Genomic DNA, 57,671 nt, shown 5'->3' on the forward strand with positions numbered 1-57,671 from the left:
GCCCCTCCCGGGCTGCCGGGGACACCTGGGAGGCACAGCTCGGGCCTTACCGGGGGGGGGGGGGGGGCCGCCCGCCCCCCCCCCCCCGCCCGCCCCGACCGTCCTGCCCGGGGCCGGACGCGTACGGGTGTCACGTTGATGACAACTTCCGGTAGATGATTCTTGCCCGACCGGGCCGGCGCGTAGGCTGCGCAGCGTGGCGTACGCGTCGGTAGAGATCATCGGCGGGGCGACCGCCGGCGTGTCGACTACGAGGCGTGATATCGAGGCGACCGGATGCGACTGACCGTCCTCGGCTGCGCGGGCAGCTTCCCCGGCCCCGAGGCCCCCTGCTCCGCCTACCTGGTGGAGGCGGAGGGCTTCAAACTCCTGATCGACTTCGGCTCGGGGGCGCTCTCCACCCTCCAGCGGTACGTCGGGCTGCACGCCCCCGACGCCATCCTCCTCACCCACCTGCACTGCGACCACATGCTCGACGCGGTGTCGTACGTCGTGGTGCGCCGATACGCCCCCGACGGCCCGTACCCGGCCCTGCCGGTGTACGCCCCCTCCGGCGCACCGGACCGGATCGCCGCCGCGTACGGACAGGAGGGCAGCACCGTCGAGGACGTCTACCAGTTCTACGGACTGCAGCCGGGCACCTTCCCGATCGGCCCGTTCACGGTGACCGTCGACCAGATGAACCATCCGGTCGAGACGTACGGCGTGCGGCTGGAGCACAGCGGCCGCGTGTTCTGCTACTCGTCGGACACCGCGCCCTGCGACGCGCTGCTGCGCCTGGCCCAGGGCGCCGACCTCTTCCTCTGCGAGGCCAGCTACCTCGACGGGGTGGAGAACCCACCGGACCTGCACCTCACCGGCCGGGAGGCCGGCGAGTACGCCACCAAGGCGGGCGTGGGCCGGCTGCTGCTCACCCACCTGGTGGCGGCCTGGGGCAGCGAGTCGCACACCGTGGAGGCGGCGGCCGGCGCGTACACCGGGCCGCTGGACGTGGTGCGGCCCGGCGCCTGCTACGACGTCTAACTGCTCGTCGGCCACGACGGTCGGTTGGCCCCGGAGAAGCGGGTCGACCTGCTGGCGGCGATCGCCGCGCTGCCGGGCGTACGGGTCGTGGTAGCCGGCGACGGCCCGGCCCGGCCGCAGCTCGAACACGCCCTGCCCGGGGTGCGGTTCCTCGGCGTCCAGCACGGTGACGCGCTGGCCCGGCTCTGTGCCGGCCTCGACGTCTTCGTCCACACCGGACCGCACGAGACGTTCGGACAGACCCTCCAGGAAGCCGCCGCGAGTGGGGTGCCGGTGGTCGCCCCGGCCGGCGGCGGCCCGCGCTCGACCGGTCCGCCCACGCGCGACGGGACAGCCGAGGCGGTGAACGGGCCCTAGGATCGCCCGGGTGACCGACCCCTCATCCGGCCATCCCGACCCGCACCAGCAGCCCGGCCCACAGGGCTGGCCGCCCGCGCCGGGCCGGCCGGCCACGGGGCCGCAGCCGCCGGTGCCGGGCTGGCCGGCCACCGGTCCGCAGCCGCCCGCGCCCGGCCGGCCGTACCCCGGTCCGCCCGGCGGCTACCCGCCGCCCGCGCCGCCGTACCCCGGGCCCTTTCCGCCCGGCCCGCACCCGGCGGCGCGCAAGCGATCCGGCGCCGGTCGGGTGGTGGGGATCCTGCTCGCGGTCGGCGCGGTGCTGCTCGTGCTCTGCTGCTGCGGCGCGTTCACCTACGACGGCTGGTACCGGCCCCGGCAGCAGCAGGAGCAGCGCAAGGAGATGATGGCCGACGCGGGCGTGCCGGCCGGCTTCACCAGCGACGGCGTCCGGGAGGGCGAGAAGAGCGTCGGGGCCACCTACGAGCTCACCTGCGAGCGGGGCGTCTGCCCGGTGGACCTGGCGCAGAGCCTGCAGGCGTGGCTGACCAACGCCGGCCTGCCGATCACCGTGGACCGGATGCGGACCTGCCTCGCCGAGCCGGACCTCTCCGACTGCCGGGTCTTCCAGTGGAAGCGCGAAGGCTTCGAGATGACGGCGTCCGTCGTGGCCGTCGTGCCCCGGGGCCGCGACGGCTCCGTCACCGTGACCCTGAGCATCGGCTGGCACGACTGACCGGTGGGGCACCCGGGGACGGTTCGATCACGGCACCGCATAAGGTGCAGGCATGGCGCGACCTGACGGGCGGCGGCCCGACCAACTCCGACCGGTGACCCTGACCCGGGGCTGGAGCACCCACCCGGAGGGCTCGGTCCTCGTCGAGTTCGGCGCGACCCGGGTGCTCTGCACGGCGAGCGTGACCGAGGGGGTGCCCCGCTGGCGCAAGGGCTCCGGCCTCGGCTGGGTGACCGCCGAGTACGCGATGCTGCCGCGGGCCACGAACACCCGCTCGGACCGGGAGAGCGTCCGGGGGAAGATCGGCGGGCGGACCCACGAGATCTCCCGGCTGATCGGCCGCAGCCTGCGCGCCTGCGTCGACCTGAAGGCCCTCGGGGAGAACTCGGTCGTGCTCGACTGCGACGTGCTCCAGGCCGACGGCGGCACCCGGACCGCCGCGATCACCGGCGCGTACGTGGCGCTGCACGACGCGGTCACCTGGCTGGCCGAGCGTAAGGCGCTCGCCGGCAAGGTGGAGAAGGTGATGCACCGGTCGGTGGCGGCGGTCAGCGTCGGCATCATCGCCGGCGAGGCACGGCTGGACCTCTGCTACGAGGAGGACGTCGCCGCCGAGGTCGACATGAACGTGGTCTGCACCGGGACCGGCGACTTCGTCGAGGTGCAGGGGACGGGCGAGGCCGGCGTCTTCGCCCGTGACCAGCTCGACGCCCTGCTCGACCTGGGTGTGGCGGGCTGTCTGGAACTGGCCGACGCGCAGCGGAAGGCGCTCACCTGATGAACAAGGTCCTCCTCGCCACCCGGAACCGGAAGAAGCTGGTCGAGCTGCAGCGGATCCTGGACGGCGCGCTCGGCGCGCACCGGATCGCCCTACTCGGCCTCGACGACGTCGAGGAATATCCGGAGCTGCCGGAGACCGGCCTCACCTTCGGCGAGAACGCGCTGATCAAGGCGCGGGAGGGCTGCCGGCGCACCGGCCTGCCGACCATCGCCGACGACTCCGGGCTGGCCGCGGACGCGCTCAACGGCATGCCGGGCGTGTTCAGCGCCCGCTGGTCCGGCCGGCACGGCGACGACCAGGCCAACCTCCAGCTGGTGCTGGACCAGGTCGCCGACGTGCCGGACGAGCACCGGGGCGCCGCCTTCGTCTGCACCGTGGCCCTGGTGCTGCCCGGCGGCAAGGAGCACCTGGTCGACGGCCGCCAGTCCGGCCGGCTGCTGCGCGCGCCGCGCGGCGAGGGCGGCTTCGGGTACGACCCGATCTTCCTCGGCGACGGCCAGGAGCGGACCAACGCGGAGCTGACCCCCGAGGAGAAGGACGCCGTCAGCCACCGCGGCAAGGCCCTACGCGAGCTGGCCAAGCTGGTCGCCAAGGTCCTCCCGCCCGCCGCCTGAGCGGCCGGCGACGGCCGCACCGCCGTCGCCCTGCCGGCTCACGCCGCCGGCCCGTCACCGGGCCAGGAAGTGCCAGCCGAGCCAGAGCCAGACGCCGAGGACCAGCGCCCGGCCGCCGGTGGTGCGCAGCGCTGCGGTCAGCGCCGCGCCGAGCGGCACCCCGGCCGGGCCGGCCCGCCGCCGCCCGAGCGCGTCGACGGCCACCATCAGCAGCAGGATCGCGGCGAAGCCGGCGGCGATCAGCCCCCGGGCGGTCACCGGGTCACCAGCCAGGCGCCGGTGCCGAGCCAGAGCAGATACCCGGCGACCCGTCCGGGCCAGGTGGCGAGCACCGGGTCGGCGAGGATGCTGAAGGTCGGGTGCGCTTCGTCGTTGCCGGCCAGGAACGCACCCAGCTCCCACAGGCAGAACAGCACCCCGAGACCGAGCCAGGTCACGGCGGCGCGCCGCCCGACCCGCCGGAGCCGGCCGGGCGTACGGCGCAGGCCCGCGACGAGGAGCACGCCGCCGGGCAGCAGGACGGCGGCCGCCGCCGGCCCGGTGAGCGGCCGGGCGGCCGCCGCGACCAGGGCGTACCCGATGACGGCCGGCCAGACCAGCCGGCGCCACCGGGGCGGCGCCAGGGCGCCGACGGTGGGCTGTTCCATGCCTCCAGTGTGGAGCGCTGCGGCGCCTTGAGCGAGGACCGCTCAGCGGAGGTGCACGGTGGTCAGGTCGCCCAGCCCCCGCACCGCCACCCGGTCCTCCACGGCCAGCACGGTGAGCACCCGTTCCACCTCGGCCAGCGTCGCGTAGCGGCCGACCACGACCCCCGCCTCGGTGTCCAGCTCCTCCACCCAGAGCCCGTCCGGCTCCCAGGTGGTCTGCACGCAGCCGCCGGAGCGGCCGACGCAGGTGAGGAAGTCGTAACTGAGCGGGCGCATGGCGTGCAACACGGCCAGCAGTTCCGCCAAGTCCATCGGCACGTCCCGGTCCGAGCCGTACGGGTGGTCGCCGGTTACCTCGACGAAGCCGACCGGGGCCGGCGTCGGCGCACCGCTCGGCGGCAGGCCGCGCAGCCGGCGAACCAGCGCGATCCCGTCGTGCCGGCCCACCGTCAGCTCCGGCCCGTCCGCAACCGTCCCGACCAGCGCGTCGCCGTCGCGCCGGACCTCGACCGACCGGTCTTCCCAGGTCAGGCGGACCCGGACGGCAGCCGGCAGCCACGGCAGGTGCAGAGCGGTGAACCGCCCGGCGGGCGCCGGCCCATCCGTCGGGGCGTGCCGTCCGGTCCACGTGCCCAGCAGCTCCACGTCGACCTCGACGTCGCCGTCGGCAGTGACGGGTACGGCGGCGAGCCGGCCGACCCGGCGCCGCCGCCAGTCCAGCGGCACGTGGATCCGGCTGCCGACACTGCCGTTCCAGTTGACGGCCAGCCCCTCGGCGCGCAACGCCGCCGCCACCTCCACGCCGATCTCCGCCGCGGACTGCTGCGGCCCGTACGCGAGATACACCCCCTGTCCGTCGACGCCGTGCTCGGCGTCCTGCCGGTGATAGAAGGCGTAGCCGCGCGGGGTCACTCCGCGCGGCACGTCGTCGCCGATCTCGGCGACGCCGCAGTTCTGGCAGCAGGTGAAGCTCTCCCGGGCAACCACACCGGCGGCGGTGAGCGCCCGGAACGCGGCGGTGAGCCGGTCGCTGTCGGTCACCTCCGGCCAGCTCTCCTGGTCGGTGAGGTGCGCGGTCAGCTCCTCGGCCACGACCGCCCAGGCCAGCTCCGCGACCCGGGCCTCCTCGGCCTCGCCGTCCAGGTACTCCACCGTCTCCACGACGATCGCCGCCGCGGGCAGCTCGGCCAGCGCCACCTGCCGGCGTACGAAGGCCCGGATCTCGTCGCGCAGGTCGTCCCCGTCAAGGGTGTCGGTAGGGTCCGGGGCAGTCACCGCGTCGTCGTCGCTCACGGCGGCGAACGGTAGCAGCCCCGGCCGACAGCGCTGCCGCTCAGCCCAGCGAGCCCACCTCCCGCTCGATCGCCGCCCGCAGCTCAGGGCCGCTCAACGCCTCCCGCGCAGCCTCCATCAGCGGGGCGAGGAACACGTCCGGACCCGGCTCGCCGATCACCTCTCCGAGCGCGGCCAGCGCGGCCCGGCCGGCCGGGGACGGGGTCAGCGGGGCGCGCAGCTGGAGCCCGCGTACGGCGGCCAGCAGCTCCACCGCGAGCAGGCTGGTCAGGTTGTCCAGCACGGTCCGCAGCTTCTTGGCCGCGGCCCAGCCCATCGAGACGTGGTCCTCCTGCATGCCGCTGGTGGGCAGCGAGTCGACCGAGGCGGGGGCGGCCAGCCGCCGGTTCTCGGCGACGATGCCGGCGGCCGTGTACTGGGCGATCATCAGCCCGGAGTTGACCCCGGCGTCGGGGGAGAGGAACGCCGGCAGTTCCCGGGAGCGGGTGACGTCCAGCAGCCGGTCCACCCGGCGCTCGGCGATCGCGCCCACCTCGGCGGCGGCGATGGCCAGGTAGTCGGCGGCGAAGCCGAGCGGCGCCCCGTGGAAGTTGCCGGTCGACTCGACCCGCCCGTCCGGCAGCACCACCGGGTTGTCGACCACCGACAGCAGCTCCCGGCCGGCCACCACCTCGACGAAGTCGAGGGTGTCCCGGGCCGCGCCGGCCACCTGCGGCGCGCAGCGCATCGAGTACGCGTCCTGCACCGCGTGCGCCAGGTCGTCGCGGTGCGAGTCCATCACCGCCGAGTTCTGCAGCAGCTTGTGGATGTTCGCCGCCGACGCCGCCTGGCCGGGGTGCGGCCGGATGGCGTGCAGCTCCGGCAGGAACGGCCGCTCCGAGCCGAGCATCGCCTCGATCGCCAGCGCGGCGGTGACGTCGGCCATGGCGAACAGGTGCCGGGCGTCGTGGATCGCCAGCAGCAGCATGCCGAGCATGCCGTCGGTGCCGTTGATCAGCGCCAGCCCCTCCTTGGCGGCCAGCTCGACCGGCGCCAGCCCGACCCGGCGCAGCGCGTCCGCCGCCGGGATCCGGTCACCGGCCGGGCCGAGCACCCAGCCCTCGCCGAGCAGCACCAGCGCGCAGTGCGCGAGCGGGGCCAGGTCGCCGGAGGCACCCAGCGAGCCGTGCTCCGGCACCCATGGGGTGACGTCGTGGTTGAGCAGGTCCACCAGGGCCTCGGCGACGAGCGGCCGGACCCCGGAGCGGCCGAGGGCGAGCGAGCGTACTCGCAGCAGCATCATCGCGCGGACCACCTCGCGGGGCATCGGCGCGCCGACGCCGGCGGCGTGCGAGCGGATCAGCGCGTGCTGCAGCTCGGCCCGCCGCTCGGGCGCGACGAAGGTGTTGGCGAGCGCACCGAAGCCGGTGGAGACGCCGTACACCGGCCGGCCGGCGGCCTCGATGCCGTCCACGATGGACCGGCTGGCCGCCATCGCCGCCACGGTGGCGGGGTCGAGGACGACCTTGGCGGTGCCGCGGGCCACGGCGAGCACGTCGGCGGGGGAGATCCCGGTGGGCTGGATGACTACGGTCGACATTGCGGCACTCCGTTGTGCAGAACCTGGCGGATCAGGGGGACCCCTGGCCGGTAGGCCAGGTGCAGGTGGGACGGGGCGTCGAGGATCATCAGGTCGGCCCGCGCGCCCCGCGCGAGCCGGCCCACGTCGGTGCGGCGCAGCGCCGCCGCCCCGCCGGCGGTCGCGGCCCACACGGCCTCCGCCGGGGTCATCCGCATCTCGCGTACGGCGAGCGCGACGCAGAACGGCATCGACGAGGTGTACGACGAGCCGGGGTTGCAGTCGGTGGCCAGCGCGACGGTCACCCCGGCGTCGAGCAGCCGGCGGGCGTCCGGGTACGGCGATCGGGTGGAGAACTCCGCCCCGGGCAGCAGCGTGGCGACGGTCTCCGAGCCGGCGAGCGCGTCGACGTCGGCGTCGGACAAGTGGGTGCAGTGGTCGACGCTGGCCGCGCCCAGCTCCACCCCGAGCTGCACGCCCGGCCCGGGGCCGAGCTGGTTGGCGTGCACCCGCACGCCCAGCCCGACGGCCTGCCCGCAGGCGAGGATCGCCCGGGCGTGGTCCACGTCGAAGGCGCCCCGCTCACAGAACACGTCGATCCACCGGGCGTACGGGGCGGCGGCGGCCAGCATCGGCCCGCACACCATGCCCACGTAGTCGTCCGGGCGGTCGGCGTACTCGGCGGGGACCACGTGCGCACCGAGGAAGGTGGTGTCCCCGGTGAACTCGGCGGCGATCCGCAGCGAGCGTGCCTCGTCGGCGACGGTGAGCCCGTACCCGCTCTTGATCTCGACCGTGGTGCTGCCCTGCCGCATCGCCTCGCCGCGCAGCCGCCGGACGGTGGCCCGCAGCTCGTCGTCGGAGGCGGCGCGGGTGGCGCCGACGGTGGTCCGGATCCCACCCCCGGTGTACGGCTGGCCGGCCATCCGGGCGGCGAACTCGGCGGCCCGGTCCCCGGCGAAGACCAGGTGGGCGTGGCTGTCCACGAAACCGGGCAGCACGGCCCCGCCCCCGGCGTCGATCCGCCGGTCGGCGGCCGGGGCGTCCCGGGCCGGCCCGATCCAGGCCACCTGCCCGTCCTCGACCAGCAGGGCGACGTCGCGGCGCAGGCCCAGCGGGTCGGCCTCACCCTCCCACGGGGTGTTGGTGACCAGCTCCCCGATGTTGTCCACCAGCAGGCTGCTCATGAGCGAGTCACCTCCGTGATGGCGTCGTGCAGCTCGGCCGGCACGTCGACGGTCAGGTGGCGGCCCTCGGCGACCACGGTCCGCCCGTCGACCACCACGGTGGTCACGTCGGCGGCGGTGGCCGCGAAGAACGCGCCGACCGGCGGCACCCCGGCGGTCCGGGCGCTGTCCAGCCGTACCGCGACCAGGTCGGCCCGGTCGCCCACCGCCAGCCGGCCGGCGTCGCCCCAGCCGAGTGCGGCGTGCCCGCCGACGGTGGCGGCGGTGAGCAGCTCGACGGCGGTGAAGTGCCCCCGCTTGCGGGTGCGCAGCCGCTCGTCCAGCTCGACCGCGCGGGCCTCCTCGAAGAGGTCGACCACCGCGTGGCTGTCGCTGCCCAGGCTGAGCGGGCTGCCCGCCTCGGCCATCCGCCGAACCGGCCCGATCCCGTCGGCCAGGTCCCGCTCGGTGGTGGGACAGAGGCAGACCCCGGTCCGGCTCTCCCCGAGCAGGCTGATGTCGGCCCCGGTTGGGTGGGTGGCGTGCACGGCGGTGGTGTGCGGGCCGAGCACCCCGTGCTCGGCCAGCAGCCGGGTGGGGGTGCAGCCGTGCACGGCCCGGCAGGCGTCGTTCTCGGCCGGCTGCTCGGAGAGGTGCACGTGCAGCGGCAGGCCCTGGCGGTCGGCCCAGCCGGCCACGGTGGCGAGCTGCCCGGCGGGCACCGCGCGGACCGAGTGGATCGCCGCGCCCAGCCGGACGTGGTCGTCCTCCGGGGTGAAGGCGCTCACCCGGTCCGCCCAGCGCAGCGCGTCCCCGTCGCCGAACCGGCGCTGCGGCCCGGTCAGCGGGTCCCCGGCCACGCTCGCGGTCAGGTACGCGGTGTCGAGCAGGGTGAGCCGGACCCCGGCGTGCGCGGCGGCCTCGACCAGCGCCGCCGACATCGCGTTCGGGTCGTCGTACGGCTTCCCGTCCGGCCCGTGGTGCAGGTAGTGGAACTCGCCCACGCAGGTGATCCCGGCGAGCGCCATCTCGGCGTACGCGGCCCGGGCCAGGGCCAGGTACGAGTCGGGGTCGAGCCGGGCCGCGACGGAGTACATCACGTCCCGCCAGCTCCAGAAGTCGCCCCGCCCGCCGTGGGTCCGCCCGCGCAGCGCCCGGTGGAAGGCGTGCGAGTGGGCGTTGGCCAGCCCCGGCAGGGTGAGCCCGGGCAGCCGGGTGGCGTCCCGGAGCACCTCGACCCCGGCGGCCGGCGTGCCCCCGCCGCCCACCAGCGGCGTGACGGCGGTGATCCGGCCGTCCTCGGCCTCGATCAACACGTCCGGGGTGGGCTCGGCGTGGTCGGGCAGCCAGGCGTACTCGGCCAGCCAGCGGGTCAGCGGCATGCCAGCTCCTCCAGCACCCGGGCCAGGGCGGTCACCCCGGCGGCGCAGTCGGCGTCGGTGGCGGACTCGGCGGGGGAGTGCGACACCCCGGTCGGGTTCCGTACGAACAGCATGGCGGTGGGCAGGTGCGCGGCCAGCACCCCGGCGTCGTGTCCCGCCCCGGTGGGCAGCACCGGCGCGTCCAGCAGCCGGGCCAGCCGGTCGGCCAGCCCGCCGTCGAACGCCACCAGCGGGGTCGCCGACTCCTGCGTGCAGGTCAGCTCGGTGCCGTCCCGCCGGGCCCGCTCGGCCGCCTTGGCCTGGACCGCCTCGACCAGGCCGTGCAGCGTCGCCGGCTCGGCCGCCCGGGCGTCCAGCCAACCGGTCACCCGGGCCGGGATGGCGTTGGTGGCGTTCGGCTCCACCGCCACCCGGCCGACCGTGGCGTGCGCGTCGCGCAGCCGGGCCTCCTTGTTCGCCGCGAGCACGGTGAACGCGTAGGTGAGCATCGGGTCGCGGCGGTCGGCCATCCGGGTCGTACCCGCGTGGTTGCCCTCGCCGTGGAAGTCGAACCGCCAGCGGCCGTGCGGCCAGATCGCGCTGGCCACCGCGACCGGCGCGGCCCGGTCGACCAGCGCGCGGCCCTGCTCGACGTGCAGCTCCACGAAGGCCGCGAAGCGGCCGAGCAGGCCCGGGTCGGCGCCCGCCGGCCGGTCGCCCAGCGCCTCGGCGAAGGTCACCCCGGCCGCGTCCCGCAGCCCGGCCGCGCGGTCCACCGCGATCTCCCCGGTGAGCAGCCGCGACCCCAGGCAGGGTACGCCGAACCGGGCCCCCTCCTCCTCGACGAACGCGGCCACCGCCACCGGCCGGACCGGGGTGACCCCGGCCGACCGCAGCTCGTCCACGGCGAGGAACGCGCTGACGATGCCGAGCGGCCCGTCGTACGCCCCGCCGTGCGGCACCGAGTCGAAGTGGCTGCCGGTCAGCACCGCGCCGCCGGCCGCCGGGTCACCCCACCAGGCGAACAGGTTGCCGTTGCCGTCCTCCCGCACCGGCAGGCCCCGCGCGTCGGCCTGCTCCCGGAACCAGGCCCGCAGGGTGAGTTCCGGCTCGGTCAGCGCGTAGCGCAGGTAGCCGCCGCTGCCCGCGTCCCGCCCGACCGGGGCGATCTCGTCCCAGAGCTTGCGGAACCGGGCAGCCAGGTCGGTCACGCCGGGCCCTCGGTCATCGGGACGCGCACGCCGGTCCGCTGCGCCACCTCGCCGGCCGCGTCGTAGCCGGCGTCGACGTGCCGGATGACGCCCATCGCCGGGTCGTTGGTGAGCACCCGCTCGATCTTCTGCCCGGCGAGGGCGCTGCCGTCGGCCACGCAGACCTGGCCGGCGTGGATGGACCGGCCGATGCCCACGCCGCCGCCGTGGTGGATGGACACCCAGGACGCGCCGCTGGCGGTGTTGACCAGGGCGTTGAGCAGCGGCCAGTCGGCGATCGCGTCGGACCCGTCGGCCATCGCCTCGGTCTCCCGGTAGGGGCTGGCCACGCTGCCGCAGTCCAGGTGGTCCCGGCCGATCACCACCGGCGCGCTCAGCTCACCGGAGGCGACCATCTCGTTGAACCGCACCCCGGCCTTGTCCCGCTCGCCGTAGCCGAGCCAGCAGATCCGCGCCGGCAGGCCCTGGAAGGCGACCCGCTCGCCGGCCAGCCGGATCCACCGGGCGAGGGACTCGTTCTCCGGGAACAGGTCGAGGATGGCCCGGTCGGTGGCCGCGATGTCGGCCGGGTCGCCGGAGAGTGCCGCCCACCGGAACGGGCCCTTGCCCTCGCAGAACAGCGGCCGGATGTACGCGGGCACGAAGCCGGGGAAGTCGAAGGCCCGCTCGAACCCGCCGAGCTTCGCCTCGCCGCGGATCGAGTTGCCGTAGTCGAAGACCTCGGCGCCCGCGTCGAGGAAGCCGACCATCGCCTCGACGTGCTTGGCCATCGAGGCCCGCGCCCGGTCGGTGAACTCGGCCGGCTTGGCCGCCGCGTAGTCCCGGGCGTCGGCCAGTTCCACCCCCTCCGGCAGGTACGACAGCGGGTCGTGCGCGCTGGTCTGGTCGGTGACGATGTCGATGGCGACGCCCCGGCGCAGCAGTTCGGGGAAGACCGTGGCGCCGTTGCCGACCACACCGACGCTCAGCGCCCGCCGGTCCCGCTTCGCGGCGAGCACCCGCTCGACCGCGTCGTCCAGCGAGTCGGCGATCTCGTCCAGGTAGCGGTCGTGCGCCCGCCGCTCCAGCCGGCTGCGGTCCACGTCCACGATCAGGCAGGCGCCGCCGTTCATGGTCACGGCCAGGGGCTGCGCCCCGCCCATCCCGCCGCAGCCGGCGGTGAGCGTCAGTGTCCCGGCGAGGCTGCCATCGAAGCGCTTGGCGGCGACCGCGGCGAACGTCTCGTACGTGCCCTGGAGGATGCCCTGGGTGCCGATGTAGATCCACGAACCGGCGGTCATCTGCCCGTACATGGTCAGGCCGAGCTGCTCCAGCCGGCGGAACTCCGGCCAGGTGGCCCAGTCCCCGACCAGGTTGGAGTTGGCCAGCAGCACCCGGGGCGCCCACTCGTGGGTGCGCATGACGCCGACCGGGCGGCCGGACTGCACCAGCATCGTCTCGTCGTCGCGCAGCTCGGTCAGCGTCCGCACCAGCGCGTGGTACGACGGCCAGTCCCGGGCGGCCTTCCCGGTGCCGCCGTAGACCACCAGGTCCTCGGGGCGCTCGGCCACCTCGGGGTCGAGGTTGTTCATCAGCATCCGCAGCGCGGCCTCCTGCGGCCACCCCTTTGCGGTGCGTGCGGTGCCGCGGGCGGCGCGGACGGGCTGGTGCATCTCGTACTCCTCTCAGCCGAGGAACAACTGGCGGCGGGCGGCGGACGACTCGAACGCCTCGAGCCGGGCCTGGGTCTCGGCCGGGGCGGCGTCGCAGATCGCCTGGAGCACCACCATGGCCAGGGTCATCGGGGCGGTGTGCAGATCGAAGACCAGGTCGGTGCCGACGGCGGCGGGGAGCACCACGTCGGCGTGGTCGGTCGCCGGGCTCACCGGCGAGTCGGTGATCGCGACGACGGTCAGCCCGAGGTCCCGGGCCTCGCGCAGCGCGTCCAGGGTCTCCCGGGGGTAGCGGGGCAGCACGAAGGCGAGCAGCGCGCCCGCCCCGGCCGCGGCGGCCTGCTCGAGCCGGTCGGCGAGGAGGCTGCCCCCGTCGTCGAGCACCCGCACGTCCGGGTGCACCTTCGCGGCGAAGTACGCGAAGTACGCGGCCAGCGGCGCGGCGGCGCGCAGGCCGAGCACCGGCAGCGGGCGGCTGGCCGCGAGCAGCTTGCCCACCTCGGCGAGCCGGCTGGCGTCGGCGAGTTCGCCGGCGAGCCGGTCGAGGTTGCCCATCTCGGCACGGACCGCCCGCTGGAGTGGGTTGTCCCCGTCGGCCGGCGGGGTGCCCCCGCCGGCGCCCAGCTCCCGCAGCCGGCGGCGCAGCGCGGGGTAGCCGTCGTGCCCGAGCGCCATCGCGAACCGGGTGACCGACGGCTGGCTCACCCCGGCCAGCTCGGCCACCTCGGCCGCGGAGAGGTACGCCGCCGCGCCCGCGTGCTGCACCAGGCAGTGCGCGATCCGGCGCTGGGTGGGGGTGAGCCGTACGTCGTGGAAGAGGTCGAGCAGGCGGTCGGGGGGTGCCGCACCGCTTTCATTCATGGGGGGACTCTATGCATGAAAACTTTCACAGCGCAACCTCCGGCCGCCGAAACGGTGACCAGTCGGCCGCCTCCCGGGCGACGACGCCGGGTGCGTCGCCTCTGTACTATCCGCACGGCGGAGGAACAGAGGAGTGGTGGCATGCAGCCGGTCGGTCCGTACAGGTTCACCGAAACGCTCGGCGTGTGCCAGGTGGGCACGGCGTGGTGGGCCATCGACGGGCATGACCGGTTGGTGACGGTGGCGGTCCTCGAGGGCGCCGCGGCCACCGACCAGCCGTGGCGGGAGGCCTTCGCCAACGCGGCCAACGCCATGGCGCTGACCCCGGGCGGCCAGCGCTACGTCAACGCCGACTTCGCCGCCGCCAAGCCCTGGGTGGCATACCCCTCCGAGGAGGGGATGGGGGCGCAGCGGCTGTTCCAGAGCCTCGGCATGGACCTGCACCCGGCCGAGTCCGAGGCGGAGGTCCTCATTCCCGAGACGGGCGCGGTGGCGGGCCCGCCGCAGCCGGTCTCGGGGGTACCAACCTCCGGCTCGCCGAGCCCCACGTCCGGCCCGCCGCTGCCGTGGGCGATGCACGCCGCGGTGCCGCACCAGGTGTCGTCCCCGCCGCAGCAGATGTCCCCCGCGCCGCCGGCGGAGCACCCGCGGCCGGTCAGCGCCCCGCCGCACGACCCGTTCGCCGCCCCGGCCCGCCGGATCACGCCCACCGGGCCCCAACCCCGGCGGCAGACCGGACTCTGGGCCGCGCTCGCCGCGCTGCTGCTGGTCGCCGTCGTGGCCGGTGGCGTCGGCGTCTCGGCGATCTCCGGCGACGACACCGACAACCCCGCGCCACAGCCGACCGTCGCCTCCACCGCCTTCCCCAGCCCGGCCGCGGTCAACCCGGGCCTGAAGCCCTGGGCGCAGGCCGCGTTGCGCAGCCCGGAGGAGCGGGCGCTGGCGACGGCCGGACCGTCCATGGTGTTCATCGAGGTCATCTTCACCGGTTACGTCCGCAGCAAGCAGGGCAACACTCTGCTCCGCAAGACGCCGGTCACCTTCAACCGGCGGTGCAGCGGTGTCGTGGTCAACCCCGACGGCCACGTCCTCACCAACAGCCAGTGCGTCCGCCCCACCCAGGACATTCTCATCGGCAACGCGCTGGGTGCCCTGGCCAACGCGCTCGTCACCGAGGGCGCCCTCAGCAGCAAGAACGTCGCCGCGTTCACCAGCGCGCGGATGAAGACCACCCTCTTCACCGGCGCCGAGCCCGGCACCGAGCCGGAGGCCAAGCTCTACGGTCAGCTCAACGTGGCCAAGGGCGACGTCACGGACAGCCCGGCGATCCCCGGTGCCGTCGTGCAGGCCCTCGCCCTCGACGCCGGGAACCTCGCCCTGGTCAAGCTCGAGCAGGGCAACCTCCCGGCCGCGGAGCTGAACCCCTCCGCCACCGTCGCGGCGGACACGTCCCTGCTCATCCTCGGCTACAACACCACCGACACCAGCTACCGTTCCGCCTCCTACGCGGTGGTGACGAAGCCGGTGACGGTGACCGGAGTGGACGCTCAGTCGCCGGTGCAGGCGTACCGGATCAACGACGACCTGGGGCTCTCCTCGTGGGGCGGGATCGCCATCGACCCGAGCGGTCGGGTCGTGGGGATGCTGGACAACGACCTCCTGCGGCCGGACAAGGCGAACCGGCTCGTGGTGCCGGTGTCCACGATGACCGACCTGCTCTCCACCGCAGGCGTGCAGAGCACCCTCGGGGAGTCGGACAAGCTGTACCGCAGCGGTCTCGACGCGTACTTCGCCGGCCAGAACTCCACCGCGGCCGACCGCTTCGGTGCGGTGGCCGAGCAGTCGCCCGGCAACCTGCTGGCGCAGGTCTACCGCCAGGCCGCCATCGACAGCGGAGGCGGGCGGGGCTCCTCGGCCTCGCCCGGCTGGGCGATGCCGCTGCTCGGTGCGGCCGCCGGGGCGCTCGCCGCCGGGCTCGTCGTCCTGGTCCTGATCCTGGTCAGGCGGCGCAACAACCCGGCCTAGCAGGCCGGCGCGGGGCGCGGCCGGTCACCGGCCGCCGCCCCCGTTCGTGCCGGTCAGGTACAGGCTGGCCGGGGTCCGGAGCGCTACCAGCGCGAACGCCCAGGGCAGCACCAGGGCGGCGGCCAGGTGCGACCAGCCCCCATTCGGCGAGGTGTGCAGCACCCAGAGCACGCCCGCGTGGCTCAGCACGACCGCGATGCCGCAGGCGGAGAGCCGGCTGATCGTCCGGGCGGACGCGGCGTCGATCCGGGTGTCCAGCGCCTCGGCGAGCAGCACCAGCCCGCCGCTGATCAGGGCGGCGGTCAGCACGCCGAGGCCGGGCGTACCGAAGTCGCCCGCCTTCACGTCCAGCGGGGTGCTCAGGCCAGTCACCACCAGCGCTGCACCGAGCAGGAGCAGCACGGCGCCGGTGCCCACGGACAGGTGCGGGCGCAACTGCCGCAGCAGGCGGCCGGCCAGCACGAAGATCAGGCAGGCGGGGACGAGGAGCACGCCGAGCGGCCCGGCGGTGACCACCTGCGGCGCGAGGTAGGCGACGACGAGCCCGACCAGGGCCACCGCCCAGGTCACCGCCGTCGGGAGCCGCTCCAGTAGCCGGTACGCGAGGGCGAGCAGGAAGAGCACCGAGACGAACCAGAAGGCCGAGAACGGCCGGACTGCCGCGCTGCCCCCGTAGAGGGCATCGCCGAACGCACCGTCGGCGACCGCCCCGGTCGCCGCCTCGGCGGCCAGCAGCACCCCGAACAGCAGAGCGAACCAGGTGACGTACGGCAGACCGAGCGACCGCCACCGCTTGCGCACCTCGCCGGCCAGCGGCCGGCCGGGCGTCCAGAAGTATCCGGTGAGGACGAAGAAGAGCGGGACGTGCCAGGTGTAGATCGCGGCGCGGGTGAAGCTGTTGCTCCACACGTGGCCGAAGACCACCGCGGCGATACCGACGATGCGGAGAAGGTCTACGCCGGCGGACCGGACGCTCACCGGTGCCGTTGTGCTCGTTGCGGCCATGGCGGGCATCATGGCAGACCACCACCGCCGGCCGCCTCCCGCCCCGGGCCCCGTGGAGCCCCGCCGCCGGCCGCGTCCCGGTGCGCCCATCGCCGACCCACGCATCGCATAACCTTGATCGCGAAGATCCTGGCCGACCGGTATGGAGGTTCGAGGGTGACCCGTGCTCCCTCCGTGTTGGAGCGCCTCCGATCCGTGCCGCGTGTGGCGTGGATCGCCCTGGGAGCGGCCGTCCTGCTGCTCTCCTCGCTCGCGGTGGCCCTCTGGCCGTCGGCCAGAGCCGGCGCGCCGGAGGCAGCCTGGTCGGCGCCCGAGTCCCGGCGGTCGCAGCCGCCCGCCGTCCCCGTGGACGGCACCAGTTGCGCGGCCAACGTGGCCGGCATGGCCGGCTTCGTCCCGGTCGCCGCGCTCGACCTGCCCGCCCGGGCCAACGGCCGCGCCCCCGCGTACTCCTTCGACCGCACCGCCGCGGTCGCCGGCGGGTTCGACCGGGTCGGCTACTGCCTCGAACTGAGCGGTCCCGCCGGCCCGCAGTGGGTGTGGACCGCGATGGAGGCGGTCATCACGGATGCCCACCGGCTCGGCCTGCCCACCCGGCCCGGGCAGATCATCCAGCAGCGGGTGAACGACGTGGAGGTGGCAACCAACGTCAAGGGCGTGACCACCGGCACCGGCCTGCCCGGCTACCTGGAGATGTGGCCCAACAAATACGGCCCCCGTGGCACGGGCCAGATCTCCGGCGCCGCCGCCGACCGGTACGACGCGGACGACGACATCCAGCCCTCCCTCGCGTACGGCTCGTTTCAGGTGCACCTGGTCGGCGGCACCCGCCCGTCCACCACGCCGCCGCAGACCGTGTTGGCGATCAACGGCTTCACCGCGCCGACCGGCCCGCTGTCGCTCGGCATCGGCACGGCACCGACTGGCAACCCGGACTGGACCTTCGCCGGCAACGCGGCCAGTTTCACCCAGCGCCGGCTGACCGTGTACGCCCGCCCGTCGATGCTCACCGTCACCCGGCACCCCAAGGACCGGCAGCTGTTCCCCCGCGACACCGGGAATGGTGCCGTGGTCGAGGTGGCCGGGGGGATCACCGATCCGCGGGTGAATGCCGTGCAGCTCAAAGTGACCAGCGGCGCCGACGGCTGGGAGTACAGCGCGCCGGCCAGGGCCGGCGGAAAGTTCGCCTTCCGGCACCGGATCAGTGCGGAACTGCGGGAGTACCGCTTCGAGCTGCGGGCGCTGGGTGACGGTGTGAGCCGCCGGGTCGGCCTCTGGGACGGGGTCGTCGCGGGCGACGTCTACGTCATACAGGGCCAGTCGAACGCCGTCGCTGCCATGCAGCGGGGCTCGTCCGTGGCCGAGGAGTCACCGTTCGTCCGCAGCTACGGCTCACCCACGGCGGACCCGGGGCTCTCGGCAACAGGGCGGGGGTGGAACTACGCGGTCGGCGACCTGGCCCGACAGCCGGGCTCGGTGGGCCAGTGGGGGATCCGGATGGCACACCGGATCTCGGACACCTACCAGGTGCCTGTGGCGGTGGTCAACGGCGCGGAGAGCAGCCGGCCGATCGGCTACTTCCAGCGTGCCGACGGCCGGCCGGGCGACCTGCGCACGAACTACGGGCGGCTGCGGCAACGTCTGACGGCCGCCGGTTTGATCGGGCACGTACGCGGCGTCCTCTGGTATCAGGGCGAGGCCGACAACGACAACGCGGCCGCCCACGTGGCCGGGTTCACGGCGCTGTTGCGGGACTGGCGGGCAGAGATCGGCGACCGGGACACCCGGTACTACGTGTTCCAGGTACGCAGCTCGCCCTGCGGGAACGCCACCGCCGCGCGGCTGCGGGAGGCGCAGCGACGGATGGGCGACACCCTCGGGGTGACCGTGCTGTCGACCAACGGCCTCTCCGGCCAGGACGAGTGCCATTTCGCCTGGGAGCAGGGCTACCGCGAGCTGGGCGACCAGGCCTTCGCCGTGGTGTCCCGGGACCTGTACCGGGGGCCCGGCGACGGCGTGGCATCCCCCAACCCGCGGTCTGCGACCTTCGCCGACGCCACCCGGACGGCCCTGGTGGTCCAGTTGCGCGACGACGACCCGCTCACTGTGGAGCCCGGCGTGGCCGCCGACTTCCGGGTCAACGGCAGCCGGGTCTCGGTGGTCGAAGTCGCCTACCGCCCCGGCGGCCAACTGGTGCTGACCCTCTCCGGCCCGGCAGACGGGGCGACCGGCGTGAGCTACCTCAGCCACCTGGGTGCCGGGCCACGGATCCTGAACGCCTCCGGCGCCGGGCTGCTGACCTTCCAGGGCCTGCCGATCGCCGGTCGGTAGGAGCAGACCGGTGCCGGGCGGCGCTCAGCCGCTCCAGGGCCGCAGTGCCCCGGCCAACAGCGGCGCGATGGTGTGGGCGTAGTCGGCCGTGATGTGCGAGGCGTCGCGCCGCACGACCACACCGTTCACGAACGCCGGGCACCGGTGCCCGGCTCCGCAGAACCACGTCCGGGTCGCCACGTACCCCGATCCCTCCCCGCTCCACGCCCGGCGATCTGCCTCCGCGTAGGACAGCCACTGAGACGAGATGGTGGACACACAGTCCCGGGGGGTGGAGACGCGGGTGATGCAGGCGGTCGGATTCATTCCCGGTGGCGGGGACTGCAGGGCGACCACCTGTCCGGCTGGTGAGAGCCACTCCTCCTTCGCTGTCCGCACCGCGGTCTCCCAGGCCGGTAGTGACGGCTGCCCGCCTTCCGCGTGCAGCCGTTGGCCGTAGGCGTTTCCCACGATCACCAGCGCAGGCTTCACCCGGGCGATGAACGACCGGACGATGTGCTTGTGGGCTGGGCAGGAACGGGTGATGCTGTCGTCATCCGCGACGGTCCTCGTCGCGATGAACGGGCAGCCGACGTAGGTCATGGGGTGCACCGTCCATCCCTTGGGTTCCAGCACCGCCCTGATGGCCGGCAGCCACGCAACCGCCGTGGAGTCCCCGACCACCACAACCAACTTCGCCGGATCGGCCGTCCCCGCGGAGCAGTCCCGGCCGCGGGGCGTCGCCGGCAGGCAGCCCTGCGAGTCCGAGCGGGCGAAGCCCTGCCGGCCCAACTCGCCGACGGCCGGGGCCAGGTCCGGCCACTCCGTGGCACCCAGTGCCACCTCGATATGTGCGGCGAGCTCGCCTTCGGTCGTGACCGCGGCCGCCACTGCACGTCTCGGTGCCGAGCTGGGGCCGAAGGTGGTCACCGTCACGACGGCGACCACCGCGGTGAGCGCGGCGGTCGGTGCTACCCACAGGGCGCGCGTCCGGCGTTTCCGTGCGTGGGCCCCCGGCCCCGCAGCCCGTTCCAGCCAGGAGGATCTGCGCACCGGGTTCTCAAGACCGTGATACGAGGCGATGGAGATCAGCGCGGTGCCGATGAGCACCAGAAGGTAGGTCCGGAGATCGTCCTCCGGCAGCACCGCCCCGGCCAGGACGAGTAAGGGGAAGTGCCAGAGGTAGAGCGAGTAGGAGATGTCGCCCAGGTACCGGGCCACCGGATTGGTCAGGGGGAACAACAGTCGTGTCCCACCCGCGCCGCCGCCGGCGATCAGCAGGGCGGACAGCACCGGCAGGAGCGCCCCGGGCAGCGGGAACGGGGTTCGCGGGTCGACGACGAAGACGGAGACGACGAGCCCCGTGAGGCCCAGCCACTGAAGCGCGGTACGCGTACGCACGGGGAGCCCGGCCCACCATGGTGCCGTGAGGACCGCGAGAGCACCCGCGCCGAGTCCCCAGGCGCGGGAGAAGGTCGAGTAGTACGCGTCCGTGGGGGCGTATGCGGTCTGCCAGAGGCCGAAGGCCACCGAGCCGCCGGTGATCGACGCCATGAGGATGCCGAGAACGTGCCGCGACCGGCGGTGGTTCCACCCGAATCGCCGGGCAGCCGCCCCGAGCACCAGGGTGATCAGGATGGGCCAGATCACATAGAACTGCTCCTCTACGGCGAGGGACCAGTAGTGCCGCAGCGGTGAGACGGGCCCGTCCGCCTGGAGGTAGTCGGTGCCGACGGCCGCGAAGCGCCAGTTGGCGGAGAAGAGCCCGGACCAGAGCGCGTCCCAGGCGATCGAGCGCCGCCGCTCACCAATGAACAGCAGCGACGCGGCGAGGTACGTGATGACCAGGACCAGCAGCGACAAGGGCAGGATGCGCCGGACCCGCCGCCGGTAGAAGTCGGCGAAGGAGATCCGTCCGGTCCGATCGTGTTCCTTCAGCAGCAGGCCGGTGATCAGATAACCGGAGATCACGAAGAAGACGTCAACGCCGACGAAGCCGCCCGTTGGCCAGTGGAAGAGATGGTCGAGGATCACCACCAGGACGGCGAAGGCGCGAAGTCCCTGGATGTCCGGGCGGAAACCGCTGGACGCCCCGGCACGCTGGTGGACGGCGCGATGGCCGTGAACCATGGCGGTGGCCGACGACATGGATGTCCTTCTCCCCGTGTTCGATCGATTGCCGCCGGTTTCCGGCGGGTGCGCCGCTACCGTGTGCTGGGTCCGGCCATCCGGGCGTTCGGGTCGGTCGTGACTGCCACGGTGACCCGGCCGTTGCCCCACCTCGAGGTCAGCCGGCGCAGCGGAGCGAGCCCGCCCTGCCGGTCAGCGGCGTCGACCGGTCCGGGAATGCTCACCGGGCTCGCCGTGACGCCGCTCCGCTGGATGAGCATCAGCATCAGGAAGATCCAGGACAGCCCGTCCACCGACAGCGGGTTCCACACCACCTCGGTGAACGAGTACAGCAGCAGGAGCACCACCGGCGCCTTCGCGGTGAAGGCCCGGCCGTCGAGGACCTTCCCGTGCAGCAACGTCGCCGCCCAGAGTCCCCAGATCGCCAGCGCGATGAAACCGCCCGCGAAGATGGCCAGGACATAGCCGGAGTGGAAGAAGTGGGTCGGTGCCTCGCCGATGTCCCGCAGGTGGTACCACTTGGAGACGCCGACGCCGGTCACCTCCATGCCGGCGATGTGTTCCCGGGCGTGCACCCAGATGTTGCCACGGTTGCTCAGCGTGGTGCGGTCGGCGCTCCACGTCAGGTATGTGGCTGCGGTGACGAACGTCAGCACCAGGGCAACGCAGAGGACGAACGGGATCCGCTCGATCCGCCGCCGCCGCTCGATCAGCCAGCTGCCGGCCAGCCAGGCGATGCCGGCGGCGAGGGCGAGGTAGCTGGTGCGGGAACCGGTCGCGACGATGACCAGGAAGCAGAAGCCGGCCGCGGCCAGCAGCTCGAGCCGACGCATCGCGCAGAGGGCGGCGACAAGGGTGAACGTGGCGACCATGGCCACGTAGTTCTCGGACTCGAAGAAGCTCTTGTAGAGCGCCCCGGCCACCGAGCACTTCTCCAGTTTCCCGCCGGTGCATGCCCGCCAGGCGCTCTCTCCGGAGAAGAGCGTCGGGATCGCCATCATTGACAGCACCGCCAGCCCGATGTACGCCAGGGCCCGGGTGTTCACCGCCGTACGGGCGGAGATCAGCAGCGCGGCGAGCAGGAAGAGGCCGCCCGCCGCATACGAGACCAGCCGCGAGCCGTACAGCCCCGAACCGACGAGGGCGTCCACGGCGAGGCACCAGAGCAGCAACGCGCCGATGGTCCACCAGGAGATCCGGAGCCAGACGTCGGACGGACCGCGCAGGCTCCGCCCACCCGAGAGGACCACCCACGCCAGCAAGGCGAGCACCAGCACCCCGATGAGCGCGGAGCTGTGCTCCCCGGCGAGCACCGGCGCGGCATTCGCCAGCACCACGAAGCCGACGAGCACAAGCGCGGTCCGGCTGTCGCCGAACGCGGCGGCGACCTTCTGCCGAGCGGACCACAGCCAGACCGCCACGGCCACGCCGCTGGCCGTCAGCAGGAAAGCGAACAGGCCGGTCAACTCATACCCTTTCCACGGCTTTCTCGGGTTGCTTCGCGGGCGCCGGATCGCGCCGGACGGCGGCGACGAGACAGCCCCACAGCAGGACGCCGAGGAGCGCGTCGCAGACCAGGCTGGAGACGACCGCTCCCGACCAGCCGTACGCCGGGATCAGCCAGATGTTCAGCCCGGCGTTGACCACGCCGACCGCTATCTGGCAGACCGTACGGCGGCCCTGCATCCGGCTGCCCGACAGGGTGTCGGCCGCCAGGTAGTGGATCGCCTTCAGCACCAGCAGCGCGCTGAGCCCCTGCAGCGCAGTGGTCGCCGCCGCGTACTCGGCGCCGAAGACGATCGGCATCATCCAGGAGAAGGCAGCCAGCAGCAGGGCCGCCGGCACGCTGAACATCAGGTACCGCGGCAGCAACCGGCGGGTCAGGCGCAGGGCGGCGCGCGGCCCGTCGCGGCCGGCTTCGAAGAAGCGGGGGTAGGCGACCGCCCCCATGGCGCGCCCCGGCGTGTACGCGAAGTCGACCACCCGGTACGCGGCTGCGTAGATGGCCGCGCTCTCCGGAGTGCCCAGCTTCGACAGCATCACCTTGTCGAGGTCGTTGTAGACGGTCTGCGCGGAGAGTCCGACGGCGAACAGCATGCCGTGCCGGACCTGCCCGAACGCGCCGCGTACGGCGTTTCGGGACAGACCCGCCCCGCGCAGCCCGTACGCGGTGACCAGCAGGCAGATCACCGCGGAGAGCAGCGCCGCGGTGACCGCCCAGGCGTGCAGGGTCACCGGCCCCGACGCGGCGGCCGCGAGGGCCACCGCCGCGACCAGCCGGCACACATGCAGCAGCGCGGGAATGATCGAGGCGAGGAAGATCCGGCCGCGCGCCTGCACCGAGGCGGCCACCACCTCGATCAGCCGCCAGGCGACCAGATCGGCGACGGCGAGCGCAGCGACGTCGAGCAACCGCACCTGGCCGGCCCAGACAGCGGCCCCCACGGCGGTGACCAGCACCGACGCGCCGATACCGAAGGTCGTGGTCAGCACCATGCCCCGGGCGAGATGCCGGTCCCACTCCGCTGGCGCGTCGGCGTGGCTCTGGAAGATCAGGCTCGGCACGCCGGCCGACGCGAACGGCGACACCAGGGCGACGAGCGCGGTGACGCCGACGAAGAGGCCGTACTCCTCGATGGGCATCTCTCGGGCAAGCAGGACGAAGAGCACGCCCTGGGCGACGGTGCGCAGCAGAGTACCGCTGAGGAACTTGCCCGACTTGCGCAGGAAGCCGTCGCCGCGGCCGGCGGAGGACTTCCGGTCCGCGCCCGCCCGGTCGGTGGTGCTGTCGGCGATCGTCATCGGGCCATCGCCTCCACCCACCGGCGGCTCACCTCGGCCGTATCGAGGGCGGCGGACCGCGCCTGCCAGGCCTTTTCGAAGTCGCCCCGCGTCGGGCGCTCGTCACCGGTCATCCGCAGGATCGCGTCGGCCAGCGCCCGCGGAGTGGACGCAGCGGCCAGCACGCCGGGCACGAGGGTGGGGACCAGTTCGTCCAGCGCGGGTACCGGCAGAGCAGCGACGGGCACGCCCGCCTCGGCCGCCTCGATCAGGCTCAGCCCGAACGTCTCCGCCCCGGACGGGTGCACGAGCAGGTCCGCCTCGGCGAGCAGCCCGCCGACGTCCGGTATCCGGCCGAGGAACCGCACCCGGTGGGCCACGCCCAACTCCCGAGCCCGGTCCGACAGCAGATCCCGTTCCTCGCCGTCCCCGGCGAGGGTCAGCTGGTGCCGTTCGGGCAGCAGGGCCAGCGCCGACAGGGCGAGGCCGTGGTTCTTCAGCGGACGCAACGCGCCCGTCGTGACGAGGTGGATCCGCCCCTCGCCGACCGGCCGGGGCGGGACGAAGCCGCCGACCGGCAGCGGATTGGGGATCGTGGTGACCGGCTGGCTGGGGGCGAGTCCCCGGACTGTCCGCGCGACGCCCTCCGACACCGCGACGACGAGCCGGGGGCGCATCGCCGCGGTCCGGGTCAGCCGGGCGAGCGCGCGTACCCGCCGGTCGGCGGCGAGCCGCTCGGGCAGCACGGAATGCTCCCAGGCGACGAAGTCGCGACCGGTGCCGGCCAGCGCCGCGCCGACCGGGACCGTCGCCCAGAGCCCGCTGGACACGACCACCGTGTCGGCCGGCAGGGCGCGCAGCCGGCGGCGCAGCGTGGGGACAACCTCCACCAGCCGGGTGCTCCGGCTGCTCGCTCCGAGGCGGTCGACCTCCAGGTCGTCGAGGTCGGGCGGCACGCCCCGGGACAGCACGGTCGCCGAGACCGTCACCCCGTACGCCCGCAGGCCTCGCATCAGCAGCACGGCCGCCCGCTCCATGCCGTAGCAGGGCTCCAGCTGGGGCAGTACGAAGTGCAGGCGCATCAGCGGGACCGGTCCGTCTGTCGGGGGATGGTGGCGTCGGTGGCCGCCCGCGACCGCCGCATCGCGACGCGCTCGAGAGTGGCCCGTGGCACCATACCGAGCGCGGCCAGCGCGGCGTTCTGGGCGGAGGGGGGCGAGTTCCGCCGGATCGCCCGTACCATCTCCCGGACACCTTCCCAGTCCCTGGCCTGCAGGGCGTACCGGAGGGTCTGTGCCGCGATGAAGTCGGCGAAGGTCTCCCGGGCCCACACGCCCTCCCACCGCTTCGCCCACTGCCACGACGTACGCCAGTCGGCGCCGGCCGAGATCGACCCGGGGCTGCCGACGGTGTAGACGGCGGTGGCCTCCGGCACCTGAGTGATCTTCGCGCCGGGGATCCGGGCCGCCCGGATCAGCCAGTCCCAGTCCTGGTGCCGGGGCAGTGTCTCGTCCCACCGGCACCTGGCGGCGAGGTCCCGCGTGGTCAGCAGGGTCGAGGTGGGCAGTGACTGGCGGCCGACGCCGAGGCGACGCCGACGGAAGAGGTAGTCCTCGGGGAGGGCGCCGTCGGGGATCAGCACCGTCGGCGCGGCCGTGGGAAGCGGCTCGGCGCCGTCCTTCCGTTGCAGGATCCGGGACGACACGACCGGCTGCCAGCCCTCGGCGGCCAGCCGTTCCAGCGTCGGCAGCTGGACGGCCAACTTGTCCGGCAGCCACGCGTCGTCGTCGTCGAGAAACGCCACGTGGCTTCCCGGAGCCGCATGGTCCACCCCCAGGTTGCGCGCGTACGAGCCGCGCCGGCCGCCACCCGTGCAGACCACCTCGTCCACGTCCCCGCGGAGGTCCCGCACGGTGTCCGGCACGTCCGCGAGGTCGCAGACGACCACGACGTGCACGGACACCCCGCGCTGCGCGCGGACGCTCCGCACCGCCTCGGCGACGCTGGGTCTGCCCGTCGTGGGAATGACGACCGATACGTCCGGCAAGGGAATCTCCAGGTGATCAGGGGCGGACCGGGGCGGTGCGGCGTAAGGGCGTGCCGGCGGGTCGGCCGGGAGCGCGATGGCGGGCCAGTCGGCCGGTCGTCGCTCAGCGACCACCGGCGCGGAAGACCTCCGCCACCGTGCGCAGCAGGACCTTCGCGTCCAGCCACAGCGACCAGTTCTCGATGTAGTAGTTGTCGAACCGGGCGCGGTCGGAAATGGGGGTGTCCCCGCGCAGCCCGCTGACCTGGGCCAGACCGGTGAGCCCCACGGGTACCCGGTGACGCATCGCGTAGTTGGGGTACTCGGCGGAGAACTTCTCCACGAAGAACGGACGTTCGGGGCGCGGCCCGACCACGCTCATGTCGCCGCGCAGGATGTTCCACAACTGCGGCAGCTCGTCCAGGGAGGTGCGCCGCAGGAACCGCCCGATCGGCCCGACCCGCCGGTCGTGCGCGATCGACCAGTTCGTCTGCGACTCGTGCTCGTCCACCGGACGCATCGAGCGGAACTTGATGATGTGGAACGGCTGGCCGTGCCGACCGATCCGTTCCTGCCGGAAGAAGATGCCGGGCCCGCCGTCGATGAGCACCGCGATCGCGCAGAGCAGAAGGATCGGACTCAGCACCAGCAGGGCCGTGAGGGCGAACGCGACATCCGAGGCGCGCTTGAGCGCCCAGCGTGGCCCGGAGAGCGTGGTGTCGCCGATCTTGACCATCGGGATCGCCCCGACGTGGTCGCCGTGCGAACGCGAGCCCCAGAGCCGCGGCACCGCCCACAGGTCGCAGCTCGCGGTCGCCGGCTGGCGCAGCACCTCCATCAGCACCGGCTCCGGGCAGTCCGGGTCGGCGATGATGAGCACGTCACACTCGAGCAGCCGGACGAACTGCTCCAGTTCGTCGAGCCCGCCGATGAGCGGGTGGGTGCCCGGCCGGGACGGGGTGTCGACGCAACCGACGAAGCGCAGGCCGTACTGCGGGTAGCGGCGCAGCAGCCGGCCGAGCTCCACGGCCGTCGGCCCGCTGCCGATGACGATCGCGTTGTGTTCCACCCAGCGGCGCTTGCGGGCGATGATGATGAATTCCCGGGTGACCATGCGCCCCACGATGACCAGTCCGGCGGCGACGCCGACCCCGCGCGTGAAGCCCAGGACGTATTCCGCCGACTCGTGCCGCAGGGCCGCGATCATGGCGACCACCGCCGCCGAGGCGAGCAGCCGGCCGCAGAGACTGGGGAGCTCGTCCAGGATGCTGACGTGGCGCTGCGCGTGGTAGAGCCCGCCGGCGGCGAAGAAGGCGACCGTCAGACCGGCCATGACCAGGGTTCCGCGCCAGTACTGGTGCGTCATGAGCAGCGGGGCCAGCAGCGCGGCGACGTCGACGGGTGCGGTCATCATCCACGCGCGCAGCGCCCGGGTGCGCCGGGACGCCCGGGATCCGGCGTACGGCAGCACCGTCGTGGTGTCCAGCCCTGGCCGGCTGGAACCGGACGCGACGGGCTCGTCGAGCCGGGCCGCCGGGATCGTCGGTGTGGTGCTCGGACCCTCTCCGCTGCCGCTCCTGACCGCGAACAGCTGCGCGGTCGGAGCGTCCGTGTCGACGACGCGGTCGCCCACCGCCGGTTGCTGTGACATTGCTTGTCCTTCCCCCGTGGCGCCCGCACCCGGCCTCCCCGGCTATGTGGGCGATCGCAGGATACGGCCGGGTCGGTGGGGGCAACACAGCCGGCAGGACAATCCGGCGTCCTACTTTCCGCCGCCCATGATCAGGTTCGGGTGAGCGGCACCGCGGGTCGGTGTTCACGGCTTAGTGGACCGTTGGCGTGGTCGGGGCGGCCCCCGCGACGAAGAAGGGGCGGCGGGATCGTTCGACCCCGCCGCCCCGGCACGCCTCCGACCCGCCGTCAGGCGGTCATTTCCGCGCGTACTGCTTGATTTCCTCGACCGCGTCCCGGCGCACCGCGTCGTAGCACTCCTTCACCCGGTCGGCGTCGGCGAGGACCACACTCTCGGTGCCGATGCGGCCGGTGCCCTTCGTCGGGCTGGTGAGGAACGACAAGTTGTTGCCCCGCACCCCGCGCATCTGCATCCCCATGTCGAACAGTGACATGGCCTTGTCCACCGACACCGAGTTCGACGTCGCCTTGAGGAAGGCATTCAGCTTCGCGGGATTGGCGAGGATGCCCCCGGAGGCCGCCTTGTCCAGGATCGCCTTGATCACCTGTTGCTGGTGCCGGATCCGGGCGAAGTCACCGTCCGCGAACTGCTTGCGCTGGCGGGAGTAGTCAAGTGCTTCCTCCCCGTTGAGCAGCTGTGGCCCGGCGTGGAAGGCACGGAACGGCGGGTGGATCGAGGTGAAGGACTTCTCCACGTTGACGTTCACCCCGCCGAGGGCGTCGATGATCTCCTTGAAGCCGGCGAAGTCGACGATCGCCACGTGGTCGATCCGGACCCCGGTGAACTTCTCCACCGTCTGCACCATCAGCGGAACACCGCCCCAGGCGAAGGCGGCATTGATCTTCGCGCTCCGACCGCCGTGCTGGCCGTCCGCCGACCGCGGGATCGGCACCCAGGTGTCGCGGGGGATGGAGATCAGCTGTGCGCTCGAGCGGTCCGCCGGGAGGTGGGCCACGATGATGGTGTCGGTCCGTGATCCGCTGGTCTTCTCGGGGTCGCGGGAGTCGCTCCCTAGGATCAGGAGATTCTGGGCTCCCTTGGCCCCGGCCGTCGGGCGTTCCTGCTCGGGGACCCCGGTGAAGGCGTCGACCCGGTCGATGCCGGACTCCACCGACTTCAGATAGATCCCACCGGCGATCGCGCCGCCGCCGCCGAGCAGCACCACCACGAGCAGCACGATCAGGGCGATCCGTCGGCCGCGGCGACGCGGCTTCGGCGCGGACGACACGCCGTCCGGTTCCACATCGGATCCGGGGAAGCGGGTGTCGGGGTCGGCAAGCTGGTGGCGATCTGACATGGCCGCGATGGTACTGACTCAGGTTTCGGCGCGGGGACCCTCGTCCGGGTGGTCAGCCTCGGCCACCCGGTCGGTGAATCGGAACTTTTCTCGCCGTTCGTAACCCTGACCTGGTACAACCGCACGGGTGGACGCAACGAAGCTCCGGCGGGCCATCGCCCGCACCCCGTTGGCGCCGGTCGCCGCGTTCCCCAAGCGGCTCGCCCGGGTCGCCCGGCACGACGCCAAGGTGCTGCGCACCTCCGCCCGCTGGCTCTTCACCTCCCGCGAACATCACAACTACACCTACGACCTGACCAAGCTGAGCCGGCAGCATCTCGCCTGGTTCGTCAGCGTCTCCTGCGACGTGCCGGTCCGCCAGGTCCGCGACTGGTTCGACGAGCTGGAAGGCGACGACAAGCTGCGCGGGCACATCGAGGCGGCCACCGCCGCCGCCTCCCGCCGCGGCCTCGCCGACCGGCACGTCCGGTACGCCCGCCGAATCGGCTGGTACGCCATCGTCCGCGCCCGCAAACCCGCCCACGTCGTCGAGACCGGCGTCGACAAGGGGCTCGGCAGCTGCGTCCTGGCCGCCGCCCTGCTGCGCAACGCCGCCGAAGGGCACCCCGGCCGGCTCACCTCCCTCGACATCAACCCCGAAGCCGGCTACCTCGCCCGCGCCACCCCCTGGGCCGACGTGGTCGACCTGGTCATCGGCGACTCGGTCGCCTCGATCACCGCGCTCGACCGCCCCGTCGACCTCTTCCTGCACGACAGCGACCACAGCCGGGTCCACGAGAAGCGCGAGTTCGAGGAGATCGAGGCCAGACTCGCCCCCGGCGCGATGCTGCTCACCGACAACGTCACCGCCACCAACGTCCTCGCCGAACATGCCGAACGGACCGGGCGGCGGTTCCTCGCCTACCGCGAGACCCCCCTCCGCCACTGGTACCCCGGAGACGGGATCGGCGTCGCCTGGTGAGGGCCTTGTGCGTGGTCGCCGCCAGGATCGATGATGACCGAAGCGGCACATCGACGAAGGAGTCGCGATGACAGTGATCCACCACCCCCGGGTGGCCTGGGACACCGCCCGGGTGATCGTCGAGGCGATGCCCGACGAGCAGCTCTTCACCTGGATCCGGCAGGAGTTCGGCGGCCTGCTCGGGACCGCCGCTCAGGACGCCCTCGACGACACCCGCGACCGGCTGCGGCGGGCCGGGGACGCCCGGGTGCCGGTCGAGACCGGCCTGTGGCGGGTCCGGCTGGAGGACATGCTCCGGGAACGGCCCGAACTCGCCAGGGACGTGTCCGCCTTCACCGCCGTCACCGTCGGCCTGCTCCGCGCCCGCGAATCCTGAACCCTCAGCGAGCCTGTCCCGACCGTCTACGGCCGGGCGACCGCCGGCCGAACGCCGCGCCGTTCCCACCACTGCCCGGCAGCGGGCGTCGACCGGTCAGGCCGCCGCGTCCGCCAGGTCGAGCCACATGAAGACCTCGTCCCGGTCGTCGCCCGGGCCGACCCGCAGCGCCGCCGGCAGTCGCCCGACCTCGCGGTAGCCGAGACGGCCGTAGAACGCCTCCAGCCCCTGGCCGCCGCGGAGCGTGACGTGCAGCGCCGACCAGCCCAGCTCCGGCGCGCGCCGCGCCGCCTCGCGCATGAGGTCGAGACCGTACCCGCGGCCCTGGGTGTCCGGGTGGACCATGACCCGCTTGAGGACGCCCCAGTGCGTCTTCAGGTGGAAGCGGTTGTCGGCGAGGACGAGCACCGCCACCGCGCGCTCACCCGCGTAGCCGACCAGCAGCCGGTCCGGGCCGCCGGTGACGTCGGCGAAGGTCCGCTCGGCGACCGGCCGGACGTCGGCCGCGGTCACCGGGGCGACGAAGCCGACCGCACCTCCGGCGTTGGTGACGTCCACCCACAGGTCGACGAGTTGCTCGCGCAGGGCCGGGGTCAGGTCGGGATCGAGAACGAAGCGCAGGTCCACGCCCGCCATCCTCGGGGAGTGGCGTGGCGTGAACCCACCTTCGTGATCCTCACGACAACGCTTCTGGTGCGGGAGAGGGGAGTCGAACCCCCACGTCCTTTCGGACAATAGGACCTAAACCTATCGCGCCTGCCTATTACGCCACTCCCGCGGACTTGCTGAGTCTAGAGCGTCGAGCCTCCGGGGTGGTGAGCCCAGCCTCCCTCAGGATCAACAGGGCGGTGCGGTGGCTGATCACCCGTTTGCCGGCGGATGTCTCGGCGAGGCCCTGGGCGATCCTCCGGGAGCCGAACTGCGGATGGCTCAGCGCGAAGTGGATGACCGACTCCCGGAACTGTGCGCGTGCGAGCCACCGCTGATCCGTACGCCGAGCAGGCGCATGACCTCCGTGACGCTGCGCGCTCGGGCCGCCGCTGCCGCCAGCGTCTCGGAGAGTACTTGTACCGAGGCGCGTACGGGCGGTAGCGGCGGCGTACGACAGATTCAGTCCAGGCCGAGGTCGCGGCGCAGCTTGGCGACATGGCCGGTGGCCTTGACGTTGTAGAGCGCCCGCTCGACCTTGCCGTCCTCGTCGATGACGAAGGTGGAGCGGATCACGCCGGTGACGGTCCTGCCGTACATCTGCTTCTCGCCGTACGCGCCGTACGCGGTCAGCACGGCCTTGTCGATGTCGGCGACCAGCGGGAAGGTGATGGCGTCCCGGTCGCGGAACTTGGCCAGCTTCTCCGGCTTGTCCGGCGAGATGCCCACCACCTCGTAGCCGGCGGCCTGGAGGGAGGCGAGTGAGTCGCGGAAGTCGCAGGCCTGCTTGGTGCAGCCGGGCGTCATGGCGGCCGGGTACGCGTACAGGATGACCTTGCGGCCGCGCAGGTCGGCCAGGGAGAGCGTCCCTGCGCTGTCGGTGGGCAGGGTGAACTCGGGGGCGGGATCGCCGGGGTTGAGGCGGTCGGTCATGGCCGAGACGATACCGCCGCCGTGGTGCCGGGGGCCGGTGGCGACGCGCCATCGGCGTGATGATCACCATGGCTTGTTGCAAGGGATTGGCAACAACGGCGTGCCACAAATAAGCTCAGCGGGTGGAAAACCTGGCGATGCACATCTCGAACGGGATCATCGACGGTCCCGTCGCCGCGATCTTCGGGGCGCTCGCGCTCGCCGTGCTCACCTTCTGCGTGCTGCGCGGGCGACGCGACCTCGACGACCGGCTGGCGCCGATGGCCGGCCTGGTGGCCGCGTTCATCTTCGCCGTGCAGATGCTGAACTTCCCGATCTTCACCGCCGGGGTCAGCGGCCACCTGCTCGGCGGCGCGCTGGCCGCGCTGCTGGTCGGCCCATGGGTGGGGGCGCTCTGCGTCGCCGTGGTCCTGATCGTGCAGGCCCTGGTCTTCGGCGACGGCGGGGTGGCGATGCTCGGCCTGAACGTCACCAACATGGCGATCATCGGCACCGCCGCCGCGTACCTGCTGATCGCGCTGCTGCTGCGGGTGCTGCCGCGCAGCAACGCCGGCCTCGCCGTCACCGCCTTCGTCTCCGCGCTGGTCAGCGTGGTGGTCGCCAGCCAGGGTTTCGTCCTGGAGTACTGGCTGGGCGGCACCACCGACCTGGGCGGCAACCTGGCCGGGCTGGCCGGCACGATGGCCGGTTTCCACGTGCTGATCGGCGTCGGTGAGGGCCTGATCACCGCGACCACCGTGGTCACCGTCGCGAAGGTCCGCCCCGATCTGGTCTACGCGCTGCGTGCCCTGAAGCCGGCCCCGCCGGTCCCGGCCGTCCCGGTCGCCGGAGGTGCCCGATGAACCGGCGTTCCTGGCCCTTCCTCCTCGGCGGCCTGCTGGTCGCCCTGCTGCTCGCCGGCGTGGTCAGCAACTACGCCTCCCCGCACCCGGACGGGCTGGACTCGTCGCTGCTCAAGGGCTGCACGGTGAACGCCCACGGGCAGATCACCGGCGGCAGTTGCCCGGCCCAGCAGACCCGGCACCACGAGCTGGCCGACAGCCCGCTCGCCAACTACGGCGTCCGGGGGATCGACCACGGCTTCCTCTCCACCGGCCTCTCCGGGGTGCTCGGCGTGCTGCTCACCTTCGCCCTCGGCGGTGGCCTGTTCTGGCTGGCCCGCCGCCGTGGCCAGGCGTCCGACAAGACGGCCGGCCGGGCGCCCGACGGGCAGCCGGCGTCGCGCGCCGACAGCGCCGGCTGAGGGGGTACGCGACCGATGGGTGCCGGGCACGCGCACGTCCTCTACCGGCAGTCCACCTCCCCGGTGCACCGCCTCCCGCCCGAGGTGAAGATCGCGGCGATGGTGCTCTTCACCCTCGCGGTGGTCGCCACGCCGCGGGAGGCGTACTGGGCCTTCGGCGGGTACGCCGTGCTGGTCGCCGCCGTGGCCGCGCTGGCCCGGGTCGGCCCGCGCTGGCTGCTCAGCCGGGCGCTGATCGAGCTGCCGTTCGTGCTGTTCGCGTTCGCGTTGCCGTTCTTCGGCACCGGGGAACGGGTCGAGGTGGCCGGGTGGAGCCTCTCCGTGGACGGCCTGCACGGCGCGTGGAACATCCTGGCCAAGGGCACCCTCGGCGTACTCGCGTCGCTTCTGCTGGCGGCGACCACGACGACGCGTGACCTGATCGTCGGCCTGGACCGGCTGCGCTGCCCGCAGGTGCTCACCCAGATCGCCACCTTCATGCTGCGCTACCTGGACGTGCTGGTCGGCGAGGCGCGGCGGATGCGGGTGGCCCGGGTGTCCCGCGGCGACGACCCGCGATTCCTCTGGCAGCTGCGCGGCTTCGCGGCCGGGGTGGGCGCGCTCTTCCTGCGGGCCTTCGAGCGCGGCGAGCGGGTCTACCTGGCCATGGTTTCGCGCGGCTACACCGGCCGGATGCCGGCGGTCTGGCAGGGCGCGGGCGCGGCCACCGCGGGCCAGTGGGCGGCCGCCGCGACGGTGCCGGCGATCGCGGTCACCATCGCCGCCGTCGCGGTCGTGCTGACATGATCGGGTACGTGCAGCAGCCGCCCTCCCTGGACGTCCGTGGCGTCCGGTACGCGTATCCGGACGGTCACGTCGCCCTGCACGGGGTGGACCTGACCGTGCCGCGCGGCGACCGGGTGGCGCTGCTCGGGCCGAACGGCGCCGGCAAGACCACCCTGGTGCTGCACCTGAACGGCATCCTCACGCCGACCGAGGGGACGGTCAGCGTCGGCGACCTGACGGTGAGCCGGGACCGGGACACCCTCGCCGAGATCCGCCGCCGGGTGGGCATCGTCTTCCAGGATCCCGACGACCAGCTCTTCCTGCCCACGGTCGCCGAGGACGTCGCGTTCGGCCCGGCGAACCTGGGGCTGCGCGGGGCGGAGCTGGCGGCGCGGGTCGACGAGGCCCTCGCCGCGGTGGGGATGAGCGAGCACCGGGACCGGGCGCCGCACCATCTCTCCTTCGGCCAGCGTCGCCGGGTGGCGGTGGCCACCGTGCTCGCCATGCATCCGGAGATCCTGGTCCTCGACGAGCCGTCGTCGAACCTGGACCCGGCGGCGCGGCGGGAGCTGGCGGAGATCCTGCGCGGGCTCCCGGTGACCCTGCTGATGGTCACCCACGACCTGCCGTACGCGGCGGAGCTGTGCACCCGTTCGGTGATCCTCGACGGCGGCCGGATCGTCGCCGACGCCCCCACCCCGGACATCCTCACCGACGACGAACTCCTGGCGACCCACCGCCTGGAACTCCCGTACGCCTTCGATCCCCGCACCGCCCCTCGCCCCTGACCCCGCCTCCGCCAGCTGCGGCGATCTTGCACTTGTGGTGGCGGCGAACCGTGGCAGGTCCGGCGAAACCCCCGCCACAACTGCAAGATCGTCGAGGTCAGCGGGGGGCGGAGGTTGCGGGGGAGGGGGAAGGGGGATGGGTGGCGCGGGCGGCGGTGTGCAGGCGGAGGAGGCCGGCGGCCAGCGCGCCGGAGCCGGTGGCCAGGACCAGGGTGACCAGGATCCGGGTGAGATCGGGCGGCCAGGGGGCCGGTACCACCGAGCGGGACAGCACGGCCAGGTTCGCGGCTCCGGCGAAGAGCGCCAGGCACGACCCGGCCAGGGCGAGTGCGAAGTCGGCGGCCGGGCGGCGGGCGAGGGCGTATGCGCCGGCGGCGAGCGCGCCGAGCCCGGTGAGCAGCGCCCAGGTCTGGGCGGTGAGCAGCCCGAGCAGCGTCCCGCCGACGCCGTCGGCCCCGGCGTCGAGCGCCCGGCCGACGGTGGACGTCACCGCGGCCAGCCCGCCGAGGGCGAGCAGGCCACCGACCGCGCGCAGCGCCCGGCCCCCGGCCACGGTGCCGGCGGGGAGCAGCCCGGCGGCGCCGACGAGCAGGAAGCCGAGCGTCCCGGCCACCCACCAGGGGTACGGGTCCGGCGGCGGCACCCAGTCCAGCGTGCCGCGCACCTCGATCGCCCGGTCGCCGTCGCGCAGCGGCACCACCCAGTCGCGGACCCGCTGCTGGCGGTTCGGATCGGCGGTCACCGGCGCCGGCGGGTCGGACTCCAGCCAGAGGGTCCGCTGGTCGTGCCAGCGGGCACGCTGGTCGGCCGAGACCTTCCGCCAGGCCGGGGCGGCGGCCGGGTCGGCCTCGGGCGGCAGCGGGGTGTCGCCGGCGAGGGTGCGGTTGAGGTACGTGGCGGGGGAACGGGTGTTCTCGTACACCCCGCCCGGGCCGATCCGCAGGTACGGCTCGCCGGAGTAGCCGAGCACCTCGACGTCCCGCCCGGTGGTGTTGATGATCTCCAGCCGGGCGCCCGCCTCGACGATCCGCGCGGTGAGCCCGCGCGGGGCAGGGCTGAGCGCGGTGACCTCCGCCCGGTAGTCGGTGCCGTCGGGGGCGTCCGCGCCGTGCGCGGCGGCCGGGCTGGCGAGGGCGAGCAGGGCGGCGAGCGCGGCGGTGACCACCAGTCCCGCCCGCCGCAGCGGTACGCGGATCACTTGCCGGCCGCCTCCACCGCCGCCTTGATCCCGTCCGGGGTCTTGTCCTGGATCTCCTTGCCGTTGACCTTGACGGTCGGGGTGCCGGTCACCCCGGCCTTGCTGGCGTCGTCGGTGACGTGCTCGGTCCACGAGTTGTACGTGCCGTCGTTGACACAGGAGCCGAAGTCGTCCTTGTTCAGGCCGACCCCCGCGCCGATGTCGATCAGCTCGGCGTCGCTCAGCCCGGCGCTGTTCTCCGGCGGCTGCTTGGCGAAGAGCTGGTCGGTGAACTCCTTGAACTTGCCGCCCTGCGCGGCGCAGCCGGAGGCGGCCGAGGCGCGGGTGGAGTACTCGGTGGTGGAGAAGCGGTTCAGGAAGGCGACGGGGTGGAAGATCACCTGCACCTTGCCCTCGCTGATCAACTGGTTGAGCGTCGGCCCGCTGGTCTCCTGGAACCGCTTGCAGACCGGGCAGAGGTAGTCCTCGTACAGGTCGATGGTGACCCGTCCCTGGCCGAGCTGGATCCCGGTGCCGGTGTGGTTGGCGCCCGTCGGGGCGGTGTAGGTCGTGGACTTCTGGCTGGAGTAGACGGCCCACCCGATCAGCCCGGCGAGCACCAGCACCACCACCGCGGCGATCGAGGTGATGATCGTGCGCGTGCGTCTCTTCTCGCGGGCGATCTGCTCGCGGACCACCCGGGCCGCGTTCTTCTGCCCCTTGCGACTACTCATCCTCGCCCTCCACGGGTGGTTCGCCCGCCAGCCAGCCGTCCACCGAGAACGGGGTGCGGGGCCAGATCAGCAGGAACCCGGCCAGTACCAGGAACCCCAGGTCCCGGAGGATCTCCGGGAGGTAGCTCGGGGCCTGGCCGGCGGCGAGCTGGCCGCCGCTGCCGAAGCACCCGCAGTCGATGGCCAGGCCACGCGCCCAGGCCGAGGCGATGCCGGTGATGAAGACCACCAGCAGCGCCGTGGAGATGCCGGCGGCCAGCCGGGTGGCCAGCCCGACGAGCAGCAGCACGCCGAGCGCCAGCTCCACGAAGGGCAGCGCGGCCCCGATCACGGCCGCCACGTCGTACGGCATCACCTGGTAGGCGTTGACCGCCCGGCCGGAGGCGCCCAGGTCACCGACCTTGGAACCGCCGGCGATCAACCAGACGGCGGCCAGCCCGAGCCGGGCGGCGGTGCCGAGCCAGGGCCGCAGGAGGGGCCAGCGGGCGGCCGGGTTGCGAGATGCGCTCACGGTGGTTAGTCGCTCGGGAGCCGCGGACGGTTCCATGGTCATCCGGCCAGCGCGTCGCCGACGGCGTCGACCAGGTCGCCCCGGGCCCGCGCCACCCGGGAGCGGATGGTGCCCACCGGCACCCCCTCCACCTCGGCGGCCTCGGCGTACGACAGGCCGAGCAGTTGGGTGAGCACGAACGCGCCGCGCCGCTCGGCGGGAAGCCGACGGACCAGGTCGGCGGCACCGAGCTGGCCGGCCGGGTCGGGGTACGGCCGCTCGGTGGCCGCGTGCGCGGCGAGCCGCTCGTCCAGCCGCCGCCGGCGGACCACGCTGCGCAGGTGGTCGGCGCAGGCCCGCCGGGCGATGCCGAGCAGCCAGGTGCGCGCGCTGGAGCGCCCCTCGAAACCGGGCAGCGCCCGGAACGCCCGCAGGTAGGTCTCCTGGGTCAGGTCGTCGGCACTGTCCGGGTCGACGAGGGCGGCGGCGAAGCGCCACACCTCGGCCTGGGTGGACCGGACGAAGGCGGCCTGCGCCGTCGGGTCGCCCGTGCCGGCGGCCAGCGCCCACTCCGTCACCTGATCCTGCGCAGCGTCCCGCCCCGCCGGACGGCGGTCGGCGGAGGTGTCGCGCGGGCCGGGGATCACGACAGACGAGGTTACGCGGCGTAGCTGGGCGGGACAGGGTCGTTCGGCCCTTTCCGTGGTCCCGCCCACGCCGGGAACTTTCCCGGCCCGCCGCCCGACTACCCGCTCATGACGTGCGACGACGTACGGGCGGCACTCTCCGCGCGGCTCGACGGCGAGGACCCGCAGGCGCCGGCCGGGGTGCTGGAGGCGCACACCGCCGGCTGCCCGGGCTGCCGTTCGTGGCTGGCCACGGCCGAGCGGGTGACCCGGCTCACCCGGGTGCAGGCGGTGGACGTACCCGATCTGACCGCCGCGGTGCTCGCCGCGGTCGCCGCGGACCGGGCGGCCACGCGGGACGGCGCGGCGGTGACCCGGCGCGCCCGCCGCCAGGTGCTCCGGGTGGCCGTCGCGGTGGCCGCCGTCGCCCAGCTCGCCGTCGCGCTGCCGATCCTGCTGGCCGGGCTCGGTGTGGCCGCCGATCCGCACACCGGCCGGGAGATGGCCTCCTTCGACGTGGCGCTCGCCGTCGGCTTCGCCCTCGCCGCCTGGCGGCCGGAGCGGGCCCGGGCCTTCCTGCCGGTGGCGCTGGTGCTGGCGGTCTGCCTGGCCGCGACCAGCGTGGTGGACGTCGCCGCCTCGGCCACCGCGGTGGTGCACGAGTTGGGCCACCTCGCCGCCGTGGTGCAGGCCGGCCTGCTCTGGGCGCTGGGCCGGGTCAGCCGGGAGCCGGGGCGTCCGGTGCCCGCGGCGCTCGCGCCGGGGCGCGGATGAGGCGGGTTCGCCGATCGACGCGCGGTCGGGAAGCATGATGGTCATGACTGCTGCCGTACGCCGCCGGGTCGACCCGCGGGCCGCCGCCGATCGCCGTTGGGCCGCCCGGCTGGGCGCCGCCGCCGGCCTGCTGGTCACCCTGGTCGCCCTGCTGCTCGCCCCGGCCACCCCGGCCAGCGCGCACGCGGTTCTGGTGAGCACCAGCCCGACCGCCTCGTCGGTGGTGCCCAGCGGCCCGTCCGAGGTGGTGCTGACCTTCAGCGAGGGGGTCCGCAAGGTGCCCGGCAAGATCCGGGTGATCGCTCCCGACGCGTCCCGGGCCGACCGTGGTGAGCCCACGGTCAAGGGGGCGGTGGTGACCATCCCGGTGGACAGCTCCGCGCGCGGCACCTACCTGGTCAGCTATCGGGTGATCTCGGCCGACAGCCACCCGGTCTCCGGCGCGTTCACCTTTTCGGTGGGCGCCCCGTCCGCCCCGCCGACCGACTCCGGCACGGACACCCGCGCCGACCCGGTCGTGGAGAACGCGGTCAAGGTGGCGAAGTACCTCGGCTACGCCGGACTGCTGCTGCTGGTCGGCCCGGCGCTGGTGCTGGCCGCGCTCTGGCCCCGCCGGCTGTCCCGGCGCGGGCCGGCCCGGCTGGCCTGGTCGGGACTGGGCCTGCTGGTGCTCGCCACCCTCGCCGACCTGTGGTTGCAGGTGCCGTACACCAACGGCGGTGGCCTGTTCGACGTGACCGGCTCCGGCCTCGGCGACGTGCTGGGCAGCGCGTACGGCACCGCGCACCTGGTCCGGCTGGGCCTGCTCGCGGCGGCGGCGTTCCTGCTCCGGCCGCTCTTCGCCGGACCGGTCGGCCGCACCGACGGGATCATCCTGGCCCTCCTCGGCGGCGCGGCGCTGTTCACCTGGCCCCTCGCGGGTCACCCGGCGGCCTCGCCCGCGCCGGCGGTCTCCGTGGTGGTGGACGCGGTGCACCTGGGCAGCATGGCGGTCTGGCTGGGCGGCCTGGTGATGCTCGCGGTCTTCCTGCTGCGCCGGGCCGACGAGCGGGAGCTGGACGCGATCCTGCCGATCTGGTCCCGCTGGGCGGCCCTGGCGGTGGCGGCGCTGCTGCTCGCCGGGACCGTGCAGGGGCTGATCGAGGTGGCCACCCCGAAGGCGCTGGTCGACACCACCTACGGGCAGCTGCTGCTCGCCAAGATCGGGCTGTTCGTGCTGGTGATCGCGGTCGCCGCGTACTCCCGGTCGCTGGTGCGGCGGCGGACCGCCGCGGGCCGCCCGGGGACGATGCGCCGGGCGGTGCTGGTCGAGCTGCTGATCACGGCGGTGGTGCTCGGCGTGTCGGCGACCCTGGTGCAGACCACCCCGGCCCGCACCGCCGCCACCGACGTGGCCGGTACGCCCACCGGCTACTTCTCCGCCACGCTCAACAGCCCGCTCTACTCCCTGCAGGTGGAGCTGGACCCGGCCGAGCGCGGCAACAACTCGCTGCACCTCTACGCGTACACGAAGGACAACCGGCCCCAGCCGGTCAAGGAGTGGAAGGCCACGGCGGCGCTGCCGTCGGCCGGGATCGAGCCGATCGAGATCCCGCTGCTGCCGCTGACCGACAACCACGCCACCGGGGAGATCAACCTCCCGGCGGCGGGCCAGTGGCAGCTGCGCTTCACCGTCCGCACGTCCGACATCGACCAGGCCACGGTGATCGCCACCGTGCCGATCAAGTAACGGAAGGCGTTCCGACCCATGATCCGTATCCGGCGCCCCGCGACCGCCGCCGCGCTCACTCTCGCCGCCGTCGCCACGGCGGTGCTCGGCCTGGCCGGGCCCGCCTCGGCGCACGTCACGGTCAACCCGACGGAAGCCACCCAGGGTGGCTACGGCCGGTTCGCCTTCCGGGTGCCGAACGAGAGCGACACGGCATCGACCACCAAGGTGGAGGTGGTGCTGCCGGAGAACGCGCCGGTCGGCTCGGTCTCCACCATGCCGGTCGCCGGGTGGACGGTGAAGGTGGAGAAGCGCAAGGTCGACCCGCCGATCGAGGTGCACGGCAGCCAGCTCACCGAGGCGGTGTCCAAGCTGACCTGGACCGCGGCCGCCGGCGGCGGGGTCAAGCCGGGCGAGTTCCAGGAGTTCCCGGTGTCGATGGGCCCGCTGCCGCAGGTGGACAAGATGGTGTTCAAGGTGCTCCAGACCTACTCGGACGGCAACGTGTCCCGCTGGATCGAGGAGCCGACGCCGGGCCAGGAGGAGCCGGAGAACCCGGCCCCGGTGCTCACGCTGACCGCCGCATCGGGGTCCGCGTCGCCGGCCGCCAGCCCGCCGGCCGCCGCGTCCGGCGGGGACGACGACGCCGACTCGGGCACCGCCACCGTGCTCGGCGTGGCCGGTCTGGTGGCCGGCCTGGCCGGGCTGATCCTCGGCGGGCTGGCGTTCCTGCGTACCCGGCGGGAGTCCACGCCGAAGTCCTGACCCTCGTCGCCGGCGCGCTTTCGGCGGTCCGTGCGGTGCTTGCCGTGGATATCCGGCGATTGTGCGGTTCGCGTCGGTAAGGTCGGCCGGGTATCTGGCTACCGAGGGAGACGACGCGAATGCGTTTCGTGCGGACGATCGCCGGCATGCTGCTGTTGACCGTGGGGATTCCGACGCTGCTGGCGGGCGCCGGTCTCTGGGTCGCCGCCCGGCACGCCGACCCGGACGGCGGGTTCGGCGCCCGGTTCGAGACGGTCCGCACCACGGGACACGCCGTGGTGGTCACCGACGTGGACCGGCTGCTCCGCGCGGAGGCGCCGTTCGTCCGCACGGGCCAGGCCCGGCTGCGGCTGACCGCGCGGACCGCCGACGGTCCGGCCTTCCTCGGCCTGGCCCCGACCGACCAGGTCGGGCGCTGGCTGGCCGCCGTCCCGCACGCCACCGTCGGTCGCGTCGCGCTGGCCCGCGGCCCGCTGCCGGTACGGCTGGAGCCGGCCGGCCCGGTCGCCGCCGGCACCGCCGCCACCAGCCCCCTCGACCAGGACTTCTGGGTACGCGAAGGGGTGGGCGCGCTCGAGTGGAGCCCGGCGGAGCTGGCCGGCCGTTCGTTGAGCCTGGTGGTGATGCGTCCGGACGGGCGGGGCGGCCTGGTGCTGGACCTGCGCGCCGAGGTGCGGGCCGGCTGGTTCCCCGGGGCGGCGTGGGCGCTGCTGGCCGGCGGGACGCTGCTGCTGGTCCTGGCCGTGCTGCTGCTGCTGCGGCCGGTCCGCCCGCGTGAGGTGGTCTTCGTCGTCGAGCCGGACCAGGTCCCGGTGCTCGCCGGGCGGCTCGGGGTCAGCTCGCTCAGCGGGTTGGGGTCGGGGGAGGACCGTTCTGACCTGCCCGAGCGGCAACTGGTCGCGGTCGGGTCGGGGCACACCGATCGACCCAGGGCGGCGATCGGCCCGGTGCCCAGCCGCAGCCCCGAGGCCCTGGCGGACCTGCCGGGCGACCCGGCCTGGGCCTGGCCAACGGCCGCCGCGTCGGAGACATCCCGTCCGTCGCCGCTGGACGGTCCGGTACGCAGGGCCGACGACTGACGTCGCCCGGAACGGCAGGTGGCCCTCCGCGCTGCCGACGCGGAGGGCCACCATCACCGGGGGAATCGGTGCTACCTGGGAGAAACTTGAGGTAGTTGAGACCAGATTAGCGCCGAAGGCCGTTGATCGCGACGTCTGTCCATTTGGTGCAAGTTTCAGGATCTGGTGGGCCGCGCCGCCCGCCGGTACGGCAACGCCGCCAGCAGCAGGAGACTGAGCAGCACGTACGCGTTGCGGGCGACGAACTCGCCGAGACTGTCGGTACGTGCCGGCGCGACCCCCCAGTCCAGGAAGGTCACCACCCCGTAGATGCTCACGAAGCTGGTGCCGGCCGCCAGGGTGAGCAGCCAGCGACGCCGCCGGGCGCCCGCCACCGTGTGCGGGTCGGCGTCCAGCGCGGTGTCGACCAGCACCGCCACCGCCGGGATGAACCAGTACAGGTGGTGGGTCCAGGTGATCGGGCTGACCAGGCCGCCGACCAGGCCGGTCAGCGTGATGCCGGCGAGCGCGTCCCCGGCCCGCGCCGCGCGCGCCGCCCGCCACAGCCCGTACGCCGTGACCGCCAGGACCAGCAGCAGCCAGGGCAGCTGGCTGGGCTTCTCCGGGGCGGTGAACCGGCTGAGCAGACCGAACAGCGACTGGTTCCCGGTGTAGTCGGTCCGTCCCACCCGGTCGGTCGCCCACAGCTCGTGGGTCCAGAACCGCCACGAGTCGCCCGGCGCCGCCGCCGCGGCCAGCAGGGTGGCCACCGTCGCGGTGGCCGAGGCGACCACCGCCGCCCGCCAGCGACGGGTGGCCAGCAGGTAGAGGATGAAGATGCCGGGGAAGAGCTTCAGCGCCGTCGCCAGCCCCACGCCCACCCCGGCCCAGCGTCGCCCCCCGGGTACGGCGAAGAGCAGGTCGGCCAGGATCAGCACCACCAGCAGCATGTTGATCTGACCGAAGGTGATGGTCTCCCGGGTGCTCTCCACCGCGAAGACCAGCAGCACCGCGACGGTGAGCGTGAAGAGCCGGGGCAGGTCGTGCCGCTCGGCCACCGGCGTCACCAGCCACCGCGTCGTCACCACCACGCCCAGCAGGGTCAGCGCGGTGAAGATCACCACGGTGGCGCCCAGTGGCAGCAGGGCGAACGGCCGCAGCAGCAGCGCCGCGAAGGGCGGGTAGGTGAAGTAGAGCGCGCCCTGCACCCGGTCGGGCTGCACGTAGTCGTAGAGCGGGTGGCCGGCCGCCCACCAGTCCATCGCCCGCATGTAGATCTTCAGGTCGAAGAAGTTGTGGACCCGGCCCGGCCAGTAGAGCGCCGGCAGCACCGCCGCGATCGCCACCACCGTGACGAGCCGGCGGGCCGCACGCCCGCCCGGGTCGTCCTCGGTGACGGCGGGTGGCGCGACGGGTTCGGCTGGCACGGGGAAACCCTAGCGGTCCACGTCGGCGACGGTGCCGAGGCGCGGGCGCGTCGGCGACGCGTAGTCTGTTCCGGTGGCTGATCTTCTCGTCTGGATCGACTGTGAGATGACCGGGCTGGACCTCGGGCGTGACGCGCTGATCGAGGTCGCCGCGCTCGTCACCGACCCCGATCTGAACGTGCTGGGGGAGGGCGTCGACGTGGTCATCCACGCCGACGAGGCGGCGCTGGACGGGATGCCGGAGATCGTGCGCACCATGCACGGCAAGTCCGGGCTCACCGAGGAGGTACGCCGCTCCACGGTCACCCTCAAGGAGGCCGAGGACCTGGTGCTGGAGTACGTGGCCAGCCACGTCAAGGACCCGCGTACCGCGCCGCTCTGCGGCAACTCGATCGCCACCGACCGGGGCTTCATCGCCCGCGACATGCCCCGCCTCGACGCGCACCTGCACTACCGGATGATCGACGTCTCCTCGATCAAGGAGCTCTGCCGTCGCTGGTACCCGCGGGTGTACTTCGGGCAGCCGCAGAAGGGCCTGGCCCACCGGGCCCTGGCCGACATCCGGGAGAGCATCCGGGAGCTGGAGTACTACCGGCGGACGATCTTCGTCCCGCTGCCCGGCCCGGACGTGGAGAGCGCCAAGGCGATCGCCGCCCAGCTCTGAGCCGCCTTCGGGGCCGAGCCGGAACCCGCTGGACGCGGCCGGCAGGGGTGTGGCTATTATTAGTCCGCACCCCGGCCGGGTCGACCGGCGCGGAGAGCATGGTGGCTGTAGCTCAGTTGGCAGAGCACCGGGTTGTGGTCCCGGTTGTCGTGGGTTCAATTCCCATCAGTCACCCCAGTCACGAAAGCCCCTCCCGAGGGAGGGGCTTTCGGCGTTTCCCGGTCCGGCAACGCGACGGCCCCCTCCCTGAGGAGGGGGCCGCCACGACGGGACGGATCAGGGGGTCGGCTCGATGCTCGGCTCCGCGGTCGCCCCGTCGCCGGCCTGCTGCGGCTCGTACGGCAGGGCGCTGCCCTTGACGTACTCGTCCCAGCTCATGTTCCAGTCGGTCCAACCGTTGCCGTTCTGCAGCTGACGCTCGGTGCCCTTGACGGTGATCGGGTCACCCATCCGAGTGTTGGCGAAGAGCCAGGCGCCGTCCTTCATCGAGACGTTCACGCAGCCGTGCGAGACGTTGACCTTGCCCTGCACACCCTCGGACCAGGGCGCGGCGTGGATGAACTCGCCGCCCCAGGTGAGCCGCTGGGCGAAGTCGATGTCGGTGCGGTAGCCCTCGTCCGGACCCAGTTCCGCCGTGGTGTCGAAGACCGTCTTGCGGAGTTTCTCGATCACCACCATGGTCCCGCTGGACGACGGGGTGGTCTTCTTGCCGAGGCTCACCAGGATCCTCTTGATGACCTGGCCGTCCTTGGTCACCGTCATGGTCTTGGTGCGGTTCTCCACGGTCATCACGAACGACGGGCCGATCTTGATGTCCACGCTGAGATCCGAGCGGCCGTACCAGCCGTCGCCGAGCGGCAGGCCGCCCGCCTGCACCCGGTAGGTCACGGTGCTGTTGGCCTGCCAGAACTCCTTCGGCCGGTAGCGCACCTCGGTCGGGCTCGCCCAGTGCCAGATGCCCTCCTGGGCGGGCTTCGCGGTGACCGTCATCCGGCGCTGCACGTCGTCCCGGTAGTCCTCCGGGATCGCCCGGCTGAACCGCACGATCAGCGGCATGCCCACCCCGACCACCTGGTTGTCGCCCAGGAAGCTGCTGATCCGCACCTGCTTGCCGGGCTTGGCCATGGTGGTGAAGGTGCTGGTCGCCGTCGCCGGCTTGTCGTCGTCGCCGGTCGCGGTCACCGTCGCGGTGTACGTCTCGCCGTACTTCAGGGCGCCGTCGGGGAGCCAGGTCTTGCCGTCGGCCTGGAGCTCGCCCTCGACGGCCTCGCCGGCGGAGTCCTTGAGCTCGACGGTGGTCTCCTTGGCCTCCTTCGTGGTGAAGGAGATGGCGGTGGACGCCGGCACGTCCTTGGCGTCGGCCTTGGGTTCGGCGATGGTCGCGGCCGCCTTCGGGCCGCTGTCCCCGCCACCCTGCCAGCTCGGCCCCTTGTCCCCGCCGCCGCTGGTGCAGGCGGAGGTCAGGGCCAGCGCGGCGGCGAGCACGGCGGCCGCCAACGCACGGCGGCGCGCGCCGCCCCGGGCGGTCCCGGGCCGGATCAGCTCGTCCTGGCTAGCTCGCATGATTCCCTCACAGTCGTGATCCCCGGTCCCATCGTCCCCTACAGACGCACCGGTACGGATACCCGTTGCCGGGAGTGAACCGAAACACCCCGCCCGCGTTGTAACGATTCTGGTACGGTGGCGCGCTTTGTGAGCGGGGCTCGCCTTTCCCTCGACGGGCGACGGTGGCCGAGATCACTCCGGGCGCCCGCCCGACCGGCCTCAGAAGGCCGGCGCCTCGCCACCCTCGGGCACCGGCAGCGCGCTGCCCGCGACGAACTCGGACCAGCTCAAGCTCCAGGCCGTCCAGCCGTTCCCCGGCGCCAGCGTCCGCTCGGTGCCCCGGACGGTGATCGGATCACCGATCAGGGTCCGGGCGAAGAGCCACTTCGCGTTCGCCGTGGAGACGTTCACGCAGCCGTGCGAGACGTTCCGGTGCCCCTGCGCGGCGACGGACCAGGGAGCCGCGTGGATGTACTCGCCGCCCCAGGTCAGCCGCTGGGCGAAGTCGATCTCCGTGACGTACTGGTTGTTCGGGTCCGGCTCGTCCCGGGTGTCGAAGACCGTCGACTCCTTCTTCTCCATCACCACCATGGTGCCGCTGGAGGAGGGGGTGCTCTTCTTGCCGAGGCTGACCGGCATGGTGCGGACCAGGCCGCCGTTCTCGTACACGGTCATCTTCTTGGTGGCGTTGTCGACCTTCATCTCGAACGCCCGGCCGATCTTCGCGGTCGCGCTCCGGTCGACGTTGCCGTAGCGGCCGTTGCTCAGCGGGACGCCGGCCAGGGCCAGCCGCACCGTGATGGTGGTGCCGGGCTTCCAGTACTCCGGCGCGCGGTAGTAGGCCTGCGTGCCGTTGGAGAGCCAGTGCCAGGCGCCCGGCTGCGGCGGGTCGGTCTGCACGAACATCCGCTTCTGCACCGCGGCCCGGTCCTTCTTCGGGATGCCCGGCGAGAACTCGGCCACCACCGGCATCCCCACCCCGTACGTCCGGTCGCTGAACAGGTAGAGACCCGAGCCGATCATCGACTTCGGCCGGGCCATCGTGGTGAAGGTGCCGGTGCCCTCGTGGATCCGGCCGTCCGGGCCGGTCCCGGTGACGGTGGCGGTGTAGCGGGTGCCGTACTTCAGCGGGGCGGACGGCACCCAGGACGAGCCGTCCCGGCGTAGCCGGCCCTCGACCGGCTTGCCGCTCGCGGTCGTCAGGGCGACCTTCGAGACCGTCCCGCCGCCTGGGATCTTGGCGCTGATCTCGGTGCTGACCGGGCGACGGCTGGCTCCGTCGGCCGGGATCACCGCCAGCGGGGCCGGAGACGCCTGCGCCGGCCCGCCCGGCCCGCCGGCGGACGCGGTCGCGGTCGGCTCTCTTTGCTGGCCGCCGCTCGCGGCCACCGGCTTCCTCTGGTCGTCCCCGCACCCGGCCAGTGCCAGCGACGCCGTGAGGACCAGGGCGCCCACCATCGCCCCGGCCCGCGCGAACCTGCCCATCCCCACCCCTGTTCTCGCGTGCCTGGCGGACATGGTGCCGCATCACCGCCGTCACTCCTGGCCCCCGCTGGTCAGTTTGATGCTGTTTGTCCGGTAAGCTCGACCGAAGGGGGGAGCCGGGATCTGATTGGAAGCCGCGTCCGGCAGCGTGCTAATGTTCTCCCCGTTGCCGGCGAGCGCCGCTAGCTCAACTGGCAGAGCAGCGGACTCTTAATCCGCGGGTTCGGGGTTCGAGTCCCTGGCGGCGCACAGGTGATCAAGGCTCTGGTCCGGTTCCACCGGGCCAGGGCCTTTTTCGTTCCTCGGGCGGATGCCGATCACCAGAATTGGGGCGGCCCCGTGACGGGAGCCGGCCTCCCGCCCGGCCCCGTCGGCCGCGTGCTAGTGTTCCTCCCCGTTGCCAGCGAGCGCCGCTAGCTCAACTGGCAGAGCAGCGGACTCTTAATCCGCGGGTTCGGGGTTCGAGTCCCTGGCGGCGCACCGGTGATAGTGGCTCTGGCCTGGTGGTTCTCCACCAGGCCAGAGTTGTTTTCCGGGCTGGTTGTGGTGCACCACCACGCCTGTGGAGGCGGCACCCGGACGGAACCGTCCGTCACCGTCGAGCTACTTGCATACCTCAATGTCCGTTCTGTGCTTGCAGCTTGTGATCACTCTTTACATCGGTTCTCCTCCATCTCTATCGTCTGGCGCACTGTCAGACGTGATCACGGGGGTCGCTGGTGGCTGGATGGCCATTGCCTGCGCGCGTGTCCAGAACGCGTAGAGGTCTTTTCGGACGTTGGTTGACGGGCGCGGTCACCGCGACCGTCGCGGCGAGTCTGCTCGGGGTGCCGGCGACGCCGGCCGCCGCCGCGCCGCCGCAACAGAAGGGTGCGTGTGTCGACGAGCAGCCCGACGCGGCTTCGGCCCGTCGCATGCTGGCGGTCTGCAACCGCCGGGTGGAGCTGCTCTCGGCGCGTACGGAGTGGTCGCAGACGTTCCTCAACGTCGACGGCTCCGAGACGCTGGAGCAGACGATCGAACCGGCCCGGGTGCGCAAGGGCGACTCCTGGGCTCCGGTCGACACCACGCTGAAGGCGACGTCCGAGGGCATCGTGCCCCGGGCGACCGTCCTGCCGATCGTGTTCTCCGCCAAGGGCGACGGCCCGTTCGTGCGGCTGCGCGACGGCTCCCGGGAACTGGCCCTGACCTGGCCCGGCACGCTGCCGGCCCCGGTGCTGAAGGGCGCCACGGCCACCTACCGGAACGTCCTGCCGGACGTCGACCTCCAGGTCACCGCCCAGCCGCTCGGCTTCTCCCAGGTGCTGGTGGTCCGGACCCGCGCGGCGGCCGCCAACCCCGAGCTGGCGTCGCTGAAGTTCGGCGTCAGCACCAAGGGCCTGACCGTGACCACCGCCGCCGGCGGCGGCCTGGCAGCCCGGGACGCCAAGGGCGGCACCGTCTTCGCCGCCCCGGCGCCGCTGATGTGGGACTCCTCGGACGCCGAGGGCCCGGCCAACGACCAGGGCAAGGGCAAGACCCAGGCCTCGGCCGCGCCGAGGCGCAAGCCCACCGCCGCCGAGGCCGCCGCGGAGGCGGCCCGGGGCGCGGAGGCCGTGCCCGACCGGAAGGCGGTGCCCGAGCGCGCCCGCCGGGCCGTCATGCCGGTACGCGTCGACGGCGGGACCCTGACCGTCGTCCCGGACAAGAAGATGCTGGCCGACCAGGGTACGAAGCTGCCCATCTACATCGACCCGTCGTGGACCGGCGGCATCTCCAGCAACGCCTGGACCTCGGTCTGGAGCAAGTACAAGTCCAGCTCGTTCTGGCAGAACTCGACGGCGCTGTACAACAGCTCGACCGTCGGGGCGGCGGGCGCGGGACGCACCGAGGACTGCTCCGGCTGCGTGGACCACATCATCCGCTCGCTCTTCCGGATGAACACCTCCACGGTCCGGGGCAAGCACATCCTCAGCGCCCAGTTCCGGGTCGAGCAGCGCTGGTCCTGGACCTGCAGCCCGTCGCCGACGAACGCGAAGCTGTGGATGACCGGGGCGATCTCGTCGAGCACGACCTGGAACAACCAGCCGACCTGGTACAGCACCTACACCTCGCAGACGCTCGGCAACCGCAAGTACGGCGCCATCCACGGCTGCCTCGGGACCGGGACCATCGAGTTCAACGTCACCTCGATGGTGGCCAAGGCGGCGGCGAGCGGGTGGTCCACCCTGACCGTCGGCCTCCGCGCCGTTGACGAGGGCACCAAGAGCCAGTGGAAGCGGTTCAACCACGCCTCGCCGAAGCTCGCCATCACCTACAACACCGACCCGAACGCGCCCAGCGACCGCAAGTCCGACGGCAAGGTGTGCGCGACCGGCACCTCGCGGCCGTACGTGCTGAGCGCCACGCCGATCCTCGCCGCGAAGCAGTCCGACCCGGACACCTCGCAGCAGTCGCTGACCACCTACTTCTACTGGTGGCCACTGGGCGGCACCCGGAACGAGACCAACAAGATCTCGCAGGCCGCCGGCAACCCGTCGGTCGTGTCGAAGGCGATCCCGTCCGGCAAGTTGACCGACGGCGCTACCTACGTGTGGCAGGCCCGGACCTGGGACGGCACCCACTACGGGGCCTGGTCCGGCACCTGCGAGTTCACCGTGGACACCTCGAATCCAAACCCGCCGGCCAGCATCACCTCGACCAACTACCCCAATGACGGCGTCCCGCGCGGCGGCGTGGGCCTCTCCGGCACCTTCAACGTGGCACCGCCGACCAGCAAGGCGAACGAGGTCAGGGAGTACGCGTACAGCCTCGACTCCGGGGTGCTGACCGCGGCGAAGACCGTGCCCGCTCGGACCACGGACTACGGGGGGTCGTTCACGATCGCGCCACTGCACGACGGCGTGAACAACCTCTACGTGTGGTCCAAGGATCACGCGGGTCGCTTCTCCAGTTCGGTGCTGTACACCTTCAGCGTCAAGGCCGGCTCCGGGCCGGCGGCGGAATGGAGGTTCGAGGAGACGGGCAGCACCGCCAACGACGACTCGGGGCACGGGAACGCCCTGACGCTCGGCACCGGGGTCACCCGGGTCGCCGGCCGCGCCGGTGTCGGGACGGCCCTGTCGCTGCCCGGCACCGCCGCCGCCACCCGGACCGGCACCCTCAACACCCCGCACCCGGACACCGGCGTCTCCACCCCGGTCCGGACCGACACCAGCTTCACCGTCGCGGCCTGGGTCAAGATCAGCTCGACGGCGGGCACCGGCGTGCAGACCGTGGTCAGCGCGAGCGGCACGCGGATGTCCGCGTACCACCTCGGCTACGCCGGCAGCAGCCAGCGTTGGCGGTTCACCATGGCCGCCGCCGACACCGACAACGCCGGGCTCTACAGCGTGCTGTCTGACGCGGCCCCGACGGCCGGCAAGTGGACCCACCTCGCCGGCGTCTACGACGCCGCGACCAAGAAGCTGACCCTCTACGTCAACGGGGTCGCGCAGACCGCCACGACGACCCTCTCCGGCGGCTTCAACGCCACCTCGGAGTTCGCCGTCGGCCGGCGCAAGTGGAACGGCGCCAACGACAGCTACTTCACCGGCGCCGTCGACGACCTGCGGTTCTACAACTTCGTCGAGACCTCGGCCAACCTGGCGAAGCTCGCCGTGCCGCTGCAGCCGAAGATCACCTTCCCGAACGGCGCCAGCGTCACGGCCGGCGGTCAGCTGACCGTCAAGTTCGACGCGGGCGGCGACATCAACATCACCAAGTTCAAGTACAGCGTCGACGGCACCGGCCTCGGCACCACCGTCAACGCCACCAGCGCGGGCGGCACGGCCACCGTCACGATTTCGGTGGGTAACACCACCGGCGAGCGTCCGGTGTACGCGGTCGCGGTGGACGACGGCAACCGCGTCGGTGCGATGGCCCAGAACCAGTTCACCGTCAACGCCGCCGCCAGCCTCGCCGGCACGGTGTGGGACCCGAACTGGATGCCACAGGCCGGGGCGCTGATCCAGCTGCAACCGGGTGGCTACCAGGCCACCTCCGGCGCCGACGGCAGCTACCTGCTGGCCAACATCCCGCCCAGCACGTACACCATCACCGTCACCTACGGCGGCCGGTGCGGCCTGGCGGTCAGCCAGCAGATCGAGGTCGCCGGCCCGGACACCACCGTGCTGGACATCTTCCTGCTCGCGGTCGGCGACGACCTGGGCACCACCTGCACCGAGCAGACCGCGACCTTCACCACGGCCAGCACCGCGCTGGCGCTCACCGGTGACGACGCCGTCAGCACCGTCCAGCTGCCGTTCGCCTTCCCGTTCTACGGCGGGGCCTACCGCAGCGCCTGGGTCGACACCAACGGCCTGCTCTCGTTCACCGACCCGGCCGGCTCGCACCCGTACACCGGCGGTGGCCAGCTGCCCGCGCCGGCGGACCCGAACGCCGTCGTCGCCCCGTTCTGGGACGACCTGGTGGTCGACGCGTCGGCGAGCGTCCGGACCGGCACCACCGGCACCGGCGCCGACCAGCGGTTCATCGTCGAGTGGCGCAACGTCTACCGGAAGGCCGACGCGACCCAGCGCCTGACCTTCGAGGCGATCCTCGCGCCGGACGGCACCGTGACCACCAACTACGACCAGCTCGACAACGCCGCCGAGAAGGGCGACAACGCGATCGTCGGCATCGAGGCGGCCGCGGGTGAGGACGGGCTGTCCTACTCGGTGGACGAGCCGGTGCTGGCCAACGGCCAGGCCATCACCTTCGTCCGCCCGGACGTCGCCGGCGGGCTGGAGACGCACAACCTCTCCGGCACGCTGACCGACGCGGCCGGCAACCCGGTCAGCGGCGCTACCGTCACGCTCGACCCGGGTGGCCTGACCGCCACCACGAGCGGCACCGGGGCGTACAGCTTCACCGGCCTGGTGGCCGACAGCTACGACGTCTCGGCGAAGCTCGCCGGGCGGTGCGGCGTGGTCGTGCGCAGCCAGGTGGAGCTCTCGGCGGACACCGTGAGTGACCTGAAGCTCGGCCCGGACTACGGCGGCCTTGGCTACGCCTGCACCACCGGCCCGTCGGGGTTCGTGGCGGCCGCCAACGTGCTCGCCCTGACCGGCGACGACGCGGCCACCACGGTGACCCTGCCGTTCCCGGTGCAGTTCCATGGCCAGTCCTACACGTCGGGCTTCGTGCACACGAACGGCCTGGTCAGCTTCGGTAGCGTCTCCGGCGCGGTCGACGCCTGGGCCAATCCGACGATGCCGACCGCGGACGCGCCCAACGCCGTGGTGGCCCCGTTCTGGGACGACTTCCAGGTGGACTCCTCGTCCAGCGTCCGGACCCAGACGTTCGGCACTGCGCCGAACCGGTACTACGTGGTGGAGTGGCGCAACGTCGGGTTCCGTCCGACCAGCGCGGAGCGGCTCACCTTCGAGGTGATCTTCCACGAGGACGGCCGGATCGCGTTCCACTACGGCGCGATGTCGACCCCGACCCAGCAGGGCGCCGGCGCGACCGTCGGGTTGGAGAACGGCTCCGGCACGGTGGCGGCGCTCTACTCCTTCCAGGAGGCGGTGCTCACCGGCAACAGCTCCATCACGTACACGCCGGCCCCGGTGGGCACCGTCAACGGTGTGCTCACCACCGCGGTCACCGGCACGCCGTACGCCGGGGCGACGGTCACCCTGAACCCGGGCAACCGGAGCACCACCACCGGCGCGGACGGCAGCTACCAGTTCACCGGCGTGCCGGTGGGCGAGTACCAGGTGGCCGCGGCGACCGGGGACAACCGGTGCGTCGGCCAGTCCGCGAAGGAGACCGTCAACTACGCGGGCGGGACCAAGAACGTGGACCTGTCCGTGATGGTGGACGGCGACGAGTTCGGCAACAAGTGCACCACCGGCCCGCAGACCTTCATCCCCGGTGACGTCACCGAGGGCTGGAGCGGCGACGAGACGGTGTGGCAGAAGAACCCGCCCTTCCCGGTCAAGCTGTACGGCGAGCAGTACACCTCGGCCTGGATCAGCGCCAACGGTCTGATCAGCTTCAAGGACCCGGCGTACTTCGGCTGGATCGGGTCCTGGCCGGGCACCATCCCGTCGCCGGCCGTGGAGGGATCCCCGAACGCGGCGGTCTACGCCCTGTGGGACGACTGGGTGGTCGACAACCAGGCGCGGATCGCCACGAAGATCAGCGGTACGGCGCCCAACCGGCAGTGGGTCGTCGAGTGGCGCAACGTCCACATCTACGGCGACACCAGCACCCGGGCCACCTTCGAGGTGATCTTCAACGAGGGTGGCGACATCACCCTCGCCTACACCGACATCGACCCGACGAAGTCGATCGAGCGCGGCGGTGAGGGCACCGTGGGCATCGAGAACGCCGACGGATCCATGGCCTTCCAGTACCTGTTCCGGGAGAACTGGCTGGCCAGCGGGCAGGGCGTGACCTTCAAGCCCAACCCGCCGGGGCAGGGCAGCGTGGCCGGCACGGTCACCTGCCAGGGCGCCGCGGTCGCCGGGGCGACCGTGACGGTCGCCGACAAGACGGCCACGACGGCCGCGGACGGCACCTACAAGGTCGACGCGGTGCCGGCCGGCACCTGGGCGGTGATCGCCACCGTGACGAGCGGTGCCTGCAAGGGTTCCGACGTACGGCAGGTCACGGTGGGGACGAACACCCAGGCGGCGGCGGACTACACCCTCGGGGCCACGGCGGCCGGGGGTGGGTACACCCTGGCCGAGCAGCCGGTGGCGTACAGCCCTGCCGACGCCACGGTGCTGTCGCTGACCGGCGACGACGCCTACAGCTCGGTGGCCCTGCCCTTCCCGGTGACCCTGTACGGGCAGACCTACAACACCGGCTACGTGGACATCAACGGCGTGCTCAGCTTCGTCGACCCCGGCGAACCGTCGCCGGACGCGTGGCCGATCCCGTCGCCGGACAGTCCCGAGGAACCCAACGCCGCCCTCTACCCGTTCTGGCACGACTGGGTGGTGGACAGCAACGCCAGTGTCCGCACGGCGGTCCGCGGCACCGCACCCAACCGGCAGTTCGTCATCGAGTGGCGCAACGTGCACTCGTACGAGGACCCGCTGACCCGGGTGACCTTCCAGGTGATTCTCGACGAGGCCGGTGGCTGGAGCTACGCCTACACCGACAACGACGGCACGTTCCTGGAGCGTGGCGGCGGCGCCACCATCGGCGTCGAGAACGCCGACGGCACCTCCGCCATCCAGTACACGTACCGCCAGCCGGTGCTCCGGCCGGGCCTGGGGCTGCGGTTCAACCCGCCGACCCCGTGATCAGCAGGTAACGGCGCGAGGTGCCCTTCCCTACGGGGAGGGCACCTCCGCCCCCTTTCTTCTCCTTCCTTCTCCTCCTCTTCTGTCGGTCCGTTCCGCTGCACGGAGGGCTCAGATGACTTCAACCTTGCTCGCATCGTCACTATCGGTAATGCCTAGAACACGCGCAGCGAAGGTTCGGTTGGTTTCCGTCGGACTGGTCGCCGCGCTCACCGCAGCCCTGACGTACGTCCCCGCCTCGGCCCGGCCGCCGGCCGAGGGATTCACCCCGCCCCGGGCCGCCCAGGTGAAGCCGGTACCCGTGCACGAGGTTCCGGCCGCCCCGGCCCCGAAGCGGGCCGCAGCCCGGCCGGCCGCCGCGCTGCCGGCGCCGCGCTGGCCCGACGCGGGCAGCGCCGACATCGCGCTCCCGACCACGGAGCGCGGCGCTGTGGCGAAGGGCCTGGCGGGGACGCTCCCCGTGTCGGTCAGCTCACCCGAGCCGTCCGCCGCAGGACGGGCCGCCGCGGCCGTCCCGGAACGGGTGCGGGTGAGCGTGCTCGACCAGGCCGCCGCGCGGGCCGCCGGCGTCAATGGCGTGCTGCTCAAGGTGGCCCGCGCCGACGGCGCTCGGCAGAGCGGGCAGGTCGCGGTCACGGTCGACTACAGCGCGTTCGCCACCGCCTACGGCGCGGACTGGGCGAGCCGGTTGCGGCTGGTCGAACTGCCCGCGTGCGCGCGCCCCGAGGGGCGACCGCAGCGGTGTCCGGGGACGGTGCTGCCGTCCCGCAACGACGTCGCCAACCGTACCGTCACGGCGCCGGTCCCGGTGCCGGCGCAGTCGGCTGCGCCGAGCGGGTCGACGGCTGAGGCGTCGGGCACGTTCACCCTGCTGGCCCTTACCGCCGGCTCCTCCGGGGCGGCCGGCTCGTTCGCCGCCACCAGCCTGTCGCCCTCCGCGACCTGGTCGGCCGGCGGCAGTTCGGGCGACTTCACCTGGTCGTACGGCATGCGGAACCCACCGTCCCTGGGCGGTCCGAGCCCGGAGATGAAGCTGTCCTACTCGGCGCAGAGCGTCGACGGCCGGCACGCCGCCTCGAACAACCAGCCGTCCTGGGTGGGTGAGGGCTTCGAGTTCACCCCTGGCGACTTCATCGAGCGCCGGTACCGGTCCTGCGCCCAGGACATGGACGGCGCCGACCACAACAACAGCACCAAGACCGGCGACCTGTGCTGGGAGACCAACAACGCCACCATGTCGCTCGGCGGCTCCGGCGGGGAGCTGATCTACGACGCCGGCGACGGTTTCTGGCACCTGCGCCGCGACGACGGCACCAAGGCCGAGCGGATCGTCGGAGGCTCGTCGTACGGCAACGGCGACGACAACGGCGAGTACTGGAAGGTCACCACGGCGGACGGCACCCAGTACTACTTCGGCCGCCACAAGCTGGACGGGTGGACGAGCGGTGCGGCCGTCACCAACTCCACCTGGACCGCGCCGGTCTTCGGCAACGATCCTGGTGAGCCCTGCCACGCCTCCTCGTTCGCCGCCTCGGACTGCGTGCAGGCCTGGCGGTGGAACCTCGACTACGTGGTCGACCCCAACGGCAACACCATGTCCTTCTGGTACGCCAAGGAGACGAACAAGTACGCCCGCAACAACACCGCGTCGGATCTCGCCTCCTACGTGCGCGGCGGCTACCTGACTCGGATCGATTACGGCACCGACAACCGGACCCTGGTCAACGGGGTGCGCACCGACTCGCTCTACCGCGGTGTCGCCGCGCCGATGCGGGTGAGCTTCACCCCCGCCGACCGCTGCCTGTCCAGTTGCACCACCCACGACGCGGCACACTGGCCGGACACCCCCTGGGACCAGGAATGCAGCCAGGACTCCTGCCTGGTCGGCTCACCCACGTTCTGGTCCACCAAGCGCCTGTCGGCCGTGACCACCCAGGTACGGGACGGCTCGGACTACCGCGACGTCGAGCGCTGGACGCTGACCCACACCTTCCCCGACCCCGGTGACGGCACACGGGCCGGGCTGTTCCTCCAGAAGATCTCCCACGAGGGTCTGGTCGGCGCCACGACGACGGTGCCGGACATCGAGTTCACCGGCGTCCAGTTGAGCAACCGCGTGGACGTCATCGGCGACCACTCTCCGGCGATGAACTGGTGGCGGCTGGCGATGATCCGCAGCGAAACCGGTGGCACGGTCAGCGTCAACTACTCGGCGCCCGACTGCGTCGCCGGGTCGCGGATGCCGACCTCGCCCTCCGGCAACATCCTGCGTTGTTACCCCGTGCGCTGGACGCCCGAGGGCTACCAGGACCCGATCACCGACTACTTCCACAAGTACGTGGTGACGACCATCTACGAGGCCGACCAGACCGGCGGTGTACCGCCCAACGGCAGCCCTCGCACCGTCTACTCGTACAGCTACCTCGGCGACCCCGCCTGGCACTACGCCGATGACGACGGACTGATCGGCAAGAAGGACAAGACCTGGTCGGTGTGGCGTGGCTACGCGCGGGTCGGCGTGACCGTCGGCGATCCCGGAGAGCAGACCTACACGGAGACGACGTACTTCCGCGGCATGCACGGGGACAAGCTGCCCACCGGCACCCGGCAGGTCACCGTCACGGGTGCCGGCGTGCCGACCGTCAACGACGAGGACGCCTACGCCGGCCTGGAGCGGGAGCGCATCACCTTCAACGGCCCGGGTGGTCCGGAGGTCTCCCGTGAGGTCAGCGAGCCCTGGCAGTCGGCGGCCACCGCCTCCCGCACCATCAACGGTGACACCGTGGAGGCCCGGCACGTCGACGTCTCGGCGAAGCACCACCGGGTAACGCTGGACGCCGGCCGGGGTGTCCGGGTGACCTCGCAGTACACCACCTTCGACGGCTACGGCTACCCGGTGCAGGTCGACGACCGCGGGGACACCGCGGTGACCGGAGACGAGCAGTGCATCAAGTCGAGCTACGGGCACAACACCTCGGACTGGCTGCTGGGCCTCGCGAAGACCATCTCCACGTACGCCGTGGCGTGCTCCGCGGCCGCCGACCCGACCACGCTCAGCGAGCAGCAGGTGGTGTCGGTGAAGCGGATCTCCTACGACGGCAATGCCGCGGGGGTCACCCCGACGAAGGGCAACGTCACCCGGAACGAGGAGATGTCGGCGTGGGCGAGCGGCGTGCCGTCGTTCGTCACCGTCTCGCAGGCCGCCTACGACGCATACGGGCGGGTCACCGACAACTGGGACGGCGTGAACGCCCACTCGACGACCGCGTACACGCCTGCCAGCGGGGGCCCGGTCACCCAGATGGTGGCGACCAACCCGATGGGTCACACCACCACCAGCGACCTCGAACCGGCCTGGGGCCTGGCCGTCGCCACCACGGACGCCAACGCCAAGCGCACCGACATGACGTACGACGGCCTGGGCCGGTTGACCGCGACCTGGAAGCCGGGCCGGGTGAAGGGGACCGACTCGGCGAACCTCACCTACAGCTACCTGATTCGTGCCGACGCCCCCTCGGCGATCACCACCAGGGCGCTCAACCCGGCCGGCAACTACGTGACCAGCTACGAGCTCTACGACGGGCTGCTGCGGCCCCGACAGACCCAGGCGGCCTCGCCGTCGGGCGGGCGGCTGATCTCCGACACCTTCTACGACACCGCCGGGCGGGAGGTGAAGACGTTTGGGGCATACCACACCACCGGTACCCCGGACACCACCCTG

The 57,671-nt window shown here is 72.8% G+C and carries 45 protein-coding genes, 4 tRNA genes and 1 pseudogene (1 of these 50 running past the window's edge); 23 read left to right on the top strand and 27 right to left on the bottom strand.

From position 1 onward, the window contains the following. The first annotated feature begins 276 nt into the window (after positions 1-276). The 5 genes and pseudogenes from ACZ6S5_RS16305 (at position 277) to rdgB (ending at position 3,490) form a co-directional block, all read left to right on the top strand. A complete protein-coding gene (locus ACZ6S5_RS16305; RefSeq protein WP_466001079.1) occupies positions 277-1,023 on the top strand; it encodes an MBL fold metallo-hydrolase in 747 nt (248 codons plus the stop codon). Next, positions 1,024-1,323 (top strand): annotated as a pseudogene (locus ACZ6S5_RS16310) (glycosyltransferase); the annotation flags it as partial. It abuts the gene before it with no gap. 67 nt (positions 1,324-1,390) lie between these two features. Beyond that, complete coding sequence (locus tag ACZ6S5_RS16315) at positions 1,391-2,095, top strand: hypothetical protein (RefSeq protein ID WP_466001081.1); 705 nt, start codon at positions 1,391-1,393, stop codon at positions 2,093-2,095. 52 nt (positions 2,096-2,147) lie between these two features. Then, on the top strand, positions 2,148-2,873 hold the full coding sequence (gene rph / locus ACZ6S5_RS16320; protein WP_466001083.1) for a ribonuclease PH: 726 nt from the start codon (positions 2,148-2,150) through the stop codon (positions 2,871-2,873). Beyond that, positions 2,873-3,490 carry an RdgB/HAM1 family non-canonical purine NTP pyrophosphatase gene (gene rdgB, locus ACZ6S5_RS16325; RefSeq protein ID WP_466001085.1) on the top strand — a complete coding sequence of 206 codons (618 nt, stop codon included), beginning with the start codon at positions 2,873-2,875 and terminating at the stop codon, positions 3,488-3,490. Before rph ends, rdgB begins: the two co-directional genes overlap by 1 nt. A gap of 54 nt (positions 3,491-3,544) precedes the next feature. Here rdgB and ACZ6S5_RS16330 read toward each other — a convergent pair whose 3' ends face one another. Genes ACZ6S5_RS16330 through ACZ6S5_RS16370 form a run of 9 tightly spaced genes read right to left on the bottom strand, consistent with a single transcriptional unit; the run spans position 3,545 to position 13,239 of the window. Then, complete coding sequence (locus ACZ6S5_RS16330; RefSeq protein ID WP_466001087.1) at positions 3,545-3,748, bottom strand: DUF6186 family protein; 204 nt, start codon at positions 3,746-3,748, stop codon at positions 3,545-3,547. Beyond that, positions 3,745-4,137 (bottom strand): hypothetical protein, encoded by a 393-nt coding sequence (locus ACZ6S5_RS16335; RefSeq protein WP_466001089.1) that lies wholly within the window; start codon positions 4,135-4,137, stop codon positions 3,745-3,747. The genes ACZ6S5_RS16330 and ACZ6S5_RS16335 overlap by 4 nt, the downstream gene beginning before the upstream one ends. A 42-nt stretch (positions 4,138-4,179) precedes the next feature. Further along, positions 4,180-5,430: a DUF6891 domain-containing protein gene (locus ACZ6S5_RS16340; RefSeq protein ID WP_466001091.1), complete on the bottom strand. Its 1,251-nt coding sequence runs from the start codon at positions 5,428-5,430 to the stop codon at positions 4,180-4,182. 40 nt (positions 5,431-5,470) lie between these two features. Continuing rightward, a complete protein-coding gene (hutH, locus tag ACZ6S5_RS16345) occupies positions 5,471-7,009 on the bottom strand; it encodes a histidine ammonia-lyase (protein WP_466001093.1) in 1,539 nt (512 codons plus the stop codon). Continuing rightward, positions 6,997-8,175: an imidazolonepropionase gene (gene hutI, locus ACZ6S5_RS16350; protein WP_466001095.1), complete on the bottom strand. Its 1,179-nt coding sequence runs from the start codon at positions 8,173-8,175 to the stop codon at positions 6,997-6,999. Before hutI ends, hutH begins: the two co-directional genes overlap by 13 nt. Further along, on the bottom strand, positions 8,172-9,530 hold the full coding sequence (locus ACZ6S5_RS16355) for a formimidoylglutamate deiminase (RefSeq protein ID WP_466001287.1): 1,359 nt from the start codon (positions 9,528-9,530) through the stop codon (positions 8,172-8,174). Before ACZ6S5_RS16355 ends, hutI begins: the two co-directional genes overlap by 4 nt. Further along, positions 9,527-10,726 (bottom strand): allantoate amidohydrolase, encoded by a 1,200-nt coding sequence (locus ACZ6S5_RS16360; protein WP_466001097.1) that lies wholly within the window; start codon positions 10,724-10,726, stop codon positions 9,527-9,529. Before ACZ6S5_RS16360 ends, ACZ6S5_RS16355 begins: the two co-directional genes overlap by 4 nt. Continuing rightward, positions 10,723-12,378 (bottom strand): urocanate hydratase, encoded by a 1,656-nt coding sequence (gene hutU / locus ACZ6S5_RS16365; RefSeq protein ID WP_466001099.1) that lies wholly within the window; start codon positions 12,376-12,378, stop codon positions 10,723-10,725. The genes ACZ6S5_RS16360 and hutU overlap by 4 nt, the downstream gene beginning before the upstream one ends. 12 nt (positions 12,379-12,390) lie before the next feature. Then, entirely contained in the window at positions 12,391-13,239 is an 849-nt protein-coding gene (locus tag ACZ6S5_RS16370; RefSeq protein WP_466001101.1) for a MurR/RpiR family transcriptional regulator, read from the bottom strand. A gap of 141 nt (positions 13,240-13,380) precedes the next feature. Here ACZ6S5_RS16370 and ACZ6S5_RS16375 point away from each other — a divergent pair, with 141 nt between their 5' ends. After that, complete coding sequence (locus tag ACZ6S5_RS16375) at positions 13,381-15,264, top strand: S1 family peptidase (RefSeq protein WP_466001103.1); 1,884 nt, start codon at positions 13,381-13,383, stop codon at positions 15,262-15,264. 24 nt (positions 15,265-15,288) lie between these two features. Here ACZ6S5_RS16375 and ACZ6S5_RS16380 read toward each other — a convergent pair whose 3' ends face one another. Next, entirely contained in the window at positions 15,289-16,269 is a 981-nt protein-coding gene (locus ACZ6S5_RS16380; RefSeq protein ID WP_466001105.1) for an acyltransferase family protein, read from the bottom strand. A gap of 195 nt (positions 16,270-16,464) precedes the next feature. Here ACZ6S5_RS16380 and ACZ6S5_RS16385 point away from each other — a divergent pair, with 195 nt between their 5' ends. Continuing rightward, positions 16,465-18,600 carry a sialate O-acetylesterase gene (locus tag ACZ6S5_RS16385; protein ID WP_466001107.1) on the top strand — a complete coding sequence of 712 codons (2,136 nt, stop codon included), beginning with the start codon at positions 16,465-16,467 and terminating at the stop codon, positions 18,598-18,600. 24 nt (positions 18,601-18,624) lie between these two features. On the opposite strand, the gene ACZ6S5_RS16390 is transcribed toward ACZ6S5_RS16385, so the two are convergent. The 7 genes from ACZ6S5_RS16390 to ACZ6S5_RS16420 form a co-directional block, all read right to left on the bottom strand. Beyond that, a complete protein-coding gene (locus ACZ6S5_RS16390) occupies positions 18,625-20,727 on the bottom strand; it encodes an acyltransferase family protein (protein ID WP_466001109.1) in 2,103 nt (700 codons plus the stop codon). A 56-nt stretch (positions 20,728-20,783) separates the two neighbouring features. Beyond that, positions 20,784-22,175, bottom strand: coding sequence for an O-antigen ligase family protein (locus ACZ6S5_RS16395; protein WP_466001111.1), 1,392 nt, complete (start codon positions 22,173-22,175; stop codon positions 20,784-20,786). Between the two features lies 1 nt (position 22,176). Next, a complete protein-coding gene (locus ACZ6S5_RS16400; protein WP_466001113.1) occupies positions 22,177-23,511 on the bottom strand; it encodes a lipopolysaccharide biosynthesis protein in 1,335 nt (444 codons plus the stop codon). Then, entirely contained in the window at positions 23,508-24,572 is a 1,065-nt protein-coding gene (locus ACZ6S5_RS16405; protein WP_466001115.1) for a glycosyltransferase, read from the bottom strand. Before ACZ6S5_RS16405 ends, ACZ6S5_RS16400 begins: the two co-directional genes overlap by 4 nt. Beyond that, positions 24,572-25,537 (bottom strand): glycosyltransferase family 2 protein, encoded by a 966-nt coding sequence (locus ACZ6S5_RS16410; RefSeq protein ID WP_466001117.1) that lies wholly within the window; start codon positions 25,535-25,537, stop codon positions 24,572-24,574. The genes ACZ6S5_RS16405 and ACZ6S5_RS16410 overlap by 1 nt, the downstream gene beginning before the upstream one ends. 103 nt (positions 25,538-25,640) lie before the next feature. Beyond that, positions 25,641-27,167, bottom strand: coding sequence for a sugar transferase (locus tag ACZ6S5_RS16415; RefSeq protein ID WP_466001119.1), 1,527 nt, complete (start codon positions 27,165-27,167; stop codon positions 25,641-25,643). A gap of 277 nt (positions 27,168-27,444) precedes the next feature. Then, a complete protein-coding gene (locus ACZ6S5_RS16420; protein WP_466001121.1) occupies positions 27,445-28,506 on the bottom strand; it encodes an LCP family protein in 1,062 nt (353 codons plus the stop codon). Between the two features lie 127 nt (positions 28,507-28,633). Between ACZ6S5_RS16420 and ACZ6S5_RS16425 the strand changes: the two genes are divergently transcribed. Both ACZ6S5_RS16425 and ACZ6S5_RS16430 read left to right on the top strand, forming a co-directional pair. Further along, the gene (locus tag ACZ6S5_RS16425) at positions 28,634-29,467 is read left to right on the top strand and encodes an O-methyltransferase (RefSeq protein ID WP_466001123.1); all 834 of its coding nucleotides are present in this window, start codon (positions 28,634-28,636) and stop codon (positions 29,465-29,467) included. A 67-nt stretch (positions 29,468-29,534) separates the two neighbouring features. Beyond that, positions 29,535-29,843 carry a hypothetical protein gene (locus tag ACZ6S5_RS16430; RefSeq protein ID WP_466001125.1) on the top strand — a complete coding sequence of 103 codons (309 nt, stop codon included), beginning with the start codon at positions 29,535-29,537 and terminating at the stop codon, positions 29,841-29,843. 96 nt (positions 29,844-29,939) lie between these two features. Here ACZ6S5_RS16430 and ACZ6S5_RS16435 read toward each other — a convergent pair whose 3' ends face one another. From ACZ6S5_RS16435 to bcp, 3 genes are all read right to left on the bottom strand, one after another. Further along, positions 29,940-30,470, bottom strand: coding sequence for a GNAT family N-acetyltransferase (locus tag ACZ6S5_RS16435; RefSeq protein WP_466001127.1), 531 nt, complete (start codon positions 30,468-30,470; stop codon positions 29,940-29,942). 64 nt (positions 30,471-30,534) lie between these two features. Then, a tRNA-Leu gene (locus ACZ6S5_RS16440) sits at positions 30,535-30,621 on the bottom strand. Positions 30,622-30,953: 332 nt separating this feature from the next. Further along, the gene (gene bcp, locus ACZ6S5_RS16445; RefSeq protein ID WP_466001129.1) at positions 30,954-31,424 is read right to left on the bottom strand and encodes a thioredoxin-dependent thiol peroxidase; all 471 of its coding nucleotides are present in this window, start codon (positions 31,422-31,424) and stop codon (positions 30,954-30,956) included. A gap of 122 nt (positions 31,425-31,546) precedes the next feature. On the opposite strand from bcp, the gene ACZ6S5_RS16450 reads away from it, so the two are divergent. From ACZ6S5_RS16450 to ACZ6S5_RS16465, 4 genes are read left to right on the top strand one after another with little or no spacing between them, the layout of a single operon-like run. Then, a complete protein-coding gene (locus ACZ6S5_RS16450; protein WP_466001131.1) occupies positions 31,547-32,266 on the top strand; it encodes an energy-coupling factor ABC transporter permease in 720 nt (239 codons plus the stop codon). Further along, positions 32,263-32,667: a PDGLE domain-containing protein gene (locus tag ACZ6S5_RS16455; protein WP_466001133.1), complete on the top strand. Its 405-nt coding sequence runs from the start codon at positions 32,263-32,265 to the stop codon at positions 32,665-32,667. The genes ACZ6S5_RS16450 and ACZ6S5_RS16455 overlap by 4 nt, the downstream gene beginning before the upstream one ends. Before the next feature lie 15 nt (positions 32,668-32,682). Next, positions 32,683-33,453 (top strand): cobalt ECF transporter T component CbiQ, encoded by a 771-nt coding sequence (gene cbiQ, locus ACZ6S5_RS16460; protein ID WP_466001135.1) that lies wholly within the window; start codon positions 32,683-32,685, stop codon positions 33,451-33,453. Then, positions 33,450-34,220, top strand: coding sequence for an energy-coupling factor ABC transporter ATP-binding protein (locus tag ACZ6S5_RS16465; RefSeq protein ID WP_466001137.1), 771 nt, complete (start codon positions 33,450-33,452; stop codon positions 34,218-34,220). Before cbiQ ends, ACZ6S5_RS16465 begins: the two co-directional genes overlap by 4 nt. A 97-nt stretch (positions 34,221-34,317) precedes the next feature. Here the strand turns inward: ACZ6S5_RS16465 and ACZ6S5_RS16470 are convergent, their stop codons facing one another. Genes ACZ6S5_RS16470 through ACZ6S5_RS16485 form a run of 4 tightly spaced genes read right to left on the bottom strand, consistent with a single transcriptional unit; the run spans position 34,318 to position 37,268 of the window. After that, positions 34,318-35,418 carry a hypothetical protein gene (locus ACZ6S5_RS16470; RefSeq protein WP_466001139.1) on the bottom strand — a complete coding sequence of 367 codons (1,101 nt, stop codon included), beginning with the start codon at positions 35,416-35,418 and terminating at the stop codon, positions 34,318-34,320. Further along, positions 35,415-36,131: a DsbA family protein gene (locus ACZ6S5_RS16475; protein ID WP_466001141.1), complete on the bottom strand. Its 717-nt coding sequence runs from the start codon at positions 36,129-36,131 to the stop codon at positions 35,415-35,417. Before ACZ6S5_RS16475 ends, ACZ6S5_RS16470 begins: the two co-directional genes overlap by 4 nt. Then, positions 36,124-36,678, bottom strand: coding sequence for a MauE/DoxX family redox-associated membrane protein (locus ACZ6S5_RS16480; RefSeq protein ID WP_466001289.1), 555 nt, complete (start codon positions 36,676-36,678; stop codon positions 36,124-36,126). The genes ACZ6S5_RS16475 and ACZ6S5_RS16480 overlap by 8 nt, the downstream gene beginning before the upstream one ends. A 2-nt stretch (positions 36,679-36,680) precedes the next feature. Further along, positions 36,681-37,268 (bottom strand): sigma-70 family RNA polymerase sigma factor, encoded by a 588-nt coding sequence (locus ACZ6S5_RS16485; RefSeq protein ID WP_466001143.1) that lies wholly within the window; start codon positions 37,266-37,268, stop codon positions 36,681-36,683. A 108-nt stretch (positions 37,269-37,376) separates the two neighbouring features. On the opposite strand from ACZ6S5_RS16485, the gene ACZ6S5_RS16490 reads away from it, so the two are divergent. The 4 genes from ACZ6S5_RS16490 to ACZ6S5_RS16505 all read left to right on the top strand — a co-directional run bounded on the left by ACZ6S5_RS16490 (position 37,377) and on the right by ACZ6S5_RS16505 (position 41,573). Next, positions 37,377-38,021, top strand: coding sequence for a zf-HC2 domain-containing protein (locus ACZ6S5_RS16490; RefSeq protein ID WP_466001145.1), 645 nt, complete (start codon positions 37,377-37,379; stop codon positions 38,019-38,021). A gap of 43 nt (positions 38,022-38,064) precedes the next feature. After that, entirely contained in the window at positions 38,065-39,750 is a 1,686-nt protein-coding gene (locus ACZ6S5_RS16495; RefSeq protein WP_466001147.1) for a copper resistance CopC/CopD family protein, read from the top strand. 18 nt (positions 39,751-39,768) lie between these two features. Continuing rightward, a complete protein-coding gene (locus ACZ6S5_RS16500; protein WP_466001149.1) occupies positions 39,769-40,494 on the top strand; it encodes a YcnI family copper-binding membrane protein in 726 nt (241 codons plus the stop codon). Positions 40,495-40,613: 119 nt separating this feature from the next. Continuing rightward, a complete protein-coding gene (locus ACZ6S5_RS16505; RefSeq protein WP_466001151.1) occupies positions 40,614-41,573 on the top strand; it encodes a hypothetical protein in 960 nt (319 codons plus the stop codon). A gap of 155 nt (positions 41,574-41,728) precedes the next feature. On the opposite strand, the gene ACZ6S5_RS16510 is transcribed toward ACZ6S5_RS16505, so the two are convergent. Then, complete coding sequence (locus tag ACZ6S5_RS16510; protein WP_466001152.1) at positions 41,729-42,979, bottom strand: glycosyltransferase 87 family protein; 1,251 nt, start codon at positions 42,977-42,979, stop codon at positions 41,729-41,731. Between the two features lie 73 nt (positions 42,980-43,052). Between ACZ6S5_RS16510 and orn the strand changes: the two genes are divergently transcribed. Both orn and ACZ6S5_RS16520 read left to right on the top strand, forming a co-directional pair. Continuing rightward, entirely contained in the window at positions 43,053-43,643 is a 591-nt protein-coding gene (orn, locus tag ACZ6S5_RS16515; RefSeq protein WP_466001154.1) for an oligoribonuclease, read from the top strand. 101 nt (positions 43,644-43,744) lie between these two features. Next, a tRNA-His gene (locus ACZ6S5_RS16520) sits at positions 43,745-43,820 on the top strand. 99 nt (positions 43,821-43,919) lie between these two features. Here ACZ6S5_RS16520 and ACZ6S5_RS16525 read toward each other — a convergent pair. Next, positions 43,920-45,206, bottom strand: coding sequence for a L,D-transpeptidase (locus ACZ6S5_RS16525; RefSeq protein WP_466001156.1), 1,287 nt, complete (start codon positions 45,204-45,206; stop codon positions 43,920-43,922). 201 nt (positions 45,207-45,407) lie between these two features. Beyond that, the gene (locus ACZ6S5_RS16530) at positions 45,408-46,673 is read right to left on the bottom strand and encodes a L,D-transpeptidase (protein WP_466001158.1); all 1,266 of its coding nucleotides are present in this window, start codon (positions 46,671-46,673) and stop codon (positions 45,408-45,410) included. Positions 46,674-46,849: 176 nt separating this feature from the next. Between ACZ6S5_RS16530 and ACZ6S5_RS16535 the strand changes: the two genes are divergently transcribed. From ACZ6S5_RS16535 to ACZ6S5_RS16550, 4 genes are all read left to right on the top strand, one after another. Continuing rightward, positions 46,850-46,922: transfer RNA gene (locus ACZ6S5_RS16535), tRNA-Lys, on the top strand. Between the two features lie 158 nt (positions 46,923-47,080). Then, positions 47,081-47,153 (top strand) — tRNA-Lys (locus ACZ6S5_RS16540). Between the two features lie 302 nt (positions 47,154-47,455). Continuing rightward, positions 47,456-53,950 carry a carboxypeptidase regulatory-like domain-containing protein gene (locus ACZ6S5_RS16545; protein WP_466001160.1) on the top strand — a complete coding sequence of 2,165 codons (6,495 nt, stop codon included), beginning with the start codon at positions 47,456-47,458 and terminating at the stop codon, positions 53,948-53,950. A 181-nt stretch (positions 53,951-54,131) separates the two neighbouring features. Continuing rightward, positions 54,132-57,671 carry the 5' portion of an RHS repeat-associated core domain-containing protein gene (locus ACZ6S5_RS16550; protein ID WP_466001162.1) on the top strand. 2,883 nt of this gene lie beyond the right edge of the window, so the window shows 3,540 of its 6,423 coding nt (coding positions 1-3,540); it begins with the start codon at positions 54,132-54,134; its stop codon lies off the right edge, out of view.

Source organism: Micromonospora sp. NPDC051924 (genome assembly GCF_055586005.1).

What these genes read in the sequence shown, in the direction of transcription:
- ACZ6S5_RS16305 (WP_466001079.1), top strand. Translation starts at nt 277, where the DNA reads ATGCGACTGACCGTCCTCGGCTGCGCGGGCAGCTTCCCCGGCCCCGAG.
- rph (WP_466001083.1), top strand. Translation starts at nt 2,148, where the DNA reads ATGGCGCGACCTGACGGGCGGCGGCCCGACCAACTCCGACCGGTGACC.
- rdgB (WP_466001085.1), top strand. Translation starts at nt 2,873, where the DNA reads ATGAACAAGGTCCTCCTCGCCACCCGGAACCGGAAGAAGCTGGTCGAG.
- ACZ6S5_RS16335 (WP_466001089.1), bottom strand. Translation starts at nt 4,137, where the DNA reads ATGGAACAGCCCACCGTCGGCGCCCTGGCGCCGCCCCGGTGGCGCCGG.
- hutH (WP_466001093.1), bottom strand. Translation starts at nt 7,009, where the DNA reads ATGTCGACCGTAGTCATCCAGCCCACCGGGATCTCCCCCGCCGACGTG.
- hutI (WP_466001095.1), bottom strand. Translation starts at nt 8,175, where the DNA reads ATGAGCAGCCTGCTGGTGGACAACATCGGGGAGCTGGTCACCAACACC.
- hutU (WP_466001099.1), bottom strand. Translation starts at nt 12,378, where the DNA reads ATGCACCAGCCCGTCCGCGCCGCCCGCGGCACCGCACGCACCGCAAAG.
- ACZ6S5_RS16370 (WP_466001101.1), bottom strand. Translation starts at nt 13,239, where the DNA reads ATGAATGAAAGCGGTGCGGCACCCCCCGACCGCCTGCTCGACCTCTTC.
- ACZ6S5_RS16375 (WP_466001103.1), top strand. Translation starts at nt 13,381, where the DNA reads ATGCAGCCGGTCGGTCCGTACAGGTTCACCGAAACGCTCGGCGTGTGC.
- ACZ6S5_RS16380 (WP_466001105.1), bottom strand. Translation starts at nt 16,269, where the DNA reads ATGGCCGCAACGAGCACAACGGCACCGGTGAGCGTCCGGTCCGCCGGC.
- ACZ6S5_RS16390 (WP_466001109.1), bottom strand. Translation starts at nt 20,727, where the DNA reads ATGTCGTCGGCCACCGCCATGGTTCACGGCCATCGCGCCGTCCACCAG.
- ACZ6S5_RS16400 (WP_466001113.1), bottom strand. Translation starts at nt 23,511, where the DNA reads ATGACGATCGCCGACAGCACCACCGACCGGGCGGGCGCGGACCGGAAG.
- ACZ6S5_RS16405 (WP_466001115.1), bottom strand. Translation starts at nt 24,572, where the DNA reads ATGCGCCTGCACTTCGTACTGCCCCAGCTGGAGCCCTGCTACGGCATG.
- ACZ6S5_RS16415 (WP_466001119.1), bottom strand. Translation starts at nt 27,167, where the DNA reads ATGTCACAGCAACCGGCGGTGGGCGACCGCGTCGTCGACACGGACGCT.
- ACZ6S5_RS16420 (WP_466001121.1), bottom strand. Translation starts at nt 28,506, where the DNA reads ATGTCAGATCGCCACCAGCTTGCCGACCCCGACACCCGCTTCCCCGGA.
- ACZ6S5_RS16430 (WP_466001125.1), top strand. Translation starts at nt 29,535, where the DNA reads ATGACAGTGATCCACCACCCCCGGGTGGCCTGGGACACCGCCCGGGTG.
- bcp (WP_466001129.1), bottom strand. Translation starts at nt 31,424, where the DNA reads ATGACCGACCGCCTCAACCCCGGCGATCCCGCCCCCGAGTTCACCCTG.
- ACZ6S5_RS16455 (WP_466001133.1), top strand. Translation starts at nt 32,263, where the DNA reads ATGAACCGGCGTTCCTGGCCCTTCCTCCTCGGCGGCCTGCTGGTCGCC.
- cbiQ (WP_466001135.1), top strand. Translation starts at nt 32,683, where the DNA reads ATGGGTGCCGGGCACGCGCACGTCCTCTACCGGCAGTCCACCTCCCCG.
- ACZ6S5_RS16465 (WP_466001137.1), top strand. Translation starts at nt 33,450, where the DNA reads ATGATCGGGTACGTGCAGCAGCCGCCCTCCCTGGACGTCCGTGGCGTC.
- ACZ6S5_RS16475 (WP_466001141.1), bottom strand. Translation starts at nt 36,131, where the DNA reads ATGAGTAGTCGCAAGGGGCAGAAGAACGCGGCCCGGGTGGTCCGCGAG.
- ACZ6S5_RS16480 (WP_466001289.1), bottom strand. Translation starts at nt 36,678, where the DNA reads ATGGAACCGTCCGCGGCTCCCGAGCGACTAACCACCGTGAGCGCATCT.
- ACZ6S5_RS16490 (WP_466001145.1), top strand. Translation starts at nt 37,377, where the DNA reads ATGACGTGCGACGACGTACGGGCGGCACTCTCCGCGCGGCTCGACGGC.
- ACZ6S5_RS16495 (WP_466001147.1), top strand. Translation starts at nt 38,065, where the DNA reads ATGACTGCTGCCGTACGCCGCCGGGTCGACCCGCGGGCCGCCGCCGAT.
- ACZ6S5_RS16500 (WP_466001149.1), top strand. Translation starts at nt 39,769, where the DNA reads ATGATCCGTATCCGGCGCCCCGCGACCGCCGCCGCGCTCACTCTCGCC.
- ACZ6S5_RS16505 (WP_466001151.1), top strand. Translation starts at nt 40,614, where the DNA reads ATGCGTTTCGTGCGGACGATCGCCGGCATGCTGCTGTTGACCGTGGGG.
- ACZ6S5_RS16525 (WP_466001156.1), bottom strand. Translation starts at nt 45,206, where the DNA reads ATGCGAGCTAGCCAGGACGAGCTGATCCGGCCCGGGACCGCCCGGGGC.
- ACZ6S5_RS16530 (WP_466001158.1), bottom strand. Translation starts at nt 46,673, where the DNA reads ATGGGCAGGTTCGCGCGGGCCGGGGCGATGGTGGGCGCCCTGGTCCTC.